Origin of the sequence: Endozoicomonas gorgoniicola (genome assembly GCF_025562715.2) — a bacterium.
Classification (GTDB): domain Bacteria; phylum Pseudomonadota; class Gammaproteobacteria; order Pseudomonadales; family Endozoicomonadaceae; genus Endozoicomonas_A; species Endozoicomonas_A gorgoniicola.
The window spans coordinates 5,170,001-5,226,833 of the sequence record NZ_JAPFCC010000001.1; the positions used below are offsets into that span (position 1 = coordinate 5,170,001).

Annotated in this window: 54 protein-coding genes, 3 tRNA genes and 2 rRNA genes (2 of these 59 cut by a window edge); 41 read left to right on the forward strand and 18 right to left on the reverse strand. The window is 48.6% G+C overall.

Translation table 11 applies throughout. The features are described from left to right. The 6 genes from NX722_RS23145 to NX722_RS23170 form a co-directional block, all read left to right on the forward strand. Nucleotides 1-2,657: ribosomal RNA gene (locus NX722_RS23145) — 23S ribosomal RNA — on the forward strand (it extends 251 nt beyond the left edge of the window). Between the two features lie 250 nt (nt 2,658-2,907). Next, nucleotides 2,908-3,023: ribosomal RNA gene (gene rrf, locus NX722_RS23150) — 5S ribosomal RNA — on the forward strand. A 224-nt stretch (nt 3,024-3,247) separates the two neighbouring features. After that, nucleotides 3,248-4,492 carry a dicarboxylate/amino acid:cation symporter gene (locus tag NX722_RS23155; RefSeq protein ID WP_262565224.1) on the forward strand — a complete coding sequence of 415 codons (1,245 nt, stop codon included), beginning with the start codon at nt 3,248-3,250 and terminating at the stop codon, nt 4,490-4,492. 130 nt (nt 4,493-4,622) lie between these two features. Then, on the forward strand, nt 4,623-5,576 hold the full coding sequence (locus NX722_RS23160) for a 2-hydroxyacid dehydrogenase (protein ID WP_262565225.1): 954 nt from the start codon (nt 4,623-4,625) through the stop codon (nt 5,574-5,576). Between the two features lie 59 nt (nt 5,577-5,635). Then, on the forward strand, nt 5,636-6,553 hold the full coding sequence (gene ylqF, locus NX722_RS23165) for a ribosome biogenesis GTPase YlqF (RefSeq protein ID WP_262565226.1): 918 nt from the start codon (nt 5,636-5,638) through the stop codon (nt 6,551-6,553). 166 nt (nt 6,554-6,719) lie between these two features. Beyond that, nucleotides 6,720-9,113 carry a penicillin acylase family protein gene (locus NX722_RS23170; protein ID WP_262565227.1) on the forward strand — a complete coding sequence of 798 codons (2,394 nt, stop codon included), beginning with the start codon at nt 6,720-6,722 and terminating at the stop codon, nt 9,111-9,113. Nucleotides 9,114-9,115: 2 nt separating this feature from the next. Here the strand turns inward: NX722_RS23170 and NX722_RS23175 are convergent, their stop codons facing one another. Further along, nucleotides 9,116-9,319 carry a hypothetical protein gene (locus NX722_RS23175; RefSeq protein ID WP_262565228.1) on the reverse strand — a complete coding sequence of 68 codons (204 nt, stop codon included), beginning with the start codon at nt 9,317-9,319 and terminating at the stop codon, nt 9,116-9,118. Nucleotides 9,320-9,419: 100 nt separating this feature from the next. Here NX722_RS23175 and NX722_RS23180 point away from each other — a divergent pair, with 100 nt between their 5' ends. After that, entirely contained in the window at nt 9,420-10,289 is an 870-nt protein-coding gene (locus tag NX722_RS23180) for a trypsin-like serine peptidase (protein ID WP_262565229.1), read from the forward strand. Nucleotides 10,290-10,470: 181 nt separating this feature from the next. Here the strand turns inward: NX722_RS23180 and ispG are convergent, their stop codons facing one another. After that, the gene (gene ispG, locus NX722_RS23185; RefSeq protein WP_262565230.1) at nt 10,471-11,706 is read right to left on the reverse strand and encodes a flavodoxin-dependent (E)-4-hydroxy-3-methylbut-2-enyl-diphosphate synthase; all 1,236 of its coding nucleotides are present in this window, start codon (nt 11,704-11,706) and stop codon (nt 10,471-10,473) included. A 178-nt stretch (nt 11,707-11,884) separates the two neighbouring features. On the opposite strand from ispG, the gene trpR reads away from it, so the two are divergent. The 6 genes from trpR (at nt 11,885) to NX722_RS23215 (ending at nt 19,036) form a co-directional block, all read left to right on the forward strand. Further along, nucleotides 11,885-12,172 (forward strand): trp operon repressor, encoded by a 288-nt coding sequence (gene trpR, locus NX722_RS23190; protein ID WP_262565231.1) that lies wholly within the window; start codon nt 11,885-11,887, stop codon nt 12,170-12,172. After that, nucleotides 12,169-13,428 (forward strand): aromatic amino acid transport family protein, encoded by a 1,260-nt coding sequence (locus tag NX722_RS23195; protein ID WP_262565232.1) that lies wholly within the window; start codon nt 12,169-12,171, stop codon nt 13,426-13,428. Before trpR ends, NX722_RS23195 begins: the two co-directional genes overlap by 4 nt. Nucleotides 13,429-13,541: 113 nt before the next feature. Next, the gene (locus NX722_RS23200) at nt 13,542-13,721 is read left to right on the forward strand and encodes a type II toxin-antitoxin system RelB/DinJ family antitoxin (protein WP_265442381.1); all 180 of its coding nucleotides are present in this window, start codon (nt 13,542-13,544) and stop codon (nt 13,719-13,721) included. 38 nt (nt 13,722-13,759) lie between these two features. Continuing rightward, entirely contained in the window at nt 13,760-14,683 is a 924-nt protein-coding gene (locus NX722_RS23205) for a proline iminopeptidase-family hydrolase (RefSeq protein WP_262565234.1), read from the forward strand. An 82-nt stretch (nt 14,684-14,765) separates the two neighbouring features. Further along, on the forward strand, nt 14,766-16,091 hold the full coding sequence (locus NX722_RS23210) for a short-chain fatty acid transporter (protein ID WP_262565235.1): 1,326 nt from the start codon (nt 14,766-14,768) through the stop codon (nt 16,089-16,091). A 122-nt stretch (nt 16,092-16,213) separates the two neighbouring features. Next, nucleotides 16,214-19,036, forward strand: a complete 2,823-nt coding sequence (locus NX722_RS23215) for an autotransporter family protein (RefSeq protein ID WP_262565236.1) — start codon at nt 16,214-16,216, stop codon at nt 19,034-19,036. Between the two features lie 18 nt (nt 19,037-19,054). On the opposite strand, the gene NX722_RS23220 is transcribed toward NX722_RS23215, so the two are convergent. Then, nucleotides 19,055-19,537, reverse strand: coding sequence for a DUF29 domain-containing protein (locus NX722_RS23220; RefSeq protein WP_262565237.1), 483 nt, complete (start codon nt 19,535-19,537; stop codon nt 19,055-19,057). A 150-nt stretch (nt 19,538-19,687) separates the two neighbouring features. Here NX722_RS23220 and NX722_RS23225 point away from each other — a divergent pair, with 150 nt between their 5' ends. Continuing rightward, entirely contained in the window at nt 19,688-20,002 is a 315-nt protein-coding gene (locus NX722_RS23225) for a Rieske (2Fe-2S) protein (RefSeq protein WP_262565238.1), read from the forward strand. 84 nt (nt 20,003-20,086) lie between these two features. Here NX722_RS23225 and hslR read toward each other — a convergent pair whose 3' ends face one another. Together hslR and yrfG are read right to left on the reverse strand one after the other, a co-directional pair. Next, nucleotides 20,087-20,515, reverse strand: a complete 429-nt coding sequence (gene hslR / locus NX722_RS23230) for a ribosome-associated heat shock protein Hsp15 (RefSeq protein WP_262565239.1) — start codon at nt 20,513-20,515, stop codon at nt 20,087-20,089. Then, nucleotides 20,512-21,192 carry a GMP/IMP nucleotidase gene (yrfG, locus tag NX722_RS23235; protein WP_262565240.1) on the reverse strand — a complete coding sequence of 227 codons (681 nt, stop codon included), beginning with the start codon at nt 21,190-21,192 and terminating at the stop codon, nt 20,512-20,514. Before yrfG ends, hslR begins: the two co-directional genes overlap by 4 nt. Nucleotides 21,193-21,307: 115 nt before the next feature. On the opposite strand from yrfG, the gene nudE reads away from it, so the two are divergent. From nudE to tnpA, 3 genes are all read left to right on the forward strand, one after another. Next, entirely contained in the window at nt 21,308-21,889 is a 582-nt protein-coding gene (gene nudE, locus NX722_RS23240; RefSeq protein ID WP_262565241.1) for an ADP compounds hydrolase NudE, read from the forward strand. Nucleotides 21,890-21,922: 33 nt separating this feature from the next. Beyond that, nucleotides 21,923-22,765, forward strand: a complete 843-nt coding sequence (gene cysQ, locus NX722_RS23245; protein ID WP_262565242.1) for a 3'(2'),5'-bisphosphate nucleotidase CysQ — start codon at nt 21,923-21,925, stop codon at nt 22,763-22,765. Nucleotides 22,766-22,872: 107 nt separating this feature from the next. After that, nucleotides 22,873-23,304 carry an IS200/IS605 family transposase gene (tnpA, locus tag NX722_RS23250; protein WP_262563698.1) on the forward strand — a complete coding sequence of 144 codons (432 nt, stop codon included), beginning with the start codon at nt 22,873-22,875 and terminating at the stop codon, nt 23,302-23,304. A gap of 143 nt (nt 23,305-23,447) precedes the next feature. Here tnpA and NX722_RS23255 read toward each other — a convergent pair whose 3' ends face one another. Next, complete coding sequence (locus NX722_RS23255) at nt 23,448-23,849, reverse strand: NirD/YgiW/YdeI family stress tolerance protein (protein ID WP_262565243.1); 402 nt, start codon at nt 23,847-23,849, stop codon at nt 23,448-23,450. Nucleotides 23,850-24,033: 184 nt separating this feature from the next. Here NX722_RS23255 and NX722_RS23260 point away from each other — a divergent pair, with 184 nt between their 5' ends. Both NX722_RS23260 and NX722_RS23265 read left to right on the forward strand, forming a co-directional pair. Next, nucleotides 24,034-24,723 (forward strand): YoaK family protein, encoded by a 690-nt coding sequence (locus NX722_RS23260; protein ID WP_262565244.1) that lies wholly within the window; start codon nt 24,034-24,036, stop codon nt 24,721-24,723. A gap of 70 nt (nt 24,724-24,793) precedes the next feature. Beyond that, a complete protein-coding gene (locus tag NX722_RS23265; protein ID WP_262565245.1) occupies nt 24,794-25,441 on the forward strand; it encodes a lysoplasmalogenase in 648 nt (215 codons plus the stop codon). A gap of 46 nt (nt 25,442-25,487) precedes the next feature. Here NX722_RS23265 and NX722_RS23270 read toward each other — a convergent pair whose 3' ends face one another. Next, nucleotides 25,488-26,594: a M20/M25/M40 family metallo-hydrolase gene (locus tag NX722_RS23270; RefSeq protein WP_262565246.1), complete on the reverse strand. Its 1,107-nt coding sequence runs from the start codon at nt 26,592-26,594 to the stop codon at nt 25,488-25,490. Nucleotides 26,595-26,904: 310 nt separating this feature from the next. On the opposite strand from NX722_RS23270, the gene NX722_RS23275 reads away from it, so the two are divergent. The 5 genes from NX722_RS23275 to lrp all read left to right on the forward strand — a co-directional run bounded on the left by NX722_RS23275 (nt 26,905) and on the right by lrp (nt 30,840). After that, a complete protein-coding gene (locus NX722_RS23275; protein WP_262565247.1) occupies nt 26,905-27,510 on the forward strand; it encodes an acyloxyacyl hydrolase in 606 nt (201 codons plus the stop codon). Between the two features lie 102 nt (nt 27,511-27,612). Next, the gene (locus NX722_RS23280) at nt 27,613-28,065 is read left to right on the forward strand and encodes an Lrp/AsnC family transcriptional regulator (protein ID WP_262565248.1); all 453 of its coding nucleotides are present in this window, start codon (nt 27,613-27,615) and stop codon (nt 28,063-28,065) included. A 113-nt stretch (nt 28,066-28,178) separates the two neighbouring features. Beyond that, nucleotides 28,179-28,721, forward strand: a complete 543-nt coding sequence (locus NX722_RS23285; protein WP_262565249.1) for a BPSL1445 family SYLF domain-containing lipoprotein — start codon at nt 28,179-28,181, stop codon at nt 28,719-28,721. A gap of 246 nt (nt 28,722-28,967) precedes the next feature. Next, nucleotides 28,968-30,077 carry an alanine racemase gene (gene alr, locus NX722_RS23290; RefSeq protein ID WP_262565250.1) on the forward strand — a complete coding sequence of 370 codons (1,110 nt, stop codon included), beginning with the start codon at nt 28,968-28,970 and terminating at the stop codon, nt 30,075-30,077. 244 nt (nt 30,078-30,321) lie between these two features. Continuing rightward, complete coding sequence (gene lrp / locus NX722_RS23295) at nt 30,322-30,840, forward strand: leucine-responsive transcriptional regulator Lrp (protein WP_456077468.1); 519 nt, start codon at nt 30,322-30,324, stop codon at nt 30,838-30,840. A 9-nt stretch (nt 30,841-30,849) separates the two neighbouring features. Here the strand turns inward: lrp and NX722_RS23300 are convergent, their stop codons facing one another. Next, nucleotides 30,850-31,260 carry a PilZ domain-containing protein gene (locus NX722_RS23300; RefSeq protein ID WP_262565251.1) on the reverse strand — a complete coding sequence of 137 codons (411 nt, stop codon included), beginning with the start codon at nt 31,258-31,260 and terminating at the stop codon, nt 30,850-30,852. Between the two features lie 275 nt (nt 31,261-31,535). Here NX722_RS23300 and NX722_RS23305 point away from each other — a divergent pair, with 275 nt between their 5' ends. From NX722_RS23305 to NX722_RS23345, 9 genes are all read left to right on the forward strand, one after another. Continuing rightward, on the forward strand, nt 31,536-32,645 hold the full coding sequence (locus NX722_RS23305; RefSeq protein ID WP_262565252.1) for a hypothetical protein: 1,110 nt from the start codon (nt 31,536-31,538) through the stop codon (nt 32,643-32,645). 196 nt (nt 32,646-32,841) lie between these two features. Beyond that, entirely contained in the window at nt 32,842-33,888 is a 1,047-nt protein-coding gene (locus NX722_RS23310; protein ID WP_262565253.1) for a Leu/Phe/Val dehydrogenase, read from the forward strand. A gap of 49 nt (nt 33,889-33,937) precedes the next feature. Further along, complete coding sequence (gene pdhA / locus NX722_RS23315; RefSeq protein ID WP_262565254.1) at nt 33,938-35,023, forward strand: pyruvate dehydrogenase (acetyl-transferring) E1 component subunit alpha; 1,086 nt, start codon at nt 33,938-33,940, stop codon at nt 35,021-35,023. Beyond that, complete coding sequence (locus NX722_RS23320; protein WP_262565255.1) at nt 35,016-35,996, forward strand: alpha-ketoacid dehydrogenase subunit beta; 981 nt, start codon at nt 35,016-35,018, stop codon at nt 35,994-35,996. The genes pdhA and NX722_RS23320 overlap by 8 nt, the downstream gene beginning before the upstream one ends. Nucleotides 35,997-36,065: 69 nt before the next feature. Then, complete coding sequence (locus NX722_RS23325) at nt 36,066-37,124, forward strand: dihydrolipoamide acetyltransferase family protein (protein WP_262565256.1); 1,059 nt, start codon at nt 36,066-36,068, stop codon at nt 37,122-37,124. A 515-nt stretch (nt 37,125-37,639) separates the two neighbouring features. Further along, nucleotides 37,640-39,562 carry a PrkA family serine protein kinase gene (locus NX722_RS23330; RefSeq protein ID WP_262565257.1) on the forward strand — a complete coding sequence of 641 codons (1,923 nt, stop codon included), beginning with the start codon at nt 37,640-37,642 and terminating at the stop codon, nt 39,560-39,562. 79 nt (nt 39,563-39,641) lie between these two features. Then, a complete protein-coding gene (locus NX722_RS23335) occupies nt 39,642-40,919 on the forward strand; it encodes a YeaH/YhbH family protein (protein ID WP_262565258.1) in 1,278 nt (425 codons plus the stop codon). Next, a complete protein-coding gene (locus NX722_RS23340) occupies nt 40,916-42,475 on the forward strand; it encodes a SpoVR family protein (RefSeq protein WP_262565259.1) in 1,560 nt (519 codons plus the stop codon). The genes NX722_RS23335 and NX722_RS23340 overlap by 4 nt, the downstream gene beginning before the upstream one ends. 373 nt (nt 42,476-42,848) lie before the next feature. Next, nucleotides 42,849-43,265, forward strand: a complete 417-nt coding sequence (locus NX722_RS23345; protein ID WP_262565260.1) for an H-NS family histone-like protein — start codon at nt 42,849-42,851, stop codon at nt 43,263-43,265. Between the two features lie 79 nt (nt 43,266-43,344). Here the strand turns inward: NX722_RS23345 and phoR are convergent, their stop codons facing one another. The 5 genes from phoR to NX722_RS23370 form a co-directional block, all read right to left on the reverse strand. Then, entirely contained in the window at nt 43,345-44,661 is a 1,317-nt protein-coding gene (gene phoR / locus NX722_RS23350; protein WP_262565261.1) for a phosphate regulon sensor histidine kinase PhoR, read from the reverse strand. A gap of 33 nt (nt 44,662-44,694) precedes the next feature. After that, entirely contained in the window at nt 44,695-45,384 is a 690-nt protein-coding gene (gene phoB, locus NX722_RS23355; protein WP_262565262.1) for a phosphate regulon transcriptional regulator PhoB, read from the reverse strand. 136 nt (nt 45,385-45,520) lie between these two features. Beyond that, nucleotides 45,521-46,429, reverse strand: a complete 909-nt coding sequence (ubiA, locus tag NX722_RS23360) for a 4-hydroxybenzoate octaprenyltransferase (RefSeq protein WP_262568714.1) — start codon at nt 46,427-46,429, stop codon at nt 45,521-45,523. Between the two features lie 66 nt (nt 46,430-46,495). After that, nucleotides 46,496-47,056 carry a chorismate--pyruvate lyase family protein gene (locus NX722_RS23365; protein WP_262565263.1) on the reverse strand — a complete coding sequence of 187 codons (561 nt, stop codon included), beginning with the start codon at nt 47,054-47,056 and terminating at the stop codon, nt 46,496-46,498. 131 nt (nt 47,057-47,187) lie between these two features. After that, nucleotides 47,188-48,426 carry an NCS2 family permease gene (locus NX722_RS23370; RefSeq protein ID WP_262568715.1) on the reverse strand — a complete coding sequence of 413 codons (1,239 nt, stop codon included), beginning with the start codon at nt 48,424-48,426 and terminating at the stop codon, nt 47,188-47,190. Nucleotides 48,427-48,726: 300 nt separating this feature from the next. On the opposite strand from NX722_RS23370, the gene NX722_RS23375 reads away from it, so the two are divergent. Together NX722_RS23375 and NX722_RS23380 are read left to right on the forward strand one after the other, a co-directional pair. Continuing rightward, nucleotides 48,727-48,894 (forward strand): rubredoxin, encoded by a 168-nt coding sequence (locus NX722_RS23375; protein ID WP_262565264.1) that lies wholly within the window; start codon nt 48,727-48,729, stop codon nt 48,892-48,894. 133 nt (nt 48,895-49,027) lie between these two features. Then, entirely contained in the window at nt 49,028-49,303 is a 276-nt protein-coding gene (locus NX722_RS23380) for an HU family DNA-binding protein (protein ID WP_034877734.1), read from the forward strand. A gap of 71 nt (nt 49,304-49,374) precedes the next feature. Here NX722_RS23380 and NX722_RS23385 read toward each other — a convergent pair whose 3' ends face one another. Next, on the reverse strand, nt 49,375-50,421 hold the full coding sequence (locus NX722_RS23385; RefSeq protein ID WP_262565265.1) for a hypothetical protein: 1,047 nt from the start codon (nt 50,419-50,421) through the stop codon (nt 49,375-49,377). Nucleotides 50,422-50,587: 166 nt separating this feature from the next. Here NX722_RS23385 and NX722_RS23390 point away from each other — a divergent pair. From NX722_RS23390 to NX722_RS23400, 3 genes are all read left to right on the forward strand, one after another. Further along, nucleotides 50,588-50,674 (forward strand) — tRNA-Leu (locus NX722_RS23390). A 57-nt stretch (nt 50,675-50,731) separates the two neighbouring features. Continuing rightward, nucleotides 50,732-50,818, forward strand: a tRNA-Leu gene (locus tag NX722_RS23395). A 377-nt stretch (nt 50,819-51,195) separates the two neighbouring features. Further along, nucleotides 51,196-51,271, forward strand: a tRNA-Thr gene (locus NX722_RS23400). A gap of 147 nt (nt 51,272-51,418) precedes the next feature. On the opposite strand, the gene NX722_RS23405 is transcribed toward NX722_RS23400, so the two are convergent. Then, complete coding sequence (locus NX722_RS23405; RefSeq protein WP_262565266.1) at nt 51,419-51,649, reverse strand: hypothetical protein; 231 nt, start codon at nt 51,647-51,649, stop codon at nt 51,419-51,421. Nucleotides 51,650-51,804: 155 nt separating this feature from the next. Between NX722_RS23405 and NX722_RS23410 the strand changes: the two genes are divergently transcribed. After that, nucleotides 51,805-52,122: a helix-turn-helix domain-containing protein gene (locus NX722_RS23410; RefSeq protein WP_262565267.1), complete on the forward strand. Its 318-nt coding sequence runs from the start codon at nt 51,805-51,807 to the stop codon at nt 52,120-52,122. Here the strand turns inward: NX722_RS23410 and NX722_RS23415 are convergent. Beyond that, nucleotides 52,119-52,655 carry a Rap1a/Tai family immunity protein gene (locus tag NX722_RS23415; protein ID WP_262565268.1) on the reverse strand — a complete coding sequence of 179 codons (537 nt, stop codon included), beginning with the start codon at nt 52,653-52,655 and terminating at the stop codon, nt 52,119-52,121. The genes NX722_RS23410 and NX722_RS23415 overlap by 4 nt on opposite strands. Nucleotides 52,656-52,940: 285 nt before the next feature. Between NX722_RS23415 and NX722_RS23420 the strand changes: the two genes are divergently transcribed. Both NX722_RS23420 and NX722_RS23425 read left to right on the forward strand, forming a co-directional pair. Further along, entirely contained in the window at nt 52,941-53,771 is an 831-nt protein-coding gene (locus NX722_RS23420) for a phage antirepressor N-terminal domain-containing protein (protein WP_262565269.1), read from the forward strand. Next, the gene (locus tag NX722_RS23425; protein WP_262565270.1) at nt 53,768-53,974 is read left to right on the forward strand and encodes a hypothetical protein; all 207 of its coding nucleotides are present in this window, start codon (nt 53,768-53,770) and stop codon (nt 53,972-53,974) included. The genes NX722_RS23420 and NX722_RS23425 overlap by 4 nt, the downstream gene beginning before the upstream one ends. Here NX722_RS23425 and NX722_RS23430 read toward each other — a convergent pair. Both NX722_RS23430 and NX722_RS23435 read right to left on the reverse strand, forming a co-directional pair. Beyond that, complete coding sequence (locus tag NX722_RS23430) at nt 53,971-54,177, reverse strand: hypothetical protein (protein ID WP_262565271.1); 207 nt, start codon at nt 54,175-54,177, stop codon at nt 53,971-53,973. The two genes, NX722_RS23425 and NX722_RS23430, sit on opposite strands and share 4 nt — an antisense overlap. Before the next feature lie 57 nt (nt 54,178-54,234). Beyond that, on the reverse strand, nt 54,235-56,833 hold the 3' end of the coding sequence (locus NX722_RS23435; RefSeq protein WP_262565272.1) for a JAB domain-containing protein. Its footprint extends 4,160 nt past the window's final position; 2,599 of the gene's 6,759 nt are visible here — the last part of the coding sequence; the start codon falls outside the window, past its right edge; the stop codon is at nt 54,235-54,237.

Sequence of the window (56,833 nt, forward strand, 5' to 3'; positions counted from 1 at the left end):
GCGAACGGGGACCAGCCCTTAAGCAATCCTGGAGTTAGCGGAACACACTGGAAAGTGTGGCCATAGTGGGTGATAGCCCCGTATGCGAAAACTCCTTTATTGTGAAATCGAGTAGGACGGCACACGTGAAATGCTGTCTGAACATGGGGGGACCATCCTCCAAGGCTAAATACTCCTGACTGACCGATAGTGAACCAGTACCGTGAGGGAAAGGCGAAAAGAACCCCGTTGAGGGGAGTGAAACAGAACCTGAAACCGTGTACGTACAAGCAGTGGGAGCATGCTCAGGCATGTGACTGCGTACCTTTTGTATAATGGGTCAGCGACTTACATTTTGTGGCAAGGTTAACCGAATAGGGTAGCCGTAGGGAAACCGAGTCTTAATAGGGCGAACAGTCGCAAGGTGTAGACCCGAAACCGGGCGATCTATCCATGAGCAGGTTGAAGACCAGGTAACACTGGTTGGAGGACCGAACCCACTGTCGTTGAAAAGCCAGGGGATGACTTGTGGATAGGAGTGAAAGGCTAATCAAGCCCGGAGATAGCTGGTTCTCCTCGAAAGCTATTTAGGTAGCGCCTCTTGTCTCACCATCGGGGGTAGAGCACTGTTTGGGCTAGGGGGTCATCCCGACTTACCAACCCCATGCAAACTCCGAATACCGATGAGTGCAATCAAGGGAGACACACGGCGGGTGCTAACGTCCGTCGTGGAAAGGGAAACAACCCAGACCGTCAGCTAAGGTCCCAAAGTAATAGTTAAGTGGGAAACGATGTGAGAAGGCCCAGACAGCCAGGAGGTTGGCTTAGAAGCAGCCACCCTTTAAAGAAAGCGTAATAGCTCACTGGTCGAGTCGGCTCGCGCGGAAGATGTAACGGGGCTCAAACTATTCACCGAAGCTACGGGTTCGATGCTCTTTTTATAAAGAGTTGTCGAGCGGTAGAGGAGCGTTGTGTAAGCGGTTGAAGGTGTGCCGGGAGGCATGCTGGACGTATCACAAGTGCGAATGCTGACATGAGTAACGATAAAGGGAGTGAGATCCTCCCTCGCCGGAAGACCAAGGGTTCCTGCGCAACGCTAATCGGCGCAGGGTGAGTCGGCCCCTAAGGTGAGGTCGAAAGACGTAATCGATGGGAAACAGGTTAATATTCCTGTACCCCCCTTGACTGCGATGGAGTGACGGAGAAGGCTAGGCCGGCAGGGCGATGGTTGTCCCTGTTTAAGGTCGTAGGCTGTGGGCCCAGGCAAATCCGGGTCCACTTATGCCGAGAACTGATGACGAACCGGCTACGGCCGGGAAGTGGTTGATGCCATGCTTCCAGGAAAAACTTCTAAGCGTCAGGTCAAGGGGGACCGTACCCCAAACCGACACAGGTGGTCAGGTAGAGAATACCAAGGCGCTTGAGAGAACTTGGGTGAAGGAACTAGGCAAAATGGCACCGTAACTTCGGGAGAAGGTGCGCCGGTTCTGGTGATGAGATTTACTCTCTAAGCTGGGACTGGTCGAAGATACCAGGTGGCTGCGACTGTTTATTAAAAACACAGCACTGTGCTAACACGTAAGTGGACGTATACGGTGTGACGCCTGCCCGGTGCCGGAAGGTTAATTGATGCTGTTATTCTTCGGAAGAAGCGGTTGATCGAAGCCCCGGTAAACGGCGGCCGTAACTATAACGGTCCTAAGGTAGCGAAATTCCTTGTCGGGTAAGTTCCGACCTGCACGAATGGCGTAACGATGGCCACGCTGTCTCCACCCAAGACTCAGTGAAATTGAAATCGCTGTTAAGATGCAGTGTATCCGCGGCTAGACGGAAAGACCCCGTGAACCTTTACTACAGCTTCACAGTGGATCTTGATGTTGCTTGTGTAGGATAGGTGGGAGGCTTTGAAGTGTGGACGCCAGTCTGCATGGAGCCAACCTTGAAATACCACCCTGGCAATATTGAGGTTCTAACCCAGGTCCCTTACCGGGACCGGGGACATTGTGTGGTGGGTAGTTTGACTGGGGCGGTCTCCTCCCAAAGAGTAACGGAGGAGCACGAAGGTTGGCTAAGCACGGTCGGACATCGTGCGGTTAGTGTAAAGGCACAAGCCAGCTTGACTGCGAGACGTACAGGTCGAGCAGGTACGAAAGTAGGTCTTAGTGATCCGGTGGTTCTGAATGGAAGGGCCATCGCTCAACGGATAAAAGGTACTCCGGGGATAACAGGCTGATACCGCCCAAGAGTTCACATCGACGGCGGTGTTTGGCACCTCGATGTCGGCTCATCACATCCTGGGGCTGAAGCCGGTCCCAAGGGTATGGCTGTTCGCCATTTAAAGTGGTACGCGAGCTGGGTTTAGAACGTCGTGAGACAGTTCGGTCCCTATCTGCCGTGGACGTTGGAAGTTTGAGGAGAGCTGCTCCTAGTACGAGAGGACCGGAGTGGACGAACCACTGGTGTTCGGGTTGTGTCGCCAGACGCATTGCCCGGTAGCTAAGTTCGGACGGGATAACCGCTGAAAGCATCTAAGCGGGAAGCCCCCTTCAAGATGAGACTTCCCTTGGCCCTTGAGGCCACATAAGAGACGTTGAAGACTACGACGTTGATAGGCGGGGTGTGTAAGCGTTGTGAGGCGTTGAGCTAACCCGTACTAATGACTCGAGAGGCTTGACCATATAACGCCAAAGCGATTTGTACTGAAATCGTTCCAGACGATTTTCAGCACTTCCTCCATCCATGGAGGTCGCCATACACGAGAGTGTGAAGCAAGAAATACAGCTTATTAAGAACAGGATTCCAGAGTTTGCAGTAGCCTAAACTGGCAGCGGAAAGCGGAAAGCGGAAAGCGGAAAGCGGAAAGCGGAAAGCGGAAAGCGGAAAGCGGAAAGCGGAAAGCGGAAAAACTGCAACTCAAAAAAGAATTTGCCTGGTGACCATAGAGTGTTGGAACCACCCGATCCCATCCCGAACTCGGAAGTGAAACGACACATCGCCGATGGTAGTGTGGGGCTTCCCCATGTGAGAGTAGGTCATCGCCAGGCACTCATTTAGAAAACCCCAATCGAGAAATCGGTTGGGGTTTTTGCTGTGTGCTGAAAAAAATAAAGATGTTAACTTATTTCTAAAGCCCTCCCCTGCGTTGACAAATATCAACTTAATTTTAAATCACAAAACATATTATTCCCGCATCGCAAATTTCAAGCCATTGTACGCACTGATGCCCATATAAACGTCAGTGGTTTGATTTTTTTCTCAAGGGGGATTTATGAGTAAAAGTGGTGAAAAAAAAGAGTGGGGGCTTATTAATAAGCTTTTGATTGGTATCGCAGCTGGTATTGTAATCGGACTGTTCGCTAATGAATCAGTTATGAGTGTGATCGGCTCATTCAAACATCTTCTCGGGCAATTTATATTTTTCACCATACCACTGGTTATTATTGGCTTTATTGCTCCGGCCATTACACGGCTGCGACATAATGCTAATAAAATGCTGGGCGCAGGTATCAGTATTGCCTATCTGTCGGCGGTTGGCGCAGCGAGTATGGCTTATGCAGCAGGGCTGTTGATTATTCCACACCTTTCTGTACCTATGTTTGTTGAGGGGCTGCGTACACTTCCGGAAGCTGGGTTTCAGCTGAACATTCCACCTTTAATGTCTGTTATGACCGCTTTGGTGACTGCTATTTTGCTGGGCATAACCGTTCTGGGAACAAAAGCTGAGTCTTTTGAAAGAGCGCTGAATGAGTTTGAAGGCATCATGATGATGGTTGTGAAAAAGATGGTGATTCCAGTATTGCCGTTTTTTATTGCAACCACCTTCGCGGGTCTGGCGTATCAGGGAACACTGACACAACAGCTGCCGGTTTTCTTAAAGGTAGTGGTGCTGGTTCTTATTGGTCATGCTGTCTGGCTGGCAGTGTTGTATAGCATTGCAGGTGCTATTTCAGGCAAAAACCCTCTGGAAGTGTTAAAGCATTATGGCCCTGCTTACTTAACGGCGGTTGGCACTATGTCCAGCGCAGCCACTCTGCCGGTTGCTTTAAGTTGCGCCCGTAAATCGAAGGTTCTGACCAAAGATACCGTTGACTTCATGGTGCCTCTGGGGACAACCATTCATCTGTGCGGCTCAGTTCTGACCGAAACATTCTTCGCCATGGTTATTTCTCTGATGTTATATGGTGCAGTACCGGGCTTTGGCACAATGCTCACCTTTATACTGTTATTTGGCATTTTTGCTATCGGTGCTCCGGGCGTTCCCGGCGGTACTGTGATGGCGTCAATGGGTATTGTTGTAGGGGTTCTGGGTTTTGACCCAGCGGGTGTCGCCTTGTTGCTGGCTATTTTTGCCCTGCAGGATAGTTTTGGTACAGCCTGTAATGTTACCGGTGACGGGGCAATTACTCTTATGCTGGAAGGACTCTTTAATAAGAATGGAGAACTGGCTGCCGCCGCTTCAGAAGTCAGCGCAAACACCGCTGCAGGAAGTGCAATTCATACTCCAAACTCCTGATCTGTAAAACAGAAGAGCGTGAAGAGCAGACTTCGCGCTCTTTTTTTGTCTTTAAAAATTGAGTTTCTCATGTGTCGGGTCGTTACGGATACTTTCATCCATCAATGAGCCTTAGTTTGCATAAAGCACAATGAATACTATTAATGGAGACCGGATAGTGAAAATAGTCGTTTATAACAGGGAGGCCGGGGATAAATGGGAAGCAGCGGTCAAACAGGCTTTTCCTGAAGCCGACGTTCGACAATGGCATGAAAATCAAGGGTCAGGGTGGCTGGCTGATTACGGTGTCATCTGGCAACCACCCATTGAATTTTTTACAGAACAAACGGCCCTGAAAGCTGTCTTTAATCAGGGGGCGGGTGTTGACCATCTGGTTAATATGGAAGGTCTGCCAGAAGGGCTTCCCATCTATAAGTTGCGTGGTGCTGGCATGGAAAAGCTGATGTCAGAATATGTTGCTTATGGGTTAATGCACTTTTACAGAAACTTCGATGTGTATCGTCAGCAGCAGTCAAAAAACGTCTGGAGGGGTTATAAGGTTGCTGACAAATCCCAGTGGTCAGTGGGTGTATTAGGACTGGGTACCATTGGTACGGCAGTTGCCGAACATATTGCCAGTATGGGCTTCCCGGTTAATGGTTGGAGCCGCAGTCATAAACAGTTCGAAGGGGTCAGAACGTTTACCGGCAAGGATGGTCTGAATGATTTGTTGAAACAGTCCAGAGTGCTGGTTTCTTTACTGCCAGCGACGGAAGCTACTTACCGGCTACTCAATGAACATTCGCTGGCTCTGCTGCCCGAAGACTCTGTGCTAATCAATGGCGGACGCGGTTCAGTGGTTGATCTTGATGCGGTTCAGAATCTTCTGGATAAAAAACACCTTCGTGGTGCTGTCCTTGATGTGTTTGAAAAAGAGCCGCTGGATGAGAACCACCCACTGTGGCAGTACGAGCAGGTGATTATTACGCCCCATATTTCAGCGCCAACCCCGAGGGAAAAGGCGATGGAGCAGATAGCTTCTTACATTGAACAGTTTGAACTGGGTGTCATACCCGAACCCATTGATCGATCTTTGGGCTATTAAACTGGAACTCTGGGAGCGAACCATTAAAATACCGCCTTCACGAGATTAAGGGTTTTATTATGGCGATTAACTGGTTTCCCGGGCATATGCACAAGGCTCGAAAGGAGATCAAAAAGGTTATTCCGGAAGTTGATCTTATCATCGAAGTTCTGGATGCCCGGCTTCCTTTCAGCAGTGGAAACCCACTGGTGCCATCCCTGCGTGGAGATACGCCTTATATCAAGGTACTCAACAAAAGCGACCTGGCTGACCCGGTGGTGACCCAGCAGTGGCAGCAGCACATGGAGAAGGAAAAAGGTGTAAAGGCTATTGCCACCACCAATAACCAGCCAGATAAAGTGCGCGGCCTTTTGCCTCTGGCAGAGAGTATGGTGAACCGTAATCTGGAGTTGAAGCCGTTGCGAGCCATGATTCTGGGGATTCCCAACGTAGGTAAGTCCACCATGATCAACACTCTGGCGAACCGGATTATTGCCAAAACCGGCAATGTGCCAGCGGTGACCAGGCAGCAGCAACGCATTAAGTTACCAAATGGCATGATTCTGCTGGATACGCCGGGCTTTCTGTGGCCCAAGCTGGAGCCGGAAGCCTGTGGCTATCGTCTGGCGATTTCCGGTGCCATTAAGGATGCAGTGATTGAGTATGAAGATATTGCCTACTTTGCGGCTGAATACTTTTTGAAAGCTTATCCGGAAGCTCTGAAGCAACGCTTTCAGATTCACGACCTGCCAGACAATGAGATTGAGCTGATGGATGTGATTGCACAGCGACGTAACTGTATGCGTCGTGGTGGTATTGCTGACACTCACAAAGTCTCTGAAATTCTTCTGAATGAATTCCGCAGTGGTGGCCTTGGTCGTCTGAGCCTGGAAACGCCCGATATTATTGAGCATGAGATAGAAGTTCTGATGGCGCAGAAAGCAGAGGAAGAAGACCGGAAAGACGCAAAAAAAACTTCCCGCAAAAAAAGGCGATAGCTCAGCAAGATGATCTTCTAATCAGATTTGAAGTCAGGCGGTAAAAACAGAACCGCCTTACTTCCCTCTTTCAGTCGTGCTACGTTTACTCAGATAAAAAGAATAATAAACAGGTTCTATAATGCAGCTGTCACTCAAAGCAAAGTCGCTGAAACAAAGGTGGCTTATGCGATTTTTTTTGCTCACCTTTTCTTTATTGCTGATTCCTTTTTTGTGGATAACTAATACACTGCGGGGCAGTCTTCCGACACTGAACGGCAATGTTCAGGTACAGGGGATTGATTTCCCTGTCACTATTGAACGTGACAGCTACGGTGTTCCCTCGATAATTGGCAATAACCGGACAGATGTCGCTTTTTCCACAGGTTATCTTCATGCTCAGGAACGCTTTTTTCAGATGGATCTCGGGCGACGAAATTCTGCCGGTGAATTGTCGGAGCTGGTGGGTTCAGTTGCACTTGAACACGATAAACGACAACGGAAGCATCGATTCAGGCTGGTTGCTCAGCAGGCAGAAACATTGCTGCCCGACAAGCATCTGCAAATTCTTAACGCTTACACAAAAGGTGTAAATGCTGGTCTGGTGGATCTGGATTCTAAACCCTTTGAATACTGGTTATTAAATGTTGAGCCACAACCCTGGGCCAATGAAGATACCTTTCTGACAGTGTTCAGCATGTATCTGGACTTAAACGACGGCGATGCAGGGTTAGACAAGACTAAAGGGTATCTGGAACAGGTCGTTCCCAGAGAGGTTGTTGAATTTCTGTCACCTTTGCCAACACGCTGGGATTCTCCTCTGGTTGCAGACAGCCTTCCCGTACCAGCCTTGCCAGATTCAGGGCAGGTGAACCTTCGTGACAAGCCGCTGAGTACCTATAAAAACCTGACGGGAACATTGGTTGAAGAGGCTGCCATTGGCAGCAACAACTGGGCGGTATCCGGTGCATTGACCCGCCATGGTGGCGCTATTGTCGAGAATGATATGCATCTGAACCACAGGGTTCCCAATGTCTGGTACCGGGCGCAGTTTCGATTCCCTCACCCGGATAACAGTCATCCTGATGTTCGAATAACCGGTGTTACCCTGCCGGGAACTCCGATTATTGTTGTTGGCAGCAATGGTTACGTGGCCTGGAGTTTTACCAACAGTTATGGCGACTGGGTCGATCTGGTGACTCTGGATGCAGAAGACAATGTTTATCAGACGAATGAAGGTTTTGAGTCTTTGTATCAATGGTCTGAAACAATTCTTGTCAAAGGTCAGGAGCCTGTCGTCGTTGACTATCAGGCCACTCGGTGGGGGCCGGTTGTTGAATCGATTTCGGGGGATAAGCAGTACGCTTTACGCTGGACGGCACATAAGCCAAACGCAACAAATCTCAATCTAATTGAGCTGGAAACGGCTACGACGACCAGGCAGGCGATGACTATTGCCAATACCAGCGGTATCCCTCCACAGAATTTTACAGTGGGAGATCGTCACGGCAGCATCGGCTGGACAATCGCAGGCCGAATACCATCAAGAATTGAACTGGACTCAACGTACCCCCTCCCGTGGGATCAGGCAGACTTACAGTGGTCGCGTTGGCTGACAGCCGATGAATACCCGACCGTGATCAACCCTGAGTCACACCGGATATGGACTGCTAATGCCCGGGTGGCTTCCGGTGACAGTTATAAAAAGCTGGGTAATGGTGGCTATGCGCCTGGGCCAAGACAGTTGCAGATACGAAATGCCCTGATGAATCTTGAACAGGCTGATGAAGACGCCATGTTGGCGGTTGCCCTGGATCATCGGGGCATTTATATGAACGACTGGCGACAGTTAGCCCTGAAGGCTTTAACAGAATCTGCAAGGGTGGGTCATAGCGGACGAGAGTCGTTTTATCGCTATTTGTCAGAATGGTCTGGTAAAGCAGCGGTTGATGATGTTGGTTATCGCCTGGCCCGGGAGTTTAACGACAATGTAACGCTTAAAGTACTGCAATCGCTGGGGCGCTACTTTCTGTCCCAGTCAGAGTTGTCCCTGTCAGAAAGCACTTCCCCGGATATTGATGACAGCTGGTTGCAGAGGTTAAACCATGAAGAGGAAATGATCTGGCGGTTGCTGGATGAGCGCCCGATGCACTGGCTCAGCCCTCAGTATGAAAGCTGGGATGAACTGTTGCTGGAATCCATTGATGACGTCATTGAAACCCTTGGCGGGGAGTCCGGGCTGGCTCGGGCAAGCTGGGGACAACGCAATACGGCTAAAATTAACCATCCTCTCAGTTCTGCCCTGCCAGTTATTGGTCAGTGGCTGAATATGCCTGCGGTACCGTTAAGTGGAGACACCTGGACTCCCAAGGCACAAAAGCCCTCTTCAGGTGTCTCTGAGCGGATAGTTGTTGCGCCAGGGCGTGAGGCTGATGGCATTTTCCACATGCCCGGAGGCCAGAGCGGGCATCCGTTATCACCTTTTTACAAGCTGGGCTACATGGATTGGGTAAATGGCAGTAAGACACCTTTTTTACCACAGGAAACCCAATATAGATTAACGTTGCAGCCTGACAGCTAAAGCTAATAAGTCGTTTCAGGAATGGCAGGAAGAAATTGCCCCTGAAGATCCTGCTGGTAGGCTTCAGGCAGCTCATCGGGCTCATAGTTAAGCATGACGGCAAAGTTCCGCAGGTCTTTCTGCCGCTGCTCAGACTGGGTGCAAGGGGTATGGTTGTCGGTATAAAACAGAATTCGATCCGCCTGGTCAGGTTCGAGCTGAGACATCGTGTAGTTTGTATCAGGCGACGGCAGGCTTGTGATATCTCCAGCTTCCGACCTTTTGTTTAATAAAAGACCTGAATTCAGGAGAAATCAGGGTAATGCAATGAATAGAAAATACATTTATAAATTTCTTCCTTATTTTTTAATATTAATTTCTAATCTTGCTCAGTCAAAATACAGACCGGAACGTTTTGTTCAACCTTTTACCAAAGTTCCGGCAGGTACTTTACAATGGGTTGTTCAGATTAATAATCAGTTTGGTAGGTGGTGTACAGCAATGCTCATATCAGACAGACATGTTCTGACTTCTGCCCATTGTCTTTTACCAGAAGAAGAAACTAAAAATTTAAAAATAGAATTTGTTAACACAAAAAATCGGTTTATAAAAAGGGCAATCAGATACATTATTCACCCTGATTATTTTGATCCTGATTCAGCTACAGACATAGCTATAATTGAGCTGGAATCCCCAGTGCACACTATCAGAACACCTAACGCTGACTTTAATTCAATCTGTCCGGGCTATCTTTCGAATATCCAAAACCCTATGGTTGCAGGCTATGGTGGAGGAACACTATTAAAGCTAATAGATTTGAGCTGGGATAAACATTGCATTAACAAGGAGCTTAGAACCAGCTACGCAGGAGTGGCACAAGGAGGTGATTCTGGTTCGCCTCTGTTTTATGATTTTAAAAATGAAACCAATGTACTAGGTGTTCTTAGTGCCAATCGCTTTTATCCCGATAATACAAACAGACTTATTTTTATGTCTTTGTCATGGCAAAAGCAATTTATTAACGATCATATTCAATTAAGCAAAACGTACAACCTTGAACGCAGTAAATATTATATTTCTGGCCGATCACTTAATATCGGTAACTGGACTGAAATATCAGGTGCGTTATTCACATCAGCTAACAAAATCATTTATTTGGTAAGTGGCACAGTGTTATTTATAAATCTTCAATTTTAAGAATCACAGAGCAAACGCCTCAAGTTCGTTCAGGGCTTCTCCCTTCACCCGACACAGCTTCGGTACGCCGCTGAAGCAGGCATTATAGAGTTAAGCAGTTAATGGATCCCAAACGGTAAAAGCAGCCGGAAAAGCACAGGCTGTGCTTTTCCGGGATAGATTTCCTGGATCTGAGCGCGGATTAACTGGAAGCGATCAGGTCACTTCGGGGCGGATAATTCTTGTGAACATAGTCTTCGATCATCTGCTTGTATTCGTCAGCAATGTTTTCGCCTTTAAGCGTTTTCACTTTTTTACCGTCTACAAACACGGGCGCTGAAGGCGCTTCTCCGGTTCCTGGCAAACTGATGCCAATATTGGCATGCTTGCTTTCGCCGGGGCCATTCACAACACAGCCCATTACGGCGACTTTCATATCTTCAACGCCGACCAGCTGATGCCTCCAGGTCACCATTTTGGTGCGTAGGAAAACATCCACTTCATCGGTCAGTACCCGGAAAAAGGTGCTGGTGGTTCGACCACAGCCGGGGCAGGCGGTTACTTCTGGTGCAAAACTGCGAACTTCCAGTGCCTGAAGAATTTGTTGGGAAACAATGACTTCACGATCACGACTGCCATTGGGTTCGGGGGTCAGTGAAGTGCGGATGGTATTACCAATACCCTGCTGCAACAGAATGCCCATGGCGATACTGGATGCGACGATACCCTTACTGCCCATACCCGCTTCCGTCAGTCCCAGGTGCAGGGCGTACTGGCAGCGGTCAGCGAGCATCTGGTAAACACAGATCAGATCCTGTACACGGGAAACCTTGCAGGAGATAACAATTTTGTCCTTCCCAAGGCCATGCTCAACCGCCGCATTGGCACTGGTGATGGCAGACAGAACCAGTGCTTCGTGCAGAATTTCCTGGGACGGTTTCGGGTTATCCGATCTGGCGTTTTCATCCATTAAACGGGTCGACAGCTCTTTATCCAGGCTGCCCCAGTTCACACCAATACGCACAGGCTTGTCGTATTTAATGGCGACATCAATCATGGCATTGAAACGGTCGTCTTTCTTATTACCAAAGCCGACGTTTCCGGGGTTGATGCGGTACTTGTCCAGCAGCCGGGCGGTTTCGTCGTATTTGGTCAGCAGCAAATGACCGTTGTAATGGAAGTCACCGACAATTGGTACATGGTAACCATCGGCACGTAGCTGACGGTAGATTTCAGGCACTGCGGCGGCTGCTTCTTCGGTGTTGACCGTTACCCGGACAATTTCCGAGCCAGCGTCTGCCAGCAGCTTGATCTGGGCCACGGTCTTTTCAACATCGGCAGTGTCCGTATCGGTCATGGACTGAACAACCACAGGGGCATCACCGCCTATGGTGACAGGTCCAACCTTAACTGAATGGGTTTGATGGCGTGAGCCCATTAAGCTGAATCCTCCGGGGAAGTGAGTATTAGAGAATATAAAATTCCTCCAAGTTTATCACTAATCGATAAGGGCGTACGGATAGAGTCGCTCATGACGGTTTAAGTACAAAACACGATCAGAATAAAGACTGTACTGGTGTACTATTACGGCAGTACGATTTTTTTGGATTCAAGCAATGCCCAACAAGCAGTGGAGTCAGCTTACAGAACTGTTGCATAAGCAGAGTCATGCCGGGGACCTGGGAAAGCTGTTAATGATCTTGCTGGCGCCTGAAGAGCGGGACTCTATTGCTACCCGTCTATCGATTTTGAAGGCCCTGTTAGATGGCAAACAGTCCCAGCGAGAAGTCGCTGCCGGGCTGGGGGTCAGCATTGCCACGATTACCAGAGGGTCGAACAATCTTAAGTCGCTGAAAGAAGCGGATAAACAATTCCTTATCAAGCAGATTGGAATAAGCGAATGAGTGAAGCAGTACTGACGGGTGCAGACACCCGGAGTCAGAAGCCTGGTGGGTCTGTGCTCGGAGGGGCGCTGATCGTTGCCGGAACCAGTGTCGGCGCAGGTATGTTTTCCCTGCCAGTGATCACCAGCGGCGCATGGTTTGGCTGGTCTCTGGTCATGCTTCTAATCGGCTGGTACTGCATGTATAGCGCCGGGCTGTATTTGCTGGAAGCCAATCTTCGCCACCGGGAAGGTGCCAGCTTTGACACCATGGCTCAGGCAACGCTGGGCAATTTCGGACGTCTGATCAATGGGCTGTCGGTGGGCTTTGTCTGCTACATCCTGACTTATGCCTACATTTCGGGTGGCAGTTCAATCATTGCCCACACACTGCAATCAGTGGCAGACATCAATATAGGTACAGAGCTGGCCGGTATTTTGTTTGCTGTTATCCTGGGTTCTGTCGTGGTGTTCGGGCCCATGGCGGTGGATAAAGTGACAACCGTTATGCTGGGAGCCATGGTGATTACCTTCCTGGGTTTCAGCGGTGGACTGCTGGATAATGTCAGTACCGGCAACCTGTTCAACGGCCTGCCACTGTCTGAAAGCAGCCCGTTTGCGCTGGGCATGCTTCCCTTTATTGCGGTCAGCTTTGGCTTCCAGACCTGTGTTCCCACCCTGACCGGTTATTTGAAGCATGACAGTAGCCGCCTCAAATCTACTATTCTGATCGGCTCTGTGCTGGCTCTGGCCTTTTACCTGATATGGCAGCTGGTGATCCTGGGCAACCTGTCCCGTGAACAGTTCCCGGCGATTATTGCTTCTGGCGGTAACATTGGTGACCTGGTCCGGGCACTGGAACAAACCGGGCTGAACATGAGTACTTCCAAGATGTTGCAGCTGTTCTCACACCTGGCAGTGGCCACCTCTTTCCTGGGTGTATCCATGGGGCTGTTTGATTACATTGCTGATTTCTTTGGTTTTAGTAATGATTTGCCGGGACGACTGAAAACGGCGGCAGTCACCTTTGTTCCTCCAACGGTTCTGGCGGTGATGCTGCCAAATGGCTTTATTACTGCCATCGGTTTTGCAGGTATTGGTGCAATGATCTTCTGTACGATTTCTCCGGTACTGATGGCGATTAAAGGTCGCTCTGAGCAGGATAAGTACCAGGTATCCGGTGGCAAGCCAAGAATCGCAGTGGTATTGGGCTTCGGTCTGGTCGTGCTGGTTCTGGAGATGGCGAATACGATGGGAATGCTGCCAACCTTTGGTTAATTGATAGCCATCCTCCCCTAAGCCGTTCTTTCTTCTTCAAGCCTGATATGTCGCAAGATGTGTCAGGTTTTTTTATGCTTTCATGGCAATTTTCCCATAAACGAGAATGAATGATGGCTAAAGAAACCACCGTACGCGCCCGCATTGATGAAACCCTGAAAGAAGAAGCTGAGACCGTTCTGAAAGAGCTGGGCATCACCACGTCTCAGGCGATTAATATCTATTTCAGTCAGATTGTTCTTCGTCAGGGACTGCCGTTTGACGTGAAGATACCCAAAAAGCACCTAAACTGAAGCCGTACTGAAAACCTTCCATGGGGTAGCGATTTTCCATGACCGCTCTTTTCAAAACCAGGCAAAACAAGCACCGCGCGCCTGGCGTGCAATGGATTGAACTGGATAATGGCTACAGGGTGTGGACGCTCAGGGTCGGCAGTGGTGCTGTTAAAGTTCTGACACTACATGGTGGTCCCGGGTGTACTCACGAATATCTGGAGTGTCTGGAGGAGTATCTGGTTCCGGCAGGCATTGAGGTTATTTTTTATGATCAGCTCGGTTCCTGGTGTTCTGACCAGCCTGATGATGACTCGCTCTGGCAACTGGATCGCTTTGTTGACGAAATCGAACAGGTTCGCAAAGCTCTGGATCTGGATGACTTCTACCTGTTCGGTCATTCCTGTGGCGGGTTATTTGCGATTGAGTATGCCCTGAAATACCAGGTTCATTTGAAAGGACTGGTGCTGAACGGCATTACTGGCAGTATTCAGTCTTATGTCACGCATATTAACCATCTCAGGGAGCATTTACCTGCCCCGGTCATTGAGCGGCTGAAAGGGTTTGAAGACAGAGGTGACCTTGATAATGAAGAATACCAGGACCTTCTGGATGAACACCTTTACCGCCGACACATCTGCCGCCTGCCAGAGTGGCCCGATGCACTGGATCGGGCGTTCGAACATTTGAATTATAAAGTTTACAACGCCATGCAGGGCAATAATGAATTCGTATTCACTGGCAATCTGCTGGGGTGGGACCGCTGGAATGAGCTGGCTGAAATCCGAACGGCTACACTGGTGCTGGCAGGTCGCTACGACACCATGTCTCCGGACGACCAGAAGCAGATGGCGTCTGTTATTCCTCACAGCCGGGTGGTGATCTGTGATAACGGCAGCCACTGTTGTATGTGGGATGACCCGGAGAATTATCGTCGTGCGTTAGTGGACTTCTTCCGGGATGTTGAATCCGGTCGTTTATAAGCAGCGCAACGCTGAATGAAACGATAACCAGAATGAAGCGATAACCACAATGAAGCGATAACCACAATGAAGCAATAACAATATGAGGCACGCTGTGAAGCGGTTAACCGTATTTTTTGATCATCTGATGCGACGGTATCTGCCAGACCCCTTTGTTCTGGCTTTGCTGCTGACGCTGGTGACTTATGGTCTTGGAGTAATGACCACCGACACCTCCTCTGTGGAGATGGTGCGGTACTGGGGAGACTCTTTCTGGAAACTGATTCCATTTACCATGCAGATGGTGCTGATTCTGGTGACAGGTTATGTTCTGGCTATTGCCCCTCCTGTTCACGGGTTATTACGAACCCTGTCCGGGCTGGCTAAAACGCCGGGGCAGGGCATTATTCTGGTAACGCTTCTGTCATTTGTTGCCTGCTGGATTAACTGGGGGTTCGGGTTAATAACCGGGGCGCTGTTTGCCCGCCATGTTGCCAGACATCGACCTGATATTGATTACCGGTTGCTGATTGCCAGCGCTTACAGTGGGTTCCTGATCTGGCATGGTGGTTTGTCAGGTTCAGTGCCTCTCACCATTGCCACTGAAAGTCATTTTATGGCGAATGTCATGGGCGTGGTGCCGACCTCTGAGACATTGTTCGCTCTCTTTAATCTGGTGATTCTTGGGATTCTGCTGGTGGTCATGCCACTGCTGAATCGCTGGATGATGGCGCATCTGGATCATATCGTCACTGTCGATCCCGAATTGCTGAAGGATGCACCCATAAAAGAGTTTGAGCCTGTCGATACGCCAGCCCGCCAGCTCGAACACAGTCGCCTGCTGGTGCTGTTACCGGCGTTCATGGGGCTGGCTTACCTGTTGATTTATTTCACCGGGCCGGGGGCAACTCTGAGCCTGAACAGTGTGAACTTCCTGTTTCTGATGCTTGGTCTGCTGTTGCATGGTCATGTGGGGCGCTTTCTGGACGCGGTCAGCCAGAGTGTCAAAGGGGCTGGTGGCATTATCATTCAGTTTCCTTTGTATGCAGGCATTATGGGGATGATGATGTCCTCCGGTCTTGGGGCTGCGATCACCCACTTCTTTGTGAACATTTCTTCTGTGGACTCCTTTGCCCTGCTGACGTTTCTCAGTGCTGGCCTGTTAAACCTGTTTATTCCTTCCGGTGGCGGACAGTGGGCGGTGCAGGCACCCATTATGATTCCTGCGGCACTGGAACTGGGGGTAGAACCCGCTAAAGCCGCCATGGCAATCGCCTGGGGGGATGCCTGGACCAATATGATTCAGCCCTTCTGGGCGTTGCCTGCATTAGCCGTTGCCGGACTACAGGCAAGGGACATAATGGGGTTCTGCATTATGCACTTGCTGGTCAGCGGGGTAGTGATTGGCAGTGTGCTTTATTTCCTGTGAAAAACGCTTTGAGAGCATCCCCTAAGGTTTCTGTTGCGCAGACCGATTAAACAGCAGATGCCGGATAAAGGCTAAATGCCTCTATCCTTAACCGGTCACGCAAGGGACACAGGGACGTGGGAATGTCTACGGAAATCATTGTTCGAACAAAAGGACTTGTTCGCACAGTACTTAGCGCCGCTCTATTTCTGACTGCTACTCAGCCTGTTATCGCTGTAACTCTTACTCAGAATATTCCTTACGAGCAGGCTGTTCATGATTATGGTGTCATTACCATTAATGCAAAGCTGAGTGTATCGACCTCGAATGACCAGGCAGTGGTTACCATCAAAGCAAAGTCCGGTGGTATTCGCATTGAGCAGGGTGCAGGCATTGATAATATTGGTAATAACTCTTCTCCTTCTATTTATGTAAGCAAAATTGGCACCCTGTTAGGGGCGCTGGATAACGAAGGGATTATTCAGGATGGCGTTGTCATTGCTGGCCGTTCAACCCCTCAGACCGGCATGGCCTATCGAAGCCGGGGCAAGGACAATAACAACTGGGCAGGTTTGCAGGGTGGTTACAAGGTTCAGGGCAATGGTGCTATTGCTGGTGTTGTTGAGACGATGAATGACCATGCCGTATTTCTGGACGATCACTCTTATATGGATTTTATCGCTGTTGATTCCGGCAGTAGCCTTAAGTCATCAGGTGATGGCAGTGCTGCTGTTTATGTGTCTGAGAATGCACAAATAGGTGGTACGTTGCCACCTAATACAGTCTTGAATTCCGAGTCCGATACCGTCTTTGATATTGCAGGCACCCTGAGTTCGTCTAACGGACAAGCTATTAATATTGCTGGTTCTGCTACCGGTCAGATAAAGATCGCCTCGTCCGGCGTCCTGTCAGGTAAAGGGGGAGGAGAGCCCGGTGGGGCTGCGTTGCTGGTCAGTGGTACTTACACAGGTAGCTTAAATAGTCAGGGCACGATCAAAGGGGGCGTTTTTATCAGTGGCACCCATAATGCCTCACAGGAACATGCAGTTTTCCTTAATGACCAGTCAAAGGCCGACTTTATCGCAGTAACAGGAACGATGACGGCTACTGGAAACAGTAAAAGTGCGGTTTATGTGGACAACGGCGCTCAGCTGGGGGGCATTGTTGTAGATGGCGGGACGATCAAGGCATCATCAGGTAGCAGCGTCATTACCGTTCGGGGAGACCTGACAGGCAAGGTTTATCTGAAAGATGGTTTCATAACCGCTGCCAGTGCTAACGATACATCCCTCGACTTTTCCAGTTCTGACAAGCCCCTGATGTTTGAGCAGGTGGGAAATAATTCCAAAACCACGGGTACGATTTTAGCCAGTGATCAGCATAAAAATGACTGGGTAGCGTTCCGGGGTGGCAGTTTTGAAGGTGATACGATTCAGGATGTTGATCATCTGGTGGTCAGTACGATCACCAGTGGAATCGCCATGTCGGGCAACTTTACCCTGCCTGCCCAGACAACCATTGAGCTTGTAAAGCAGCAACAGCTGAATGATCAAAGTCAACCGGTGACAGATAGCAATCAAAATCCGGTTTACGAACTGAACAGCAATGCACTGATGACAGTAACAGGCCGGTTAAGCGCAATGGAGCAGGGCAGTAATATCCAGTTCAAGCCAGCGTCACTCACCGAATATGATCTGGTTAAAAAAGGTGTGACACTGACGGTAGTTGAACCGGGCAGTATGGAGGGTTCAGTGGCCGGGCGTGTGACGGTGGATTCTGGCAGCTACCTGGTTGAAGCCACGGAGAACTATTCTGCCGGGAAGTTGCAGGTACAACTGAAGTCCAGAGATGCAAACGGCGTCAAACAGTTAGTGATGAAATCCGGTGCCAACTCCAGGGCATCAGAAGTGTTTAGTAAGGCGGTGGATGTTATTAATGCCGGAGCCTATACCGATGCAACCAGGGGCAGCAAGCTGTTTGCGAAACTGAACGCAACGAATTATGACGCTAAGAAGCTGGCCGGACAGGTTCAGCCGAGGGTTGCCGGTGAGGTGCAGAAATCATCTCAGACGGTTGCCAATACCGCTCATAATATCGTCTTCAACCGCGTACACGGCTTACGTCGTGGTATTAGCTATGGTGACCAGTTTACCGATGGTGCGGCCTGGGGACAGATGTTGTACAACAGTGGCAAACAGGATGACGTTGATGGTGAGCCGGGCTTTAAAAACCAGGCATGGGGCATAACCCTTGGAGTCGATGGCGAACTTGACTCTGCCATCAGAACGGGTCTGGCACTTTCAATGGTTAGGAGTACGGTCGATGGCAATGAGGGCAGCACCAATAAAAGTTATAGTTATCTGGCTACCTGGTACAACAGCTGGAATGGTCGCGGCTATTTTCTTGACACCATGCTGTCCATGGGCCGTTCAGCAAATGATATGACGAAAACCATTGATGGTTACCGTGTAAAAGCGGATTTTGAGGTTGATCAGTGGGGAGGCAGAGTCATTGGCGGTACTAACTGGCGGGTAGGCAACTGGACGCTTTCTCCTCAGACTGAATTTAACTATGGTCTGGTCCGGGTTCAGGAATACGAAGAAAAAGGCGACAGTGGTTTTGAGCAGAAAATCCAGAGCAAAGATTACAATACCTGGGAGCTGGGGGGCGGTATGAAGTTCAATGGCGAATACTGGTACCGCAATGGCGTGATAAAACCTGAGCTGACTTTCATGGGGTATTACGACTTTGGTACCGATGGCACAATTGTTAAGTCCACTTACCTTGCCGGAGGCGAATCCTTTATGGTCACAGGACCGGACCGGGACAAGGTACGCCTGCATATGGGGCTTGGGCTTGGATTACAGATGAACAACCGCTGGACGCTCCACACCGGTTATAACTTTAACTGGAAAAAGACTTACCAGTCTCACAGTTTTTCCGCTAAAGCCCGTTATGAGTTCTGATGGTTACTCTTTCATTATTTAACCTTCCGGCAACCAGCCGCTTTTCATAATGGTCTCAAAGTCCCACGGACAATTCTCCGGAAAACTGGCGTTGTTCAACCGCTGGTGGGGCTGAACGTAATCGTTCATGGCTTCGATGGCCAGCTCTTTGCCATCCTGATAGCTGTCTTCGAAAACTTCCGGAACCTTGTGTTTCAGGTGAGGGCGGCTTTTCATAAGGCGATGGAGCTGTTTACGTTGTTCCCGAATGGTTCCTTTCCAGTTGCGGCAGTTATAAGGTTCTGGCAATACCGGGTTAATAACATTTATCTGATAGCTGTATTTGAGCAGGTGCAGTAACAAGGTCGTCAGGCGTGATTGCAAGGCATCAAGCTCACTGCCCATATCGTCGAACTCCTCAATAACACGCTCAAGGTCGAGCTGGTCAAACCGTTTGTGAATCAGGTGTTGTTTTTGCTGTTCTTTCCAGCGGTAAAAGTCAGTATCGTAAAGGTTGTCCATGATAAATCCTCCGTCAGCTCTTCACTCTAGACGGATAGTCGAAAGGAATCAAAAACGAATTATTCGAATCTTTAAAGGGTTGACCGGAGCATTACAAGCCCGTCAAAACCGCATAAAATGGCTGAAACAAAATAAACACCGGACTGAATCATGATCAAACTCTGTGCTGTTGATGAGCTGGCAAATCCTGGCAGCAAAGGTTTCCACAATGAGAAAGGGCATGTTTTTGTGGTTCGGCAAGATGATGACGTCTACGTTTATGAAAACAGTTGTCCCCATCTTGGCATTAACCTTGAGTGGCATGAAGATCAGTTTCTGGATTCGGAGCAGAGGCTGATTCAATGCTCTACCCATGGCGCGTTGTTTCTGATTCACAGTGGTGAATGCATTGCCGGTCCTTGTCCGGGAGAAAAGCTCAACAAAATTTCCCATGAAATCCATGAGGGCGTCATATACCTCCCGTGATGTTTGAACACTGAACAGTTCAAACCCTGTGAACTGTTCAGGAGCAGAAAGTCAGGAGCAGAAAGTCAGGAGCAGAAAGAAAGCTCAGTCGTCAAACCCAAAGTCGGCTTTCTGTTTCATAATGTCGCGGCGCTGCTTTTTGTCCGGACGCCGCTCAGGTCTTGGTGTAGCGCCACGCAGGGCTTTGCGCTGTTCGGCACTGGCTTCACGATGGGCAATACTGTTAGCCGTTTCTTCGTAAAGCTGCTGAGCGATTTCTGCCTTCTGGCGCTTGTCGCTCAGCGCCCGTACGATCACGGTTTTTTCGTCCCAGCCTACCCGCAGGCGCAGTTCGTCACCCACTTTTGGCTCTTTGCCGGGTTTGCAGCGGCTACCGTTCAGGTGTACCTTGCCGCCATCAATGGCTTCCTTGGCAATGTTGCGGGTTTTGTAGAAACGTGCTGCCCACAGCCATTTGTCCAGGCGAATTTTACTGTCAGGCTTGTTATTAAGCTTGCTGTTGGATTGACTCATACTATCTTTTCAGGGGTGATGGTTGCAGGGGTAATTAACTCTCTGAAGTCTTCGACTGCCTCATAGCCCTGTGTATCCCATGCCCCTTTTTTGCTGTCAGGATAACGTACGGCCAGCAGATGACGAATTCCATAGGTTCTGGCGGAATCCAGGATTCGTACACTGTCGTCGATAAACAAAGCCTTCTCCTTATCAAGACTGATATCGACTTCCAGATTCTGCCAGAATGCCTGGGATTCTTTCGGGTAGCCATAGTCGTGAGAGCTGATTAAACGGTCAAAATAGTGCGCCATCGACAGTCGTTCAAGTTTAATCGACAGGCTGTTTGGATGAGCGTTGGTGATCATAATCACCTGTTTTCCGCGTTCTTTCAGGCTGTGAAGAAATTCCCGGGCATGTGGACGAAAAGATATGAGGTGGTTGATCTCATTTTTCAAGGCTACGATGTTCAGGTTCAGTTCCTTTTCCCAGAAATCCAGGCAGTACCACTGCAACCTGCCTTCCTGCTGGGCAAAGCGGGGTTCCAGTTCATTCTTCGACTGCCTGATCGTGATGCTGTGCCTTTCTGCGTATTTCTGTGGTACGTATTCCTGCCAGAAATAATTGTCGAAGTGCAGATCCAGTAAGGTGCCGTCCATATCCAGCAGAACGGTATTGATAGCATTCCAGTTCATCATTTGGAAAGACTCTTTTGTGATGGCCAAATTGCAATAGCAACATTGCGATAGCGAGGAAGGGCGATCATTGTCTTATAATAACGCCTCAGTTTGAGACTGGGAACGATGACAACAAATGTCCACAGACGATACGCCAACAGACAAGAAAAAAACCAGGATTAAGTCCTGTACCGAAATTGCCCGTACCCGTTTATTCCGGGTTGAGGCTCTGGAACTGGAGTTCTCTAACGGTGAGCAACGTACCTATGAGCGACTGGCAGGGTCTGGCAGTGGTCATAAAGCCGTTATGGTGGTGCCGATGCTGGATGATAACCGTTTCCTGCTGGTTAAAGAGTTTGCGGCGGGCACAGGGGATTATCAGCTCAGTCTGCCTAAAGGTCTGGTAGAGCTGGATGAGACACTGTTTGAAGGGGCAGACCGGGAGTTAAAAGAAGAGGCAGGCTATGGTGCCAGGCAGTGGGATTACATTACCGACTTTACGGTATCGCCCAATTATATGAAGAACCATATCCATGTTGTTCTGGCACGAGACCTGTATCCGGAGCGGCTGGAAGGGGATGAGCCTGAACCCATGGAGGTAGTCGAATGGTCATTTGATCGTTTGCAGGCGTTGAATGACCGCCCGGACTTTTCAGAAGCCCGGACGCTGGCGGCTTTGTATCTGGTGCGGGATAAACTGCAGGACGGACTGCTCTGAACAAAAGTACTCAACCTTCAATCTGGAGTGATAATGAACGACTTGATCAAGGCTGTAAGAGAAATCGCCCGCAAGGCGGGAGACGTCATTCTCGAAGTGTATGAAAAGCAGGAGCTGGGCATTCAGCAAAAAGCCGATGCAACTCCTGTCACTCAAGCGGATTTCCGGGCCAACGAAGTGATTGAAAAACATCTGCTGCGTCTGGAGGTGGGCTATCCCATTCTTTCTGAAGAATCCACCCATGCAGACCTGTCTGTACGCCAGACCTGGAGTCGTTACTGGCTGGTGGACCCTCTGGATGGTACACAGGAATTCATTAATGGTAATGGACAGTTCACGGTCAACATTGCCCTGATGGAAAAAGCAGACAATGGTTGCAGCTATCCGCTGTTTGGTGTCGTGTATGTACCAGTCACCCAAACCACTTACTGGGGGGGCAAGCAGTCAGGTGCATTTAAGCAGGTTGGCAATGAACCGGTTGAAAGCATTAAGCCCCGGTCGTTAGACAGCGACAATGTGGTGGTTCTGGGTAGCCGAACCTATGGCACAACAGGTGCTGCTGCGTTTATTGAACAGCTCAGGGACATCTACCCAAACCTTACCCCCAGAAAGGTAGGCAGTGCCTTGAAAAGCTGTTTGGTGGCTGAAGGTGAAGCGGATATTTACCCTCGTATCGGGCCAACGTCAGAGTGGGATACTGCTGCCGTTCAGGGTGTTGTGGAAGGTGCTGGCGGGGTGTTGCTGAGTCCTGTTGGTGAGCGTTTTGCTTATAACTTCAAAGACAATCTGGTGAATTCGGATTTTCTGGTGATTGGTGATACGTCAACGGACTGGCAGTCTTTCTGGAATCCGGATGCGTTGCGGGGATTGCATTAATTAACACTGATAAACCCCCGGCTATGCCGGGGAGACTCTCATAGGTTTAACCGTAGCGACAGTAGCTAACCTTCAGTTTCCGACCAAGAAAATTGAAGGTAAAACCAATGAGAGACTACAAGAGTTTGGCTCATACGCGTTGGGATTGTAAGTACCATATTGTCTTTATCCCAAAGAGAAGACGAAAGGTAATCTATGGGAATTTGAGAAAGTTTCTCGGAGAAATATTTCATGAGCTTGCCAGAAGGAAAGGCTGCAAAATTCTCGAAGGGCATTTGATGTCTGATCATGTTCACATGTGCATCAGTATTCCACCCAAATATCCGGTATCTCATGTCGTTGGATATCTGAAAGGAAAGTGTGCAATAGAGATTGCGAAAAATTTCAAAGGCAAGCAGCGTAACTTTAACGGAGAGCATTTTTGGGCAAGAGGTTACTTTGTCTCAACAGTAGGACTTGATGAAGAAGTGGTTCGGGCATATATCCGAGATCAAGAAAAGAATGATGGAAATAGAGATCAGTATGATCTTGACTGGTAAGCGCCCTTGGGCGCAATAAAAGCCCTTAGAGGGCGTAATCTGATAAGCCTCCGGCTATGCCGGAGGTCAGTTAACTTTCTGGCACTTTTTATTAGTCGTAGCCCGTAGCCCGTAGCCCGTAGCCCGTAGCCCGAAGTTCTGACTTAAAAGACATAGTGAATATGGTCGGCTTCGACGGTGGGCTTTTTCTCACCGTCATGGTTGACGGTGCCTTTAATTACCGTTGCTTCTTTGAAAGGAATGCCCAGCTCGGGAACGGCATGGGTGTCAATTTTGATATGGATATCGCCACTTTTACCGCGAAAGAGGTAGGTGCTGCACTTTATTTTTTTGATGATTTCGCCCGAAATTTTCACCAACTCCTGATCCGTTGGGTTGGCAAGCACCTCTTCAATGGAGTGAACTTCGTAATCGGGCTTAGCGTCTGCACTGACCGGGTGGTCTGCCCCTTTGTCGGGATACGCTGCTGGCTCTGTTGACTTGATTCCAGTCGTAAAAGCCGCTAAAAACGCCAGTCCGGCAGCACTAAGAAATAGAGTTTTCATTCATAGTCATCCTTGAAAAGCTTCTACTCTGAGGATAGCTGTTTACTCAGAGTGTGCGCTTGTTGAAGCAGTAGCCAACAAAACCCTTTGAGTGCATTCGCACGAGAATGAGCATTATCGTCCATAGACCAGAAAGCCCCCTGTGTTAGCCTTCCTGCCTGTTGTTTTTCCGGAATAAATGAAAATGATTAACCGACTTCCTGCCTGGGTGTGGTTCGGTGGCGTTTTGTTGACTTTCTCGGCGGGGATGGTCAATGGGATTGCCTATCTCAGCTTTACCAATCAGGCGGTTACCCACGTAACGGGCTCCATAACACTGGTTTCTGTAGGAATGGCCCGGGGCGACTGGCTGAGTGTCGGGCGTTTGCTGGCGGTGGTGCTGACCTTTTTTATGGGGGCTTTTCTCAGTGGTTTGATTATCAGAGGCGAAACGTTGCGACTGGGACGGGGTTATGGCTTTATCCTGCTGTTTGAATCCTTCCTGCTGTTGAATTCGTTATGGCTGTATCAACACAGCTCTTTCGGCGGGCAGCTGGTGGCATCGCTGGCCTGTGGGCTGCAGAACGCTATGGTCAGCACCTTCAGTGGCGCAGTACTGAGAACCACACATATGACCGGCATACTGACTGATATTGGTGCCAAGCTTGGGCGGTGGATGCGGGGCTCCCCCATGGATAAACGACGATTGCTTCTTTATTGTCTGCTGCTGACCGGATTTACAACCGGTGGAGCCTTCGGAGCTTTACTGTTTACTCATCTGCTTTATAACAGTCTGATGATTCCAGCCCTCATCACAGCGTTTGCTGGCATTGCTTATATGATCCATGTTATCAGGCTCCGCAGGCAGAAAAAGAGCCTCTATATCGCCGGCTGATGTCAGTGGTACAGTAACCGGGTAACTCTTTACAACCCTGATAATAAAGACACAAACGAGTTATCCGGTTATGAAACATACTTTCACCGTAGTCTATTTTCTTCTTTCTGCGCTTTATATTGCATTTATGGAGCAATTGTCCGGTTTTATGGGGGCGGGCATTAAGGCTCTGCCTGTTATTTTGTTGATGCTTCTGGTGTCCTGGCGGTTAGCCGGTGTCTGGCGCAGTGCCATGGTGGTTGCTCTGTTGTTTTCAGCAGGAGGGGATATCCTGCTGTCGTTCAGTCATGGTAGTCGTCACAGCAGTGATTTGTTTCTGGCTGGGCTGGGCAGTTTTCTGATGGCTCAGCTGGTGTATGCCGGGTTGTTCTGGACGCATCGTACATCAGGCCCCGGTCGGGTTGGGCTGGTGATCTTTGCGTTTGTGTTTATGTCGGTAGCGGGCCTGTTAGTTGTGCCATACACCGGTGACATGCAGGCTCCGGTTATGGCGTATATTCTGGCTATTGGCGCTATGTTGATGGGGGCTGCTATTTGTGACTGTCCGGTGAATCGTCTGTTTGCCGGGGCGCTTCTGTTTGCCTTGTCTGACCTGTTTATTGCAGTCAATAAGTTTATTATGCCGTTTACCTGGTCAGGTATTGTGATTATGGCCACCTATTATATGGCGCAGTACTTTATTGTGGTTGGAGTGCTGGCGGGGTCAGATAAACATTAAAAAAGCCGAAGCAGGTGAACAGCTCCGGCTTTAATCGATCTTCCGGTCAGCGGGTCAGATAGGTGTGCATGAACTTCGTGATACCGGCCATATCGTCAATGGCAATGTACTCTTCCGTTGTATGCACTTTAGCCATACCGGTTGAAAGGTTAACCGTCCTGATGCCTTTCTCGCTGAAAATGTTAGCGTCACTGCCACCGCCCGTTGGCATGGTCTTGCCTGCAACGCCAGCTTCTGCAAAGGCGGCCTTTACTTCTTCAACCAGCGGGTCGTTGTCGTCCATCTGGAAAGCGTTGTAGGCGCGGGTAGAAATAATTTCGATTTTCGCACCATGCTTTTCGGCAGCGGCTTCAAAAGTTTTTATCATGTGCTCAACCTGGGCAGCCAGCTTGTCGTCGTTGGTTGAACGGGCTTCTGCGTTGATGAACAGATCCGGCATAACAATGTTGGTGGCCTGACCACCTTTTACTACACCAATGTTGGCGGTGGTTTCTTCGTCGATGCGCGACAGCTTCATGTTAGAAATCGCATCGGCAGCAACGGTCAGGGCATTGATGCCTTCTTCCGGAGCCAGACCCGCATGAGCTGGACGACCAGTGATGTTTACTTTGATATTTTGCTGACCCGGCGCAACGGTAATAATGGTGCCGATTGGGCCACCTGAATCCAGAACGATACAGTTTTTGGACTCTACGTGAGACATATCAAACTGCTTGGAACCGTGCAGACCGCCTTCTTCATGAACCGTAAAGGCGAGTTCGATGGTTTTGTGCTTCAAACCCTGTTCCTTAATGGAACGAACGGCTTCCATAATGGCGGCGATACCGGATTTGTCGTCACCACCCAGAATGGTGTTGCCTGCAGAACGGATAATGCCGTTTTCAATAACAGGTTCAATATCGTTACCCGGAGTCACGGTGTCCATGTGGCTGCTCAGCAGAATACTGCCTTCCAGATCACCTGGCAGGTTGGCGTAAAGGTTGAAGCCATTGGAAACCTCAGCCGTCACCGGCAGCTTTTCAACACGGAAACCCATTTCAGCCAGTTGTTCAGCCAGAACTTCAGCAATGGCCTTTTCGTTACCGGACTCGCTGTTGATTTTCACCAGGTCAACGAAGTGCTGGACAAGTCTGTCTTGATTGATCTTGGACATAGTTTGCTTTGTTCAGGCTTTTCAGCCCGAGACAACCTGTATTAATGATGTATGGGTTTCAAAGATAATGGATTTTTTATCGGTGGTCATAGGGTGAAGTACTTATGATACGAATTCAGGTTCTATGGAATGTCATAAGCACCGCCAGCTATCAGCGTTTATGCAACTGTAGGATTAAATACCGCCTGAAGAGTGGCATTTCCTTTCTTTGTGCCTCCCTTTATGATTAATTCATCATCTCTCGATTTCTCCCGATAACACGATAATAAAAGTGCTGTAAGCCTACCTTCGCTTACAGCAGGAGGAATCAGTGAAAAAAGGACTTTTCTACACAGGCATCATGTCATTGCTGCCGTTCCCTGCCTTTGCCCTGGATGCCAGCCCCGATGGTGTCTCTGCCACTTATGGTCAATACCTGCCTGTTGTCAGTGGTCGAAAGGCTGATTATCACCATTATCGTATTGGGCTTCAGTGGGATTTGGATGAAGAGCTTTACCGTTCTGATAAACTGGTGATGTCTGGTTACTTTGAACTTGGTGGCTCGATGTTAAAAAGCCGCCTGAATACTTCCGACAACCCCAGCCCTGAGGGTAAAGACAGTGCGACCGTGGTCAGCTTCTCTCCTGTCTTTCGCTTTTCTTCGGCTCACCCACTCTTTGGAAATACGTTTCCTTTTCTGGATGCAGGTCTTGGCGGTGCCTGGTTTTCTGAGAAAGATCTGGAAAAGGAAAAGACATCGCCCATCAATCTGGGCAGCCAGTGGTTATTTGAAGTACGACTGGGGGCTGGCTTTACCTTTGGGCAACAGCAGCAATATGTTATGAGCTACAACTGGTTACACTACTCCAATGCCGGGCTGGCAAGCCTGAATGAATCCATAGATTTTCATGCGGTGACGTTTGGCGTTAAATGGTGATAATTCTGAAGGTATAGAACAGAGCGGTAGCAGGATTTTGCCAAGCTCAGGGGAGTATGACACCATGCCTTCCTCTCTTTGTTCTGTCGTAATACTTTCGCAATGGACTCTATCGACCGAAAAATTCTGCTTGAACTGCAGGAAGATAGCACCCTTTCTCTGGCTGAAGTTTCAGAAAGAGTCTGTCTGTCGCCTACCCCCTGCTGGAACCGAATTAAACGTCTGGAAGGGCAGGGGTATATCAGTAAGCGGGTTGCCCTGATTAATGCCGAGAAAGTGGGGCTGGGAGTTTCCGTATTTGTCCATATAAAAACACAACACCATTCGTCTGACTGGCTGAAAATCTTCTCAGACACCGTTAATAGTTTCCCGGAAGTGGCTGAATGCTACCGGATGAGCGGTGAGTACGATTATCTGCTGAGAGTGGTGACCAAAGATATTCAGTCTTTTGATCGCTTCTATAAAAAACTGGTTAACAGTGTCGACGGCCTGTGCGATGTGACGTCCAGCTTTGCCATGGAGCAGATGAAATACACAACAGCACTTCCCTTGTAGATCACGATAAGTGAGAAAATAACGCTTAAACCTGAAAAAGTTGTGTAAAGCAGACATCGAAACACGACCATGCACTGGTACTATTACGGCAGCATTAACTACGAGGAAACATTATGTTGTGCCAGTTGAGACATCTATTTCTGTTCATGGTCGTCTCTGTTTTGACTCTGCCAGCCGTCGCTTCATCAAAGAACGAACTGAACGCTACCGTTAAGGAAACATTGTCGAGCCTTTACGACAAAAGCTCTGCAGCCAGGGCGCTTGGTAAAGAGGCCAAGGGCATTCTGGTGTTCCCAAAAATCATTAAAGGTGGTTTGTTTGTGGGCGGTGAGTACGGTGAAGGCGCGCTGCTGATCAATCAGCAGGTAGTTGACTATTACAACACGGCTTCGGCTTCTGTTGGTCTTCAACTGGGTGCTCAGGTGCGTTCTCAGGTTCTCATGTTTATGACTCATGAAGCGCTGGAGACATTCCGTAACAGCAAAGGCTGGGAAGCAGGCGTTGATGGCAGCATTGCTATTGCCGAGTTTGGTGTCGGTGAAACCATTGCTACCAATAACATTCAGGAGCCGATCATCGCTTTCATCAGTGACAATAAAGGCCTGATGTATAACCTGACCCTGGAAGGAACCAAGATTACCAAAATCGATAAGTGAGCCTGAAGTCTAGATTATAAAGCTGTTGGCTGCTGACTGTTAGCTGTTAGTCAGGCAGCCAAAAGCCAAAAGCCAAAAGCCAAAAAAGTCTCCCGTCGTTTACCTCAATGTTATAGCAGGACTGTAGATAACTTCCCGTTACCGGTATTATTTATTCACTTAGTGAATTTCGATAATCACATAAAGAGCTAAAAATTATAAATTGTTAGCATTGTGGCTGATTCTTTTGGGGGAAACACTGCAACCATGAGTCGTCCAGCCAAAGCGGTCATTAATCTTAATGCCCTGCAACACAACTACCAGCTTGCCAAAGCGTTAGCCAACCGGGAACGAACAAATGGCAAAGTTCTGGCAGTGGTAAAAGCCGATGCTTATGGGCATGGTGCGGTCGCCTGTGCCAGAGCATTGTCAGGTCAGGCTGACGGGTTTGCGGTGGCCTGCATTGAAGAAGCTCTGGAGTTGCGCAGTACCGGTATCCAGCAAACGATTCTCCTGCTGGAAGGTTTTTTTGAAACCAGTGAGCTGAACGAAATCAGTCGTCATAAGCTGGACATCGTCGTGCAAAATTCTGAACAGCTGGCCATGCTGGAACAAAATCCGCAACCAGAGTCTGTACGTGTCTGGCTGAAAATGGATTCTGGCATGCATCGTGCTGGTCTGTTACCACAAGAATTTCGAGCCGCCTGGATGCGTCTAGATGCACTGCCCTGGGTCAGCAACATTGTGATGATGACTCACCTTGCTTGTGCGGATGAACCGGATAATGGTTATACACAACATCAGCTGGAAGTCTTTGAGCAACATACGCTTGGACTGCCGGGTGAGCGCAGTATTGCCAATTCTGCCGGTCTGGTGGACTACCCCCGGGCTCGTGCTGAATGGAATCGCCCCGGATTATTATTGTATGGCGCTTCTCCCTTTGAAGCGGCTCATTCGATTGAACAACAGCTGCAGCCGGTTATGGCGTTGTATTCAGCCATAATCGGCATTAAGAATATTCCTGCTGGCAGCCCGGTTGGTTATGGCAGCACATGGACCAGTCAGCGTCCGACCCGACAGGGGGTGGTGGCGATTGGCTACGCTGACGGTTACCCGCGGCATGTACAAAACGGTACTCCCGTTCTTGTTAATGGTAAGCGAGTGCCTGTTATTGGTCGGGTTTCCATGGATATGCTGACCATTGATCTGACCGATGTACCACAAGCCCGGCTGGGTGACAGCGTTGTATTATGGGGTAAGGATCTCCCGGCCGCAGAAATAGCCCGCTATGCCAGCACCATACCTTATCAGCTGTTCTGCAATCTTAACCGGGTTCCGGTTGAATACGCCCTGTCGTCTATAGCCGTTGGAGCCTGACTCACGACTATGGCCGGTGAATACGAGCATCATACTGTGAGTACTCACATTCACAGGGCTATCTTGCTTATTTTTCACAGGCAAACGGAAAATTTACATAGCTGGTCTATTTAAGTACTTGAAGATTTTCTGTCTGTGCCATACTCTCACGCACCCTCGGAATGTTCGCTGATGCATATTTATGCGAAATTGCGGCATTTTCCTAAATGGCATAGCTGAAGGGAGCTTTCCCAACAGCTATACAATGACAGTTCGTCAAACAACAGCTGAAACCATGAGAAGCCGCAAAGAAGTCGTTCGCCAACTAGACAGGATTGACCGTAATATTCTGCGCACCTTGCAGGAAAATGGTCGTATATCCTATGTAGACCTTGCTGATCGTGTAGGCCTGAGTACAACGCCTTGCATGGAACGGGTTAAGAGACTGGAGCGTGAAGGGATTATTCAGGGCTACAGCGCCCGTTTAAATCCACAATACCTGCAAGCCGGTCTGCTGGTGTTTGTCGAAATCAGTTTGTACACCAAATCTGCCGATATCTTCGATGATTTCCGCAAGGCGGTGATTAACCTGCCTAATGTTCTGGAGTGCCATCTGGTATCGGGCCACTTTGATTATCTGGTTAAAGCCCGGATTTCTGAAATGGCCTCCTACAGGGAACTGCTGGGCGACATCCTGTTAAAGCTGCCCGGTGTAAGAGAGTCAAAGAGTTACATTGTGATGGAAGAGCTGAAGGAAACCCTGAACCTGCCCATTCCTGACTAAAGCTTCGTATCAGTAGTCACGGATAAAGTAATTAAGGGCAACGAGATCCTGTTCGCCGATCTCCCGCAACTGAAATCCAGCGGCGTAGCTTTCTGGAACCTGATCTGAGGACGCCTTGCCGGGGATGCCTTCACGAGTGTTATTGTCCCGCTTGCTCCCCTGCTTGTTGCTTGACTGGCACCAGACGCATTCAGCTATCAACGAGACCCGATGATAGCTTTTCTGGGGGCCAGGCAGCACCAGTGTTATATTGCGAACCTCATCCTGACGGATGACCTGGTTGGTGACCAGGCTGAAACCTCCCTTCGAAACATCTTCCAGCATACCCAACAACTGACCGGTGTCGTTATCAAGAACCTCTGCAGGTACTTCAAGCAGCTTTCGGGGGAAGCGACGTTTTTCAAGTACAGTGTCTGCCATAGATCGTCCTCCTATTCTCGCTCATGCTCGTTGATGGCAATTTCGATCTAACAAGATACCCAGAAAATCTCCCCAATGACAAATTTTGATCGAATAAAGCCAAGCAAAGTCTGTTATATGCACTAGCATTGTCTGTCGATCTTAAGCGAATAATCAAAAAATCATGACACAAGGCGGTCTGCGTGCAGGTAGTAACAAGGGCATACAGTTTTACTCTCTATTTTTTGTTGGTCGTCACCCTGGTTTCAGGCGTTTCTGCTAACGCAGCAGGTGTTATGAATCCCGCTTTATTTATGCATCCTTTTTTAGTGTCTTACGGGCATGATGTTCAGAAGCTGACCCCTCATCAGCTCGGTGTTAAACCCGATTCACCGGAAGTGCAGACCGTTACCGGGAAAACGTATATATCACTCTTCAGTAAAGGAAGTGTTGATTTTGAAATAAGTGTTTCAGGCGGCGAGTGGGTTCAACCTCTGCTGGTAAATTCTTTATGTACCTTTCAATCGGGCAGTAGCCCTGATGAAAGCAAGCTATTTTGCAAAGGGCAAACGGGAGGCTCTTTGTTAAAGCTGGGACTGACATTTATTGCAGATGGGCAATTATCGCTGACGTTACACAGTCAGTCCCAAATCATTCTGGTGCCATCAATACCGACAGATGATACAGACGATATAGTTCGAACTTTCAATGACGAAACCTACAAGCAGATCTCCCGGATGGCGGCTCAGCAGGAAGAGCAGAAAAAAATAGATAACCTTGTCAAAAAGCGAAACCAGTTTTTATCCACTGAACCAAAGTGGCTTCAGAGGCAAAACGAAATGAGGAAGAAAGCGGAGGAAATCAGGAAAATACATGAGGGCGAAGCCCTGGTGATTGAAAACGACTTCAGTCGTGACGACAGGGAATATCAGGTAACGCTTAAGGTGCCTGTCTACACGCCTGAGCTGGTTGTGTTTGACCCTGAATTTAGCTATCACGGTAAGCTGCCTGCCAAATTTAAATTTAACACTTGTGGTCGAAATCAGAGGGTTAAACCTGGATGTAAACATCAGGTTCACACAAGAGGTCAGGCAAAGACAGGCAAAAAAAATTCTGATGGCCCTCTCTTTCAGTGGCCTGCTTTTTGTGAGCTATGTCAAAAAGGTTTTTACACAAAAAAGAAATTAGAAAAACATCGTGAAAAAGGGCGTTGTAAGGAGCCTGTTCCTTGTTCTGAGCAGATGGAGGAGCAGCCCGAAGCTCATGATTTGACAGATCCAGACCTGAAAAGACCTTATTCTTATGAAGAGTGGTGGGCAGGTTTTGAAGGTGCTGAAGTAAAGCGTAAAAAGAAAAGGCAGAATAACTCTAATAGAGAAGAGCCAAAAAGGGTTAGAAGGGATTGATCCTCAAACATTCAAGGTAAACTTCCTGTCAAAATTTGACAACAGCTTCCGATTTCATTCTTAATCACAACAAGGGATTACAATCCTTGTTGCACTAAATCCTGCAATCAACCCGCTTGCAGGATGCCTAAAATAATAAAAAGAAACAAAGCAAACTCAGAGCCTTATCCGCTCTGGACCATTCGGAGGATCCCGTATGTTCAGACAGATAACCGAGGCCAGAATGAATGATATTCATATTAAATACGATGAACATTCAGGCTTGAAGTCCATTATCGCCATTCACAACACCCGCAGAGGCCCGTCACTGGGCGGTTGCCGTTTTATCCCTTATTCCTCTTTTGATGATGCCGTGACCGATGCGATCCGGCTGGCTCAGGGTATGAGTTACAAAGCAGCTCTGGCAGGGCTGGACCTGGGAGGTGGCAAGTCAGTGATCATGATGCCTGAAAGCGACTTTGATCGCACCGAACTGTTCAGTGCGTTTGGGCGCTTTGTTGATGAGCTGGGAGGGCGATATATCACAGCCATTGACAGCGGCACCGGGGTTTCCGATATGGATATCATTGCCACTCAGACCCGCCATGTTTCCTGTACGTCCGCCAGTGGAAACCCTGCGCCTTCAACCGCCAAAGGGGTCTATTACGGCATTCTTTCTACACTCAAGGTTCACAAAGGGTTTGGCAATACTCTCAAAGGCATGACCATTGCCGTTCAGGGGCTGGGAAGTGTGGGGTATGCCCTGTGCCAGCTGTTGCACAGAGACGGCGCCCGGCTGATTGTGTCAGACATTGATGACGTCAAAGTTGAACAATGTGTCAGGGAGTTTGGTGCCAGGGTGGTTAACCCGGCAGAGATTTATTCAACCCCCTGTGACATTTTCAGCCCCTGTGGTCTGGGCGGTATCCTGAATGAGCAGACTATCGACCAGTTGCAGTGTGGTGCCATTGCCGGTTCAGCCAACAACCAGTTACTCACCCCGGAGTGTGGGGAGCAACTGTTTAACCGGGGTATTCTTTACGCACCGGATTACCTGATTAATGCGGGTGGCCTGATTTTTGTTGCCATGATGCACGCCCGCAAAAGCAACGAAGAGCTGAATCACAGAATTAAGGGGATTGGAGAAACGCTGCTACAGGTCTTCCGCAGACAGCAGCAACAACAGGAGCCGGTTAACCGGATTGCAGACCAGATGGCTGAAGCTATGTTGTTTGGTGACGAGATCAGGCAGCTAACTGCTTGAAACTATCTACTATAAACAGGCAATCCGACTAATAACAGAGGCTTTTACTGTGGAACAGAAAGAACTTAATCCAATCCCCATTTATCAGTATCTGGATGCTGAAGGTGAAGTGATCGAGCGACTGCCGGGCTGGACAGAGGATAAAGATATTCTGCTTGGTTACTATCGTCATATGGTGCTGGGCCGTCAGGCTGATGCCAAGGCGGTTGCTTTGCAGAGAACGGGCCAGATGGGCACCTATCCTTCCTGTCTTGGGCAGGAGGCTATCAGTACAGTGACCTGCGCCCTGATGAAAAAAGAGGATGTTCTGGTTCCTTATTACCGGGATCATCCGGGGCTTATGGTCAGGGGCATTCCTCTGTCTGACATTTTGCTCTACTGGGGTGGGGATGAGCGCGGGAGTTCTGGTGACCACTGGGGCAAGGACTTCCCCAACTGTGTGCCCATTGCCACTCAGGCCTGTCATGCCGCTGGTGTGGCAGCTGCTCTGAAAATACGACAAGATTCCGGTATCGCGGTGTGTGCGCTTGGGGATGGCGCAACATCAAAAGGGGATTTTCTCGAAGCATTGAACCTTGCCGGTGCCTGGCAGCTGCCTGTGGTTTTTGTCATCAATAACAACCAGTGGGCCATTTCAGTCCCAAGACGCATCCAGTCCGGTGCCCCCACCTTAGCCCAGAAAGGCGTATCAGCGGGTTTACCCTCTTACCAGGTGGATGGCAATGATGTGATTGCCCTGCACGAAGTGATCAATGAGGCGATAGACAGAGCCCGTAGTGGCAAAGGCGCAACGGTTATTGAAGCCATCAGCTACCGTCTGGGGGATCACACTACGGCAGACGACGCCAGTCGTTATCGTAGCAGTGATGAGTTGCAACAGGCATGGGGTAAAGAGCCCATCAAGCGACTAAGAACCTTCCTGCATCACCGGGGATACTGGGACGAACAGCAGGAGCAGGCGCTTATCAAAGAGGTCAGCCTGCAGATTGAGCAGGAAGTTCAAACCTACCTTAATACGCCGCTTCCCCCCGTAAAAGACCTGTTTGATTACCATTACGCGAACATGCCGTCAGCGCTGAAGCAGCAAAAGCAGGAAGCCGAGCTGAGGGCGGCAGGAGGCCAGAGCCATGAGTAAGATCACAATGGTAGAGGCTGTTAACCTGGCTCTGGATCATGCCATGGAGAGCGACCCGGATGTGGTGATGCTGGGTGAAGACATTGGTGTCAATGGCGGTGTGTTTCGTGCCACTCAGGGGTTAAAGGATAAATACGGTTTTAAGCGGGTCATGGATACACCACTGGCAGAAACGCTGATTGCCGGTATCAGCATTGGCATGGCTGCCCAGGGTTTGAAGCCCGTGGCTGAAATACAGTTTATGGGATTTATCTTCCCTACCATGGAACAGCTGATCTGCCACGCAGCGCGTATGCGTAATCGTACCCGTGGCCGTTTGTCCTGCCCGATGGTACTGCGGGCTCCCTTTGGTGGGGGTATTCACGCACCGGAACATCATTCAGAAAGCACTGAAGCCCTGCTGGCGCATATTCCCGGTCTGAGGGTGGTCATTCCGTCATCGCCTGTGCGGGCTTATGGCCTGTTGCGGTCTGCCATTAATGAACCTGACCCGGTTATCTTTCTGGAGCCCAAGCGCATCTACCGGGCATCAAAGCAGGAGGTTGATCACAAGACACCACTGCTGCCGCTGGATAAGTGCTTTACCCTGAAACAGGGGCAGGACGTTACTCTGGTCAGCTGGGGAGCCTCTGTAAAGGAAACCATGGAAGCGGCCAGTACTCTTGAGCAGCACGGTGTTTCGGCTGAGGTGATTGACGTTGCCACCATCAAGCCTCTGGATATGGAGACCATTCTGACATCGGTTCAGAAAACCGGTCGATGCGTGATTGTCCATGAAGCCTGTAAAAGCTTTGGTGCAGGGGCAGAAATTGCCGCCAGTCTTGCCGAACAGGCGTTAACGTTTCTCAAAGCGCCTGTAGAGAGGGTGACAGGTTTTGACACCATCATGCCTTATTATCGAATGGAAGATCATTATCTGCCCAGCCCTGACGACATTATGAAAGCTGCATTAAAAACGTTGTCTTTCCATTAAAAGTTGTACCATTAAAAGTCGTTCCATTAATCGTCATTTCATTAAGAAATAATAAACGAGAAGCTGCCTATGAAATTTTTTAACCTGCCCGACCTGGGAGAAGGAATTCCTGAAGCAGATATTGTTGAGTGGCATATACAGGAAGGTGACCACGTAAAAGAAGACCAGATAATTGTTTCTGTTGAAACAGCCAAAGCCATTGTTGAAGTCCCTTCTCCGGTTACTGCTGAAGTAGCGCGTTTGTGTGGACAACCCGGTGATACCATTCTGACCGGTGCGCCTCTGGTTGAGTTTGTATCGGAGGAAGAAGACACAGGCACAGTTGTTGGGAAGCTGGCAACAGACTCTACCTGCCCGGCAGAAGACGATACTTTCTTTATTGGTTCTCCACCAGAAGACTCATTAGCAACTCCCTCCGCTCAAGGCTCTGTAAACGAACTGGCTTCCCGCCTTGGCATGAGATTAACCGAAAAGCCTGCCCAAACCGGATATGCACTGGAAAACCCTGAGCCTTTGAAAGGTGTTCGCAAATTTATGGCGAACACTATGGCGCAATCCCACGCCGAAGTCGTACCTGTCACTTTGTTTGATGATGCCGACATTGACCACTGGGCAAAAGGTGAGGACATTACTGTACGACTGATACAGGCTATTACCAGAGCCTGTCAGGAAGAGCCTGCCTTAAATGCCTGGTTTGATGGCAATACGACCAGCAGGGAAGTGTTCGATTCCGTACATCTTGGACTGGCAGTGGACAGTGAGGAAGGATTGTTTGTTCCGGTCATTCGTGCTGCTGACACTCTGGATGCCAAACAGCTGAGAAATCAGATCAATGCTTTCAGAACCGCAGTGAATGAACGCACCCTGCCACCTTCGGAAATGGTTGGCGCTACCATTACACTGAGCAACTTTGGTGTGTTTGCTGGTAAATATGCAACACCGGTCATTGTGCCTCCGATGGTTTGCATCGTGGGTGTCGGGCAGTTGCGGGAAGAGATTGTCAGTGTTGACGGGCAGGCTGCCAGTCATAAAATATTGCCGATTTCTTTAACCTTCGACCATCGGGCTGCAACTGGTGGAGAAGCTACACGCTTTCTGCACACCCTAATCGCTCAGTTAGAAAAATAATGACAGGTGCTGGTGGACAGGTGGCTTATTGCCGAACCGTCGTACACTAGCACCGGGTCTGCCTTATATAAATACGTCACTTGACTTGTACTAACGGCTGGTAAGAAAAACTTGCCAGCCCTGTTAAAACAAAAAATACGGTATTTTAAGCCTCCAGCTATTGCAGATTGTCTAAAAACTCCACATTATAAATTTAAAGGGGCTCGCTTTTTCCCGCTCTGTTTGAGTTAACCTCCAATAAGTTTTTCTTATACGCAGGTTAAGCGTTCCATGATGTCAGCCAATGGAAATGGCTGTCAGCCTCGGCCACTTTTTAGCTCTTGTCCAGAAGGGTTTAGGCTCAGGGCTGTTTTGAGCTCAGGGCTGTTTTGAGCTCAAGGCTGTTTTTTGACAGTTCTATAATTAAAAAGTGGTCTTTGTACTGATTCTGTCGATAACCCTGTTGTGAGAAGACTGTTTGCGCAGCCTCAGCATGGGAATCGACCCAACACATCAGACAGGGCAGGTGACGCGATATGGATATCTTTGACAGCTATCAACAGAGGTTTCAATCCCATCAACAGGAAGAGCTGACTGTTCAGGAATACTTGCAGTTATGCAGGGATGAGCCTTCCACTTACGCTAATGCTGCTGAACGCATGTTGCAGGCCATTGGCGAACCGGAAATGATCGACACTTCCAGAGATCCACGACAAAGCCGAATTTTTTCCAATAAACTGATCAAGTGTTATCCCGCCTTCAAAGAGTTCTATGGCATGGAAGAAGCCATTGAACAAATTGTGTCGTTTTTTAAACATGCGGCTCAGGGACTGGAAGAGAAGAAGCAGATACTTTATCTGCTGGGGCCGGTGGGTGGTGGTAAATCCTCTCTGGCTGAGAAGCTTAAAGCCCTGATGGAGAAAATTCCCTTTTACGCCATTAAGGGGTCCCCGGTGTTTGAATCCCCCCTGAACCTGTTTAATGCCGATGAAGACGGTGACATCCTGACCAGTGAATACGGTATTCCCGGTCGTTATCTTGGCGGCATCATGTCTCCCTGGGCTGTCAAACGACTCAATGAGTTTGGTGGAGACATTACCAAGTTTAAAGTGGTTAAACTCTATCCCAGTATCCTGAACCAGGTCGCCATTGCCAAAACCGAACCGGGTGATGAAAACAATCAGGATATTTCCAGTCTTGTGGGCAAGGTCGATATCCGCCAGCTGGAAGAGTACTCTCAGGATGATCCCGACGCATACAGCTTCTCTGGCGCATTGTGTAATGCCAACCAGGGCATCATGGAATTCGTGGAGATGTTCAAGGCGCCTATCAAGGTGCTGCACCCTCTGTTGACAGCTACTCAGGAAGGTAATTACAACAGTACCGAAGGCATGGGGGCTATTCCTTACAACGGTATTATTCTTGCCCACTCCAACGAGTCGGAATGGCAGAGTTTCCGCAACAATAAAACCAATGAAGCGTTTATTGACCGGGTGAATATCGTCAAGGTGCCTTACTGCACCAGAGTGACCGAAGAAATACAGATTTACGAAAAACTGCTGGAAAACAGTTCGCTGAAAGAGTCGCCCTGTGCGCCGGATACCCTGAAAATGCTGGCTCAGTTTTCGGTGTTGTCGCGGGTGAAAGAGCCGGAGAATTCCAATGTTTATTCCAAGATGCGAGTATACGACGGTGAAAGTCTGAAGGACACCGACCCGAACGCCAAACCATTACAGGAATACAAAGACGCTGCTGGCGTTGATGAAGGCATGGAAGGCCTGTCAACACGCTTTGCTTTCAAGATTCTCTCAAAAGTCTTCAACTTCGACCCCGGCGAAGTTGCTGCTAACCCGGTACATATGCTCTATGTTCTGGAACAGCAGATTGAGCAGCAGCAGTTCCCGAAAGAGATCCATGAACGTTATTTGCGCTATGTGAAAGAGTTCCTGGCACCGAAATACATTGATTTTCTGGGTAAGGAAATTCAGACCGCTTACCTGGAATCCTATTCTGAGTACGGTCAGAACATCTTTGACCGTTACATTACCTACGCTGACTTCTGGATTCAGGATCAGGAGTACAGGGACCCGGAAACAGGTGACATTCTCGATCGCGCCACCATCAATGAAGAGCTGGAGAAAATTGAGAAAGCCGCCAGCATTGCCAACCCTAAAGACTTCCGTAACGAAGTCGTTAATTTCGTATTAAGGGCTCGGGCAAACAACAACGGCAAGAATCCGGCATGGTCGAGCTATGAAAAAATGCGTTCAGTGATTGAGAAGAAAATGTTCTCTAACACTGAAGACCTCCTTCCAGTGATTTCTTTCAACGCCAAGAGCAGCAATGACGACCAGCGCAAACACAATGAGTTTGTGAAACGTATGGTTAACAGGGGCTATACCGAGAAACAGGTAAGACTGCTGGCTGAATGGTACATACGCGTAAGAAAGTCTCAGTAGCTGTGAGGTCATGAGGCGGGGTAGCTGGAAAGGAAGGAAAGCTGCCCCGTTGTACGACTAACAAACAGGGAGCGTGTGGATGAGTATAATCATTGACCGTCGTCTGAACGGAAAAAACAAAAGTACGGTTAACCGTCAGCGCTTTCTTGATCGTTATCGCAAACACATCAAGAAAGCGGTTTCTGAAGCGGTCAATAAACGCTCCATTACAGATGTTGAGTCTGGCAGTGAAGTCACTATTCCTACCAAGGATTTATCCGAACCCCATTTCCAGCACGGTCAGGGCGGTCGTTATAAACAGGTGCATCCTGGCAATAAAGATTTTGTTGAGGGTGATCGTATCAAGCGTCCCAATGGTGGAGCAGGGCGTGGCAGCGGTTCTGGCAAGGCTGGCAATTCAGGTGATGGAATGGATGAGTTTACCTTCCAGATTAATCATGAAGAGTTTCTCTCTCACATGTTTGACGATCTGGAACTGCCCAACCTGGTTCGTAAGCAGCTTCATGACGCCACAGAGTATGAAACCAAAAATGCAGGCTTCACCAATGAAGGTTCACCGGATCGCTTAAATATTGTTCGTTCGCTACGCTCTGCCCACGCTCGGCGAATTGCTCTGGGTGGTTCCAGCCGAAAAGAAATTCGAGCCCTTAAAAAAGAACTCAGGGAAATGGAAGTCAGCCCTGACGCGACTGACCTGGAACGGGCTATTGAGTTGCGGGAAGAGATCAAGCGGCTGAACGGTAAGCTGAAAAAGCTACCGTTTATTGATGATTTCGATCTCAAGTACAACAATCGTATCCGGGTACCACGTCCCAGCAATAAAGCGGTGATGTTCTGTGTTATGGACGTGTCGGGTTCCATGACACAGGAAATCAAGGATATGGCTAAACGCTTTTTTATCCTGCTGTACCTGTTCCTGCAACGCAATTACAAACAAATTGAAGTGGTCTTTATTCGTCACCATACCGCAGCAAAAGAGGTCGACGAAGATGACTTTTTCTATTCAAGGGAAACCGGTGGCACCATTGTATCCAGCGCCCTGGAAATGAACCGGGATATTATCGACAAGCGTTACAGTCCGTCTGACTGGAACATCTATATTGCCCAGGCTTCCGATGGTGATAACTGGGAAGGCGACTCCAGCGTCTGCTCAAAAATTCTTACCGAATCCATTATGCAAAAGGTGCAGTATTTCTCTTACGTGGAGATTACGGATCGCGCGCATCAGAACCTGTGGCGGGAATACGAATCAGTGGCGGAGCAGTTCCCGGATCATTTTGCCATGCAGCAGATTAAAACGCCTGAAGATATTTTCCCGGTCTTCCGGAGACTGTTTGAGAAGAAGGAAAACGCATGAGCGATGATACAGCCCTGAGCAATGATAAAGCCGTTAAGGATGAAAAGGAGAAACAGTTCATCTCCACTGGTCCTGACTGGACTTTTGAACTGATTGAGGAATACGACCGGGAACTGGCACGTATCGCCGATAAGTTCCGGCTGGACACTTATCCTAACCAGATTGAAATCATCAGCTCTGAACAGATGATGGATGCCTATTCATCCACGGGCATGCCATTGATGTACAACCACTGGAGCTTTGGCAAACAGTTCCTGCATACCCAGCAAAATTATCAGCGCGGGCGTATGGGGCTGGCTTATGAGATTGTGATCAATTCCAATCCTTGTATCGCCTACCTGATGGAAGAAAACACTGTGACCATGCAGGCGCTGGTGCTGGCTCATGCCTGTTACGGACACAACTCCTTCTTCAAGGGTAACTACCTGTTTCAGACCTGGACCGATGCTGAATCCATCATCGATTACCTGATGTTCGCCAAGTCTTACATTGCGCAGTGTGAAGAGAAGTATGGAGTGGAAAAGGTCGAAGAAATTCTTGATGCCTGTCATGCCCTGATGAATCAGGGGGTCAATCGTTATAAGCGACCCCGCCCGCTGTCTGCAGAACAGGAAAAAGCCCGTCAGGAAGAACGTGCTGAATACATTCAGCGAACCCTGAACGACATCTGGAGTACGATTCCCAAGGCAGAAGAGAAAGAGGAAAAGAAAAAAGTCCGCTTTCCCAAAGATCCGGAAGAAAATGTACTGTATTTTCTGGAAAAACACGCACCACTGCTGGAAACCTGGCAGCGTGAACTGGTGCGTATTGTCCGGAAAATTGCCCAGTATTATTACCCACAACGGCAGACTCAGGTGATGAACGAAGGCTGGGCCACCTTCTGGCATTACAATCTGATGAATGAACTGCACAACGAAGGCAAAGTGACGGACGGCTTTATTATGGAGTTTCTGCACTCGCACTCTAATGTTATTTACCAGCCTTCGTTTGACAGCCCGCATTACAGTGGTATCAACCCTTATACTCTTGGCTTCAGCATGTTTCAGGATATTCGCCGAATCTGCGAAGACCCGACGGATGAAGACAGAGAGTGGTTTCCGGATATTGCTGGTAGCGACTGGCTCGAAACCGTGCATTTCGCCATGAAAAACTTCAAGGATGAAAGCTTTATCCTGCAATTCCTTTCCCCAAAAGTCATGCGGGATTTAAAGCTGTTTTCAGTGCTGGACGATGACAGTAAGTCCTATCTTGAGGTGGATGCCATTCATAACGGATCGGGCTATAAAGAGGTCAGGGAAGCGCTGGCAGCCCAGTACAATCTGGGCAATCGGGAACCTAATATTCAGGTGTACAGCGTCGACACCCGGGGCGACAGGACATTAACACTGAAGCACTATGAACATCAGGGGCGGCCGCTGGATAAAACCACACCTGAGTTGTTAAAGCACATTCACCGGTTGTGGCAATTTGATGTCACCATGGAAACCTGTCAGGGTGATAAAGTGATTCAGTCTTATCACTGTCCGGAAAAAAGCGCATCGTCAAAAGATAAGTAAATCAAAGTATTGAATCTTTATTGCTGACAAAGCAGAGTCGTCGACTTCACAGGCGCTCTGCTGGATTATAAAGGTTAATGAAATCTTACATCGATTGATTCCCGTCAATTTTTGAATACCATTTACAGGAAAAGAACAATTTGCAGACAATCTCAATTCAGGGAATAAATAAAATATTGATAACCCCCGTTTTAAGTCAGCAAGGTTATATTGTATTCATTTAATTAGATGTTTTTATATTTTTATTTCGTAAATTAGACTTGAATACTTCCATCAATTAAAACCTTGCTGTATAAATAAGGACACTTAGATTAATACCCAAGTCCGTACAAACATAATTCGGATATTAAGTCAGATGAGGGAGTCATTTTAAATGAACGTTTTTGAAGAAATTCAACATCGCCTGAGCAGCAAAACCCGTATTCGTTCCCTGTTCAAAGATGTTCATGCTGAAGATCTTGAGCGCATCATTTCTCGCATGAACGACGTTCTTGCTGAAAAGCTGGAAGCTCGCGATAAAGAAGACGAAAAGCGCCAGGCCAAAATGGAAAGCATCGAAGCGATCAAACAAATTATGAATGATCGTGGCGTATCTCTGGATGATCTGGGTGCTCTGGAAGTGGAACTACCTAAAAAGCGTCGTAATATTCAGAAGTACACTTTTGAATATCAGACTGAAGCAGGCGATACCATTCAGTGGCAAGGCGCAACCACTGGCCGTCTGCCTCGAGACTTCCAGGCTTACCTGGATCGCACTGGCAAAAAACGTCTGGATTGCGTTGCTGAATAATTCTTTCAGCCGCTACTGACAGCAAAAAGGGAGCCTCTGCTCCCTTTTTTATGTTGATACTATTGACCGTTTTGGTCACTCATTCATCGGCTAAAATCATCAGCCGTTTCTTGGGGAAATGACAGACAAACTTGCTGCCCTTGCCCGGATGACTGCTGATACTGATCCGCCCGCCGTGACGCAGCATAATGTGTTTTACAATGGCCAGCCCCAGGCCGGTTCCGCCGGTTGCATGACTACGACTCTTATCGACCCGGTAAAAACGCTCGGTTAATCGGGGAATATGGATAGGATCAATACCAATACCGTTATCTTCCACCATTAAATGGCCACGATCTTCATCCTGCCACCAGCGTACATGAATCTTGCCACCTGCCGGGGTATAGCGAACCGCATTGAACACCAGGTTCGAGAACGCACTGCGCAGCTCGTGGGCGCACCCCCCCAGCTCGGCATCTTCCGGGCATTCCAGATAAATCTTATGCTGACTTTCCCCACTTAATGCCTTGCCATCTTCAACAATGGCGTGCAGCATCGGTCGCAGGCTGACAGCGCTGTTCTCATCAATTTCAGCGGCTTCCAGTTTGGACAGCGTTAACAGATCCTGCACCAACCCCTGCATACGCAGTGACTGTTCCTGCATACGGTTCATGGCCTTGCTCCATATTGGTGGAAGATCATGATCGTGTACACCGTCAATCAACGTTTCCAGATAGCCTGAGATCACCGTTAGTGGCGTTCTGAGTTCATGGGAAACGTTTGCCACAAAGTCCTTACGCATGATTTCCAGCTGCATAAGGCGAGTGACATCGCGGACAATGATCATGCGGTTGCCACGACCATACACAGTAACATTGACTTCAATCTGGTACTCATCATTGAGTGGTGAGGGAATCAACAGTGGTTTTTGATAACGCCCCTGCTCAAAATAATCCACAAAACGTGGATCACGCAGCAAATTCGTGATGGGTTGTCCCTTGTCGTCGGGCGTCTTGAAGCCTAACAACTCTTCCGCAGCAAGGTTCCACCATTCAAGGTTGTTATGGCGGTCCACCATAATGACTGCATCTTTTAATGCGGTAGTGGAAGACTGGATTCGGTCTATAACCGTAGAAAGGCGACGGCGGGCGCGTCCATGGTGTTTCTGAAGGCGATAGATTCCGTCGAATATCTCACCCCATAAGCCTTTGCTTTCAGGCGGTTCTTCGTTGCGGTCTTTGGCTGCATGGAGCCAGTCCAGCAACCGGAACAGTTCTTTAACACTCCAGAGGCAATAAGTCATCAGTACGATGGAGAGCCCAAGAAAGGCATTGCCCAGAAGCCAGCCAAGGCAGAAGCCGACACCGGAAAGTAACAGCATTCGGCTCAGGACGTAAGATTTGGTAATACTGGTCATTCCGGCTCTATTTTCGAATTTTAATAAACTGTCTTAAACCTTTACCGAGAATCGGTAACCCGTACCGCGAACCGTCTGAACAAAGCCTTCATAGTCTGACCCCAGCGCCTTGCGCAGCCGACGAATATGTACGTCGACGGTTCGTTCTTCCACGTACACATTGCCTCCCCAGACCTGGTCCAGCAACTGCCCGCGCGTGTAAGCCCGTTCCTGGTGCGTCAGAAAGAACTGCAATAAACGGTATTCCGTGGGACCCATTTCTGCCGGGTTGCCGTTGATGCTGACGCGATGGCTTACAGGGTCAAGCTCAAGGCCTTTAATAATAATCGGGCTCTGGGCGTCCTGCCCACCGGCACGGCGCAGTACCGCTTTCAGGCGTGCTGCCAGCTCCCGTGGCGAGAAGGGTTTGACGATGTAATCGTCTGCACCCGTTTCCAGCCCCTGAATCTTATGGTCTTCCTCGCCTTTTGCGGTCAGCATGACAATGGGTATCTCAGAAGTCAGCTCATTGCGTTTTAAACGACGCGCAAATTCAATGCCGGAGATATCGGGCAACATCCAGTCCAGCAAAATAAGGTCTGGCTTGTGATCGATAACCTGAGCGTGTGCCTGTTTGGCGTCAGCCGCCTCCAGACAGTTATAACCCGCCATTTCCAGAGCGACTGAGACCATCTCCCTGATGGGTTCTTCGTCGTCGACGATGAGAATTGTTCTTCCTGACATGCCTGTTCACCTTTCCTGTCTCATCTGTTACAGAACCTGGCAGCCTGTTTTGCCAGATAAAATCCCATTTGCGCCATTACACAGTTCAAATGTTACAAACAGATGACACCTCTATCTTATGGAAACTAAAAAAGGCTTAAACATAACCAAAAGCAATGCCCAAGAAAATGACGGCTCCTACCCAATGGTTACTAAGAAACGCTTTAAAGCAGTCCATTCTTTCCCGATTTCGCGTCCGTAGCTGCTGATGAACAAACATCCCTGCTGCAACTACCAGAGAACAATAAAAACTCAGGCCAAGACCTGCCTGAATACCGACCATTACTAATGTACCAAGAGCCAGGCATTGAAGGATGCCGATAATGATGTTGTCCAGATCACCAAACAAAATAGCGGTCGACTTAATACCAATTTTCACATCATCATCACGATCCACCATGGCGTACTGAGTATCGTAACCTACTGTCCAGAACACGTTGCCAAGAAACAATAACCAACCAATCTGGCTTATCGTTCCACTTTCCGCTGCGTAGGCCATGGGGATAGCCCAGCCAAAAGCGGCTCCCAGAACCACCTGGGGCAAATGAGTAAAACGTTTGGCAAATGGATAAACAGCCGCAAGTGCAAGCCCACCCAGAGAGAGCATGATCGTCAAAAGGTTCGTAAGAAGAACCAAAACAAAAGACAGGGCGACCAGGAGCGAGAAAAAGAGCAGAGCCTCTTTTTCATTGATTTTTCCCGTTACCAGAGGGCGGTTGCAGGTTCTTTTTACACTGCCGTCATAGTGGCGGTCAGCATAATCGTTGATGACACAGCCGGCACTGCGCATCAGAACCACTCCGGCAATAAAAATTAACAGGTTTTTCAGGCTTGGCAGACCTTCTGCTGCCATCCACAATGCCCAAAGGGTGGGCCATAACAAGAGGTAGATGCCAATAGGGCGATCCAGCCGACACAGCTGGACAAAATCCTTTATGCGGGGGTAGCGGGCAGAAAAAGATTGAAGGTTGGAAAAGTCCCCCGCCAGTTTTTTAAGGTACGTCATGATGATTGTCATTTTTGCAACTGGCTTGGGTTTCAGTCTAACAGGTTAGACTTTCTATAAGTACTCTTACATAAGCTCTGGATTATATTCCGGTAAAAAAACTTCACAAACCGAAATGGCTTTACCATTCAGGTAAAACTGTGAGCGCCTTCCCCAGGCACTTTCTTCATAGTAGGGTCGATCTAAATGCAGGTTAAACTGGCAGGCAGGCAGTTCATCGATCTCAATCTGCCCCCGTTTAAGTGATGGCTGATTAAACAGAAACTCTCCCAGCGGGCGTTCTCCCAGCTCCAGTAATTCCCGGTTTACCCCGGTCAGGCTGCTGGCAGGCAGTACACTTCTGGCAAACACAGCGGGGCGATCATCGACAATGAGTAACACTTCCCGAATGCTTGCCATTTCATGATGGCACCCAAGAAATTCCAGCTCTGAACGGGAAGGAATGCCCCATTCATGCCTCAGCACTTTGACCCGGAACTGTCTGGTACACATAGACTTCAGACGCTGAGTCAGAGATCCGGAATCAAGCAGCCAACTTCTGTAGGGTTCCGGAATATTCCTCATACACTCATCGGTCAGCACGGGTTTGGGCTGCCAGGTCTGGTGAGCAAAATCTATAAACGGCATTGGTTGTATTCAACTGATCTGCTGACTATCCAGAACACAATAGCACTTTGAGACAGGGTTCTGTAGGAGGATTCTTTAGCAGAGCAAGGTGTGCAGGACGCACACCTTTTGCAGGAGGGAAACTGAAGTATTCAGATACCAAAAAATACAAACTTCAGTGCAAACAGCGCAGCCAGAACCCAGACACTAATGCTCACATCAGAAGTCCGGCCAGCCAGCATCTTGATGACCGGGTAAGCAATAAAACCAAGGGCAATGCCGTTAGCGATAGAGAAGCTCAGGGGCATCATAATAGTGGTGATCAATACCGGCCCGGCTTCGGTCAGGTCATCCCAGTCAATGCGGGTCAGATTGCCTACCATCAGAACCGCGACATAAACCAGTGCGCCCGCTGTTGCATAGGCAGGCACCATTCCAGCCAGAGGCGACAGGAACATACACAGCAGGAACAATACACCCACAGTGACAGCCGTCAAACCAGTACGGCCACCAACTGCAACGCCGGAGGCGCTTTCAACGTAAGTGGTAACTGTTGGCGTACCCATAATGGCACCCATCCAGGACGCTGCCCCATCGGTCATGAGTGCGCGATTCATGTTGGTCATCTTGCCATTTTCGTCGGCCAGACCTGCCTTGTCTCCCACAGCAATCAAAGTGCCGGTGGTGTCGAACAGGTTTACAAACATGAAGGCAACAATGACACCAATCATCTGAGGCGACAGAGCACCCATAATATCCAGCTTGCCAACAATGGGGGCAACGCTGGGTGGTGTAGCCACAATGCCGGTAAAGGACACGTCACCAGCGATCAGGGCAATCAGGGAGACAATACCAATAGCAATCAATACCGATGCTTTAATTCCACGGAAAGACAGACCCAGAATCAGGAACAGGCTCAGGCTCGCCATCAGCGGGCCAAACTGAGTGATATCCCCCAGGGTAACAATGGTTCCGGGGCTGGCCACCACGACTCCGGCACTTTTAAGGCCAATCAGCGCCAGAAACAGGCCGATACCACTGGTGATACCCACCCGAAGTCCGGCAGGAATGCTGTCGATGATCCATTCACGGACTTTAAACAGGCTTAACAGCATAAAGCCAATACCGCCCCAGAACACAGCACCCATGGCCTGTTCCCAGCTGTATCCCATGCCCTGAACAACGGCATAGGCAAAGAAAGCATTCAGTCCCATGCCCGGAGCCAGGCCAACCGGCCAGTTTGCGTAGACACCAATAAAGATGCTGCTGAGACCTGCGACCAGGCAGGTTGCGGCAAACAGTGCACCGGAATCCATACCGGCATCTGACAAAATAGCCGGAATAACAAAGATCACATAACACATGGTGATGAAGGTGGTTGCACCGGCCATCAGCTCCGTTTTAACGGTGGTATTGTGTGCGCTCAGTTTGAAAATGCGTTCGAGAAACGAAGGTTTCAGCCCTGCGGAGGTGCCGAGAACCTCCTGTGTCGTGTTATTCACACCTGACTCCTCAATAGTTCAAGTGTTTATTATCCAACAATGGTACCAATATTCATATTAGGGAAAAGCACATTCAATTTAGTTGAATGTGAAGTGTTTGTCTGAAATTGAATGGCAGGCCCATTGACTGGATTTACACCCTGACTAAAGCTATAAAAACTAAAACCATCGAGAGAGAGGGGGAGGAGTATGAAAAAGTGGCAATGTATTGTCTGTGGGCTGATTTACGACGAAGCAGAAGGCTGGCCAGAAGACGGCATAAAGCCTGGTACCCGCTGGGAAGATGTGCCGGAAGACTGGCTCTGTCCTGACTGTGGGGCTGAAAAGTCAGATTTTGAAATGCTGGAAATTGCCTGAATTCAGTTGAAAGCCCGACTATCAAGGCATTCAGGCGCATTCAGCTATTGCCCTTATGGCATCAGTGAATTAGTCTGTTTGTTGTTGCCTCACCAATGGGACACAAAAAAACAACAAGGGAGTCCATGACACCATGCGCAAACCAGATCTCGTTAATGCCATTGCCGATCAGGCAGACCTTACCAAAGACGAAGCCGGTAAGGCCCTGAACGCACTCATTGACGTTATTACCAAAGCACTCAAAGAAGAAGATACTGTGAGCCTTGTGGGCTTTGGTACTTTTCTGCAACGCAGTCGTGCAGCCAGGACCGGCAAGAACCCTCAAACCGGTGAAGCTATCCAGATCGCAGCCAGTAATACCGTTGCTTTCAAGCCGGGAAAAGCATTGAAAGATGCGGTAAACGATTAAGCATTACATTCCTGTTTTTATACAATAAAAGAGCTCGTTTGCAGTAGCATTCGAGCTCTTGTTGTAATGGGTCATCTCTGTTTTTTAAGCCAGATTTTTTCTGCAAAATGGCTGAGCGCCCAGAAACTCAATCCCAGCAAAACAAAAAACAAAGCTTGATGTATCACGTCCCAGACGTATTCAAAAAACATTGTATAAATAAGAAGGATGAAAAAGCTGATGCCCACACGCTGGTAAATATCATCATCCCACTTTGCCCCAACCCAAACGGCGACACCACTGGAAATGGCTAATGGCAAGTTCCACTGCCACAGTTCGAACTGAGACACGGCTTTCCAGTTTGCTGCGCTATCGTAATTACCAAAAACAGCCAGCCCCCATAGACCGGAAAAGAGACATAGCAGCCCCGTTGTTTTTGTCATTGGAAAAAAAAGGCGGGTCCTGGGGCTGTGCGGCATTAAATAGCTACTACATAAATAGCTACTACATAAAACCAAGGCAGAAAAAAGGCTGAACCAGATGAAGATGTTCATCCCATAAAGGTGAAAAGCATACTCTGTCTGATAGCCGATTTCTTCAACAAACCACCAGAAAAGCGTTCCCAGAGCAAACAGCCATAACGTTCTGGAAGAAAGCACTAAACCGGCAACGGCGTATATAAAGCAGGCAGACAGCAATAATACTGAATAATGTCCACTGCCCGTATCCAGGGCTTTCCCCAGAAACCAGTCAGACGCAGCAATTAACAGTACGCCAAGAAAATAGAGAGACTCCCGGGTATAAAGCCGGTTGGGTGCTTTCTTTCCAAACCGATACCCCAAAGACAAAACCAGAGCTGCCGCGACAGCAAAGCCCGCAGACTTTACCATTGCAGAAGCATCAAACAGTTTTAACAGAAGTTCAATCAGTCGATCATCCATCATCACCGCAACAATGGCTAAAACACCACAGACTACGGTGCAATAAAAGGCATAGCGTGCCAGAAGTTGCCAGCCTGTTTTCTTCACCGTAACGGATTGCTGCAGACGTGCAGACTGCTCGCTGGTCAACAGCTCCTTATCTACCCAAAAATTCAGGAGCTGGTTCAGAACCTGCCTATCTTTCCTGTTTAACTGCATTCTGGCCTCCCCGGGTAATCACTTGAGTATCAAGTACTTATGAAAGCACTTTTTCTATGCATGCGTAAAATCCGCAATCATTTTTTAAGCCGTAAAGTGTTGACACTTTCGGCGATCATCCCTACTATTCGCACCACTTGCTGAGCACGATAACGCAGCTCACGAGGCCCAGGTGGCGGAATTGGTAGACGCGCTAGCTTCAGGTGCTAGTGTCCGAAAGGGCGTGGAAGTTCGAGTCTTCTTCTGGGCACCACTCATTTTAAGAGTGGTTCTTATACAGAACATCAAGAGTTCTTAAAAAACTTGATTTGCCCAGGTGGCGGAATTGGTAGACGCGCTAGCTTCAGGTGCTAGTGTCCGAAAGGGCGTGGAAGTTCGAGTCTTCTCCTGGGCACCAAATTCCTCAAAAAAGCCGAATCACTCTTCAGATAAAGAGCGATTCGGCTTTTTTGCATTTATTTTCCAAACATCTTTCCTTAATCACTTCTTTCTTTGTTCATAGCTCGTCGACTTATTCATCCATGGTCGATTTCCCACAAAGACAATAGATTTTTCCTTCTGTTCGAATTTTCCTATTCCTGCATAATAGAACCATCAGTCAGGCAGGATGCCCAAGAGCCAGGAAGGCTTAAACTGAATCAGGAAGCAGTCTGGCAGGAAGCCACTAAACAAGGAATGTGACAAAAACAGACCCTAAGAGTCTGTTTTTGTTTATAAAACCATAAAGCGTGTTGACAAAAACAAGCTCCGAACATAATATACGCATCGTTCCTTGCCGGTATAGCTCAGTTGGTAGAGCAACTGACTTGTAATCAGTGGGTCCCGAGTTCGACTCTTGGTGCCGGCACCAAACAACGCTATAGAAATCAAGGGCTTGCCATTGGCAAGCCCTTTTTCTTATCACCTCCAAAAGTTCAGCGCGGCACGTCTGCGACATGAACAAAATCTATTAGAATTAAATACATAATAGTTTTTCTCTATCACTGTTGATTTCATATCAACTCCTGTCTGCTTGTAACGACACTACTTTGATTCTTGGTGTAGGCTCAGGCTCTGAGGGTTCAGGGTTATCTGTATCGTCTACGCACCCCAACAGATCGGTGTAAGCGTCAGAGAGAATATCTCCGCAGGCTTCCACTTCATCTGGCTGCAGTTCTGCATTGGTGCGTTTAAGGATTTTGGTAATAACTGAAATGCGGGCAAGGGCTGAGCGCAAGTCTTCATCCATAACTACTCAATCTATTGACTTGCGTAAGTCAAAAACTCTATTGGAACTGATTTACCAATCATCGTGAAAGGGCAGAGTTTACCACTGGTTACGGAATGGCCTAATAAGTGAACTAGCACAAGACCATCAGGTAAAAGGACTTATAGACTGAACAAATGTCGAACAAAAAGCCGTCACAAGTAACCTTTGGTCATCGTCTGGCTGTGGCGATTCGACGTTCAAGGTACTCAAAAAAAACTGTAGCTGATCACCTGGGCGTGAGCCCCAGTATTGTCAGCCAGTGGTGTGATGACCTTAAAAAACCGGATTTCAATAACCTTTGCAGGTTGATCCTGTTTCTGGATGTGAAGGCGGACTGGCTGCTATTTGATTCGGAAAGGGAAACTGTGGACAGTCGTTTAATGCTGGCTTCGCAATCCATGAGCCCGACTTCTCGCCGGGCACTGGTGAGTTTTTTGGAAACTCTTCGTTAGTTATTATCTAAAAATACTTCTGCGCTTTTTGGTTCGCCATTCAATTCTCGTAACCTTTTCATCTCTAATATGTTGGGGAGGTAAGGGTTGTTCGTTTTTCTTGTGAATTGAGGAGGTGCTTCTTTTGTGCCAACCTCTATCATAGTACAGATAAAAGCATCTTCATCTCCCCAAGCGTCAACAGCAATAGCCGTTATATGTTCGTGTAATAAATTTGGATTAGCTTCGAGATGCTTAGTCAGTATCCGTGCAAACTGCGTGATTGTTGCTTGCTCTGGTGGGCAGAAATGTACAGACTGTGGGTCTTTTAATTGAGTATATTGATTCATTCCTACAGTTGCGATGATAAATGTTTTACAGGTGTTCGCTTTATAGAGCGCAAGCATATCTGTATCAGGATCTTGTTCTTCATAAACTTTTATTAGGGCTTTGCAATTAGATAGAATTTCACCTCCGGTGTATCCGCTCGCTTGAACAGTTGAATACTGTATAAGGAGTAGCAGTATACTTCCCCAAAAAAATATTCTTGACATACCACTCCCCATTAATCTTAAAATATACGTAGGTGCTCAAAAACACCTAAAGGACGGAACTCCAACCCCGACAGCGTTGGTATTTTTATGCCTGAATTTCAGGTGTAAAAATCTGGCTCAGATATTTTATGCACGTCGCTTGACGTACGTCTAGATGTTGAGCCGGGAGTGCGGTGAATAAAATACCCGAAAGGGGAATAAACCCGGCCTTTCCTTTAGGGCTTTTGAGCTCCCGGCGCCCAAACTCAAAAATGGGCGAACTCAAAAAATATAAAGGAATCCCATATGTACCCTATCGAAACAGTACCCTTCCACGGGGACTCTCTGATTACCCTTTCTGTAAACGATCAACGGTATGTTGCTCTCAAACCTATAGTACTTGCTCTTGGTATGAGCTGGGGTAGCCAGCGTAATAAATTATCATCCGAAAGGTGTATCGATAACGATACACCTTCAAGGTATTCTATTATCAGTACACCTTGCCAAACCTCAAGTGGAATACAGGAAATGCTCTGTATCCCTCTCCGCAAGCTGAACGGCTGGCTCTTCTCTATTAACCCTAACAAGGTACGGAAAGATTTAAGGGCAAAGGTCATTTGCTACCAGGATGAGTGTTTCGAGGTGTTGTACCGCTACTGGAATCGCCCTAAAAATACCTTTCCTGAAAATGAAATCTCTCCTTTTGACAAACTGAACCCAAAAACTATGGCGGAACTGCGCCGGGTAAATCCCCGGCTGGTTCAGGCTTATCTGGTTGATCAGGGTGTAACACCTCAACTGGTAGAAAAGTTGCTTTCAGGTCGAAACTTGACGCCGGAGCTTGCAGGGAGGTGCATTATGCCTCTGGGTAAATTACGGGAGAGGGCTATAGACAAGGTTCGGGAGCACGATCCTGATTGTGTTTTCCTCTATGTCGATCAGTTCGAATCCATTATTCGGGGATACGATAAGCTTGCGACCTTGCGCCACCTGCGCGATACCGGCCTGCTGTTCTGCGACAGTGATCGCCTGACTCGGAAAATGAATCAGCTTTCAGCCAACCGTCACTGTAAGGGGGTTAGAAAAAATGTCTATATCCTGTCCAAGGCGATTTTTTCTGAGGAGGTGCAGTCATGAGCCTTTTAAAAAAACATCTGGAAGAAAGCGCTATTAACTCCGCAATCATTGCCATGGTCGCCCTTAAAAGCCTGTCTATTAAAAGTATGCCAAAGCTGTTGTCGCTGGATGAGGCAATGAAAATGAAGGTTCAGTGTGAACGGGTTTTAGCTGAATTGAACCGGGCACTGGAACAACGCCCGGATGATCTGGAACAGAACTAATCAATTTCCTTTTCTTTCTCGTGGAGGCAGGCTTCAGCCTCCACATCCACTAACGCCAGCTGAACTTCAGACAAAATCTTTGCAACGGCCTTCGCCTCATTCGCCCGTAGCCCCCCCTGACATTCACACAATGCTTTGGACAGTAACCCAAGGCTGCCAATTGCTTGTTTTTTGGTAAACATATTCTCGACAACTTCTTTCATAGCTCCTCCCTTGCGACTGGAACACTGTACACTTGTACAGTATGTTAATTCAAGTACTTACCGTAGTCGCTGTTCTGCCTCATTGAGTTTGGTCATTTTTTCACTGATCTCTGCTGTTCTCTTTTCATGATGCTCTCCCGCCCGCTGATACTGCTCCGTTGTTATCCTCCCTTCTGAATGCTTCAGGCTGGCGCTCCTATAATCCTTATTAACCTGCTGTTGACGTTTTACCAGATCACTGATCTCAAACTGATAAAACTGCTCGGTTCGTACAGGTCGCAACTTGATTCCCACAGAGGCTAAAGCTGAGTCACGGGTAAGGATTGGGTTATCCATGCCATCAACACCAGTAAACTGACCACCACCCAGAGCGCTAGCCGTCACATTGGCAATGTCCACAATGGTTGCGGCTATGCTGTTTGGTTCCTCTCCCCGGGCTTTAGCCTCAGCAACATTATTTGCCAGCCCTTCGATAATTTTTTGTTGGTGATAACTACCCGGTGTCAGAATGTTGGAGGGTCCCCAGCTTTGATACATATAGTTGGTATACGCGCTCACTTTCTCTTGCACGGACGCTTCAGGAGAAACGATTTCCCGACCTTTCCAGTTTTCATTCCAGGCGATGTCGTACAATACATGAAGTGGGTTTGAGCCTAACCAGTCACTTCCCCAGGCTGCAAGAGCAGGAGGGACTGATCCGGCGCGGTTACTCGCTTCACCCAAAAAGGGGTTCCCCAAAGCATGAGCATTAGCCAGCGACAGTTTGTAACCTTCCAGGAAAGGAATAGAAATTGAGTTATTCGCGCCAAACATCGTCCGTCCTTTCATCCAGTTCGGATACAGTGCGTTTTCATCTTCTACTCTCTGCCAGTACTCTCCGGGCTGAAGATCATCATTAACCGACATTCCCGCGAAATTAATTCCTTCATACGCAGCCGCGAGCATAAACAACCTTTCCGGCCTTTCAATGGCGTTGCGAATCATCGCTGGTACAGCTAACCAGGTATAACTGATAAATGGGCTACCAATAGGGAGGTCTCTGGCAATCTTCACCGCTTTAGGAAGGTCGTTATAGTCAAAGAAAAAACGATTAGCGTCTTGTACTGCCGCCAGTGGAGCCTTCCCCTTATTCCGCTCGCTCATATAAACCGCCAGCTTAAAGAACTCATCCTCCAGTCGGTAAAGGTTCTGTGCAGATCTGGCCATTGCGTGAACGGGTTTTCTGAAAAACTGTGAAGCAGGAGCGGCGACAGCTTTACCCAGTTCAAGACCAGAACCCAATCGGGTATCAGCGCCTTTCACTGCGTTCCTGGTTTTGATAAACCACTCCTTAAATCTCATAACCTGGTCAGTGGTTTCAATGGCGTCAGGAATCTCTGGCTGATTTCTCAGTTTTTCCGCCAGATCATCCAGAACACTGTTAGTTCCCCCTTCGGCGTTCTTCACAATGCTGGAGCCCCAGTCAGAACCAAACAGGCCAGCATCACGGGCTTCTTTCCATATCTCGCTGTTCTCCCCCTGATTCAGCTCTTTCAGCGCATTAGCCAGATACTTTGCCTCATAACCCGACAGATAATACATTTCAGTATTACTGAAAGTGTTATTGAAATGCGTCACCGGGTTATAGACTGTCTTCCAGAGCTTCCAGCGATTCACCGCGCCACGGTAAACCTGAACAGGAAGGCTATTGCCAAAAGGCGCTCGGCCATGATGACGAAGTGCAGCCCATATATCAGGTCGCACATATTGACCGGAAAGCGCACCATACTTTTTCAGTGGGGAGTTTTTATTGACCTTGCTATCAGGAACATGAACCCACTCTTTACCGTCAACAACTTTCGGAGAGCTGCTCACCCAGTCACTGTTTCTGGCAGCGCGATCAAACATAGTCGCCATACTCAGGTCATGAGCCACTTCCGCCTGACCGCGAACAAAACGATAACCTGCGTCTTCTATCTCGCCCCATGAAGTACGCTCTTCTTTTGTCCAGTCACGCCAGAACAGACCTTTATCCTTAACCTGTCCGCGCATATGCCAACTGCGTCCGGTATCCGTTAACCCGTTCTGGCGAACAGGCTGTTTCTTCATTTTCCGGAACCAGTCTTTATTTCCATCCAGTTGAGTTGCCGTCTTTGGTTCTTCAATACCGGGTACTTTCGGTACTTCATCAGAAGTGAAAATAAAGCTTCGGGTCTTGCCATCCTGAACGCCCAGATACTCCCTGAACTTAATGGCCTCGATGCTGTCACGTTGCTCCTTCAATTCACCCAGTTTCCCACGGGTTTCAGGGTTAATCAGGTCACCCAGCTTTTTCTCAAGTTTGTTGATCTGCTCAGTCAGATCAGCATGCTCTTTTAATAACTGACGACCACGGGTAGACATAAATTCCTGACTGAACGTATCATCGGTTCCCCGTCGTGCACTCCAGGAGCCGGACAGGGACTGTTTCTTCGGACTGGTCTTCAGAGGGTTCTTTAACAGCTTCAGATGTTTGGCGTAATAGCGGTGCAGGTAGCCACCAGTTTCCAGTTCTGCCGGTAACATGCCCAGCTTCTTCATCCGGTCAGAAGTGAAGGTGATAAACTCATCCAGCTCATGAGCCTGCTTGTGAATTAGGTTGTAATCTTTGATGATGCCCCGGTTTTCAATCAGGTCA

Excerpts from the sequence above, each read along its gene's own strand:
- NX722_RS23155 (WP_262565224.1), top strand. The coding sequence starts at position 3,248 with ATGAGTAAAAGTGGTGAAAAAAAAGAGTGGGGGCTTATTAATAAGCTT.
- NX722_RS23160 (WP_262565225.1), top strand. The coding sequence starts at position 4,623 with ATGAATACTATTAATGGAGACCGGATAGTGAAAATAGTCGTTTATAAC.
- ylqF (WP_262565226.1), top strand. The coding sequence starts at position 5,636 with ATGGCGATTAACTGGTTTCCCGGGCATATGCACAAGGCTCGAAAGGAG.
- NX722_RS23170 (WP_262565227.1), top strand. The coding sequence starts at position 6,720 with ATGCGATTTTTTTTGCTCACCTTTTCTTTATTGCTGATTCCTTTTTTG.
- NX722_RS23175 (WP_262565228.1), bottom strand. The coding sequence starts at position 9,319 with ATGTCTCAGCTCGAACCTGACCAGGCGGATCGAATTCTGTTTTATACC.
- NX722_RS23180 (WP_262565229.1), top strand. The coding sequence starts at position 9,420 with ATGAATAGAAAATACATTTATAAATTTCTTCCTTATTTTTTAATATTA.
- ispG (WP_262565230.1), bottom strand. The coding sequence starts at position 11,706 with ATGGGCTCACGCCATCAAACCCATTCAGTTAAGGTTGGACCTGTCACC.
- trpR (WP_262565231.1), top strand. The coding sequence starts at position 11,885 with ATGCCCAACAAGCAGTGGAGTCAGCTTACAGAACTGTTGCATAAGCAG.
- NX722_RS23195 (WP_262565232.1), top strand. The coding sequence starts at position 12,169 with ATGAGTGAAGCAGTACTGACGGGTGCAGACACCCGGAGTCAGAAGCCT.
- NX722_RS23200 (WP_265442381.1), top strand. The coding sequence starts at position 13,542 with ATGGCTAAAGAAACCACCGTACGCGCCCGCATTGATGAAACCCTGAAA.
- NX722_RS23205 (WP_262565234.1), top strand. The coding sequence starts at position 13,760 with ATGACCGCTCTTTTCAAAACCAGGCAAAACAAGCACCGCGCGCCTGGC.
- NX722_RS23210 (WP_262565235.1), top strand. The coding sequence starts at position 14,766 with ATGAGGCACGCTGTGAAGCGGTTAACCGTATTTTTTGATCATCTGATG.
- NX722_RS23215 (WP_262565236.1), top strand. The coding sequence starts at position 16,214 with ATGTCTACGGAAATCATTGTTCGAACAAAAGGACTTGTTCGCACAGTA.
- NX722_RS23220 (WP_262565237.1), bottom strand. The coding sequence starts at position 19,537 with ATGGACAACCTTTACGATACTGACTTTTACCGCTGGAAAGAACAGCAA.
- NX722_RS23225 (WP_262565238.1), top strand. The coding sequence starts at position 19,688 with ATGATCAAACTCTGTGCTGTTGATGAGCTGGCAAATCCTGGCAGCAAA.
- hslR (WP_262565239.1), bottom strand. The coding sequence starts at position 20,515 with ATGAGTCAATCCAACAGCAAGCTTAATAACAAGCCTGACAGTAAAATT.
- yrfG (WP_262565240.1), bottom strand. The coding sequence starts at position 21,192 with ATGATGAACTGGAATGCTATCAATACCGTTCTGCTGGATATGGACGGC.
- nudE (WP_262565241.1), top strand. The coding sequence starts at position 21,308 with ATGTCCACAGACGATACGCCAACAGACAAGAAAAAAACCAGGATTAAG.
- cysQ (WP_262565242.1), top strand. The coding sequence starts at position 21,923 with ATGAACGACTTGATCAAGGCTGTAAGAGAAATCGCCCGCAAGGCGGGA.
- tnpA (WP_262563698.1), top strand. The coding sequence starts at position 22,873 with ATGAGAGACTACAAGAGTTTGGCTCATACGCGTTGGGATTGTAAGTAC.
- NX722_RS23255 (WP_262565243.1), bottom strand. The coding sequence starts at position 23,849 with ATGAAAACTCTATTTCTTAGTGCTGCCGGACTGGCGTTTTTAGCGGCT.
- NX722_RS23260 (WP_262565244.1), top strand. The coding sequence starts at position 24,034 with ATGATTAACCGACTTCCTGCCTGGGTGTGGTTCGGTGGCGTTTTGTTG.
- NX722_RS23265 (WP_262565245.1), top strand. The coding sequence starts at position 24,794 with ATGAAACATACTTTCACCGTAGTCTATTTTCTTCTTTCTGCGCTTTAT.
- NX722_RS23270 (WP_262565246.1), bottom strand. The coding sequence starts at position 26,594 with ATGTCCAAGATCAATCAAGACAGACTTGTCCAGCACTTCGTTGACCTG.
- NX722_RS23280 (WP_262565248.1), top strand. The coding sequence starts at position 27,613 with ATGGACTCTATCGACCGAAAAATTCTGCTTGAACTGCAGGAAGATAGC.
- NX722_RS23285 (WP_262565249.1), top strand. The coding sequence starts at position 28,179 with ATGTTGTGCCAGTTGAGACATCTATTTCTGTTCATGGTCGTCTCTGTT.
- alr (WP_262565250.1), top strand. The coding sequence starts at position 28,968 with ATGAGTCGTCCAGCCAAAGCGGTCATTAATCTTAATGCCCTGCAACAC.
- lrp (WP_456077468.1), top strand. The coding sequence starts at position 30,322 with ATGACAGTTCGTCAAACAACAGCTGAAACCATGAGAAGCCGCAAAGAA.
- NX722_RS23300 (WP_262565251.1), bottom strand. The coding sequence starts at position 31,260 with ATGGCAGACACTGTACTTGAAAAACGTCGCTTCCCCCGAAAGCTGCTT.
- NX722_RS23305 (WP_262565252.1), top strand. The coding sequence starts at position 31,536 with ATGAATCCCGCTTTATTTATGCATCCTTTTTTAGTGTCTTACGGGCAT.
- NX722_RS23310 (WP_262565253.1), top strand. The coding sequence starts at position 32,842 with ATGTTCAGACAGATAACCGAGGCCAGAATGAATGATATTCATATTAAA.
- NX722_RS23320 (WP_262565255.1), top strand. The coding sequence starts at position 35,016 with ATGAGTAAGATCACAATGGTAGAGGCTGTTAACCTGGCTCTGGATCAT.
- NX722_RS23325 (WP_262565256.1), top strand. The coding sequence starts at position 36,066 with ATGAAATTTTTTAACCTGCCCGACCTGGGAGAAGGAATTCCTGAAGCA.
- NX722_RS23330 (WP_262565257.1), top strand. The coding sequence starts at position 37,640 with ATGGATATCTTTGACAGCTATCAACAGAGGTTTCAATCCCATCAACAG.
- NX722_RS23335 (WP_262565258.1), top strand. The coding sequence starts at position 39,642 with ATGAGTATAATCATTGACCGTCGTCTGAACGGAAAAAACAAAAGTACG.
- NX722_RS23340 (WP_262565259.1), top strand. The coding sequence starts at position 40,916 with ATGAGCGATGATACAGCCCTGAGCAATGATAAAGCCGTTAAGGATGAA.
- NX722_RS23345 (WP_262565260.1), top strand. The coding sequence starts at position 42,849 with ATGAACGTTTTTGAAGAAATTCAACATCGCCTGAGCAGCAAAACCCGT.
- phoR (WP_262565261.1), bottom strand. The coding sequence starts at position 44,661 with ATGACCAGTATTACCAAATCTTACGTCCTGAGCCGAATGCTGTTACTT.
- phoB (WP_262565262.1), bottom strand. The coding sequence starts at position 45,384 with ATGTCAGGAAGAACAATTCTCATCGTCGACGACGAAGAACCCATCAGG.
- ubiA (WP_262568714.1), bottom strand. The coding sequence starts at position 46,429 with ATGACGTACCTTAAAAAACTGGCGGGGGACTTTTCCAACCTTCAATCT.
- NX722_RS23365 (WP_262565263.1), bottom strand. The coding sequence starts at position 47,056 with ATGCCGTTTATAGATTTTGCTCACCAGACCTGGCAGCCCAAACCCGTG.
- NX722_RS23370 (WP_262568715.1), bottom strand. The coding sequence starts at position 48,426 with ATGGCCGGTGCAACCACCTTCATCACCATGTGTTATGTGATCTTTGTT.
- NX722_RS23375 (WP_262565264.1), top strand. The coding sequence starts at position 48,727 with ATGAAAAAGTGGCAATGTATTGTCTGTGGGCTGATTTACGACGAAGCA.
- NX722_RS23380 (WP_034877734.1), top strand. The coding sequence starts at position 49,028 with ATGCGCAAACCAGATCTCGTTAATGCCATTGCCGATCAGGCAGACCTT.
- NX722_RS23385 (WP_262565265.1), bottom strand. The coding sequence starts at position 50,421 with ATGCAGTTAAACAGGAAAGATAGGCAGGTTCTGAACCAGCTCCTGAAT.
- NX722_RS23405 (WP_262565266.1), bottom strand. The coding sequence starts at position 51,649 with ATGGATGAAGACTTGCGCTCAGCCCTTGCCCGCATTTCAGTTATTACC.
- NX722_RS23410 (WP_262565267.1), top strand. The coding sequence starts at position 51,805 with ATGTCGAACAAAAAGCCGTCACAAGTAACCTTTGGTCATCGTCTGGCT.
- NX722_RS23415 (WP_262565268.1), bottom strand. The coding sequence starts at position 52,655 with ATGTCAAGAATATTTTTTTGGGGAAGTATACTGCTACTCCTTATACAG.
- NX722_RS23420 (WP_262565269.1), top strand. The coding sequence starts at position 52,941 with ATGTACCCTATCGAAACAGTACCCTTCCACGGGGACTCTCTGATTACC.
- NX722_RS23425 (WP_262565270.1), top strand. The coding sequence starts at position 53,768 with ATGAGCCTTTTAAAAAAACATCTGGAAGAAAGCGCTATTAACTCCGCA.
- NX722_RS23430 (WP_262565271.1), bottom strand. The coding sequence starts at position 54,177 with ATGAAAGAAGTTGTCGAGAATATGTTTACCAAAAAACAAGCAATTGGC.